The following is a 52,480-nucleotide window of genomic DNA, read 5'->3' as shown; positions in this document are numbered from 1 at the left end:
GCCCCGAACTCTCCCGCGGACTATTGCGCGATCTCGTGCAGGATGAGGTGCAAGGCGCCTACGACTTGCTGGATCTGCGGGTGAACTACCGGCCACGCGCCGCCAACTGGAGCGCGGGCGTCTTTGTCACCAATCTTCTGGATCGGCGTTATCTTCAGGAAGCCGGCTTCATCGGCGAAAGCTTCGGATTCACGGCGTCGGCGCGAGGGGCGTCGCGTCTCTGGGGGCTATCTTTGCGGATCGTTGGCGGAGCGAGGCAGGACCTGGCGAGATAGGCATCTCCCGTCGCGGCCCGGATATCGAGCTCCCCGCTGCTCTTGTCCGCACCCCCGCCCGCCTCCAAAGACGCCTGTCGATCTTGGCGTTGGCGAGGCGACGCCGCAGGCGTGCGGGTCCGCCAGACTCAAGGCTCCAAGCCGATAGCCGCCGCGTCGGGACGCCGCGTGTCGACGCCGCCATGGAGCAAGCCTTCCTCGATGAGGATCGACTGGGCGCTGCCCATGGTCAGCCCTTCAGTGACGCGATGACCCCGCGCTGCGAGCAGACGAGCGATGTCTCGCGGAAATCCCGGTTCGAGCTCCAAGGCGCCCCTATCGTCCTGAAACAGCCTGGGTCGCTCGGTCGCCTCGCCGATATTCAGGCGGTGGTCGATCACGTTGACCAGGACCTGGGCGACGGTGGGCATGATGCGCGTCCCGCCCGGACTCCCCGACAGGATCCAGGGTTTGTCGTCCTTGAAGGCGATGACCGGACTGATGGTGGAGATCACGCGCTTACCCGGCGCGGGAGCGTTCGCGGGTTCGGCCGCGGCCTGGGCCGCGTCCCAGGAGAAATTGGCGACGGCGTCATTGAGGAAAAAGCCCGTGCCCGGCGCCATCACGTGCGCGCCAAAATCCGAACCGAGCGTGAAGGTGTTGCTGACCGCGTTTCCGTAGCGATCGACAACTGAAAAGTGCGTGGTGTCTCGACTGGCGAACCCGACCGGGTCACCCGGCGTGAGGCTGACGGCGGGCAGGCTCGCTTCCATCCTGATCGCGGCGGCCCGATCCTTGGCGTAGGCCTTGGACAGCAGCCCCTTGCTGGGCACGACATAGTCGGGATAGCCGCCCATGTAGCGGCGGCGATCCGCGAACATCAGCTTGCTGGATTCGGCCAGGACATGGAGGCTGTCCGAGGAGTTCTGCCCCAGGTCCCTCATGGGGAATGTCTCGATCAGATTGAGCAGCTCGCCGAGCAGCACGCCCGCCGCCGGTGGCGGCATCAGGGCGATCTTCACCCCGCGATAGGTGGTCCAGAGCGGCTCTTGCGCCTTGATCCTGTAGTCGGCCAGATCCTGAGTAGTGAGGATCCCGCCATTGGCGGTCGAGGCCGCCACGATGCGCTTGCCGATCTCGCCGCGATAGAGCGCGTCCGCGCCGTGGTCGCGCAACTGCTCGAGCGACCAGGCCAGGTCCTTCTGCACCAGGCGCTCGCCACGTTGATAGGGTCGTCCCCGATGGTAGACCGTGCGCGCGGCGACCGGGTCGCGAACCAGTTCCGGAGCCTTGATCCGGAAGGCGTAGGCCATGTCGTCGGAAACGAACACGCCGCGTCGGGCCAGATCGATGGCCGGCTGAACGACCGCGCGCCAGGACAACTTGCCGTACTTGCGCTGGGCGAAATAGAAGCCCGCCGGCGTACCGGGAACCGCGACCCCGCGATAGGAGTAGCGCTTGTCCGGGTCGAGCTTGCCATCCGGCCCCGTCAACAAGGTCGGGGTGATCCCCCGGGGCGCGGCGCCATAATACTCGATCGCGAGCGTCTGACGGGTTTCCGCCAGATAGACGAGCATGAACCCGCCGCCGCCCAGATTACCCGCGCGCGGCAGAGTGACGGCCAGCGCCAGACCGGTGGCGACCGCCGCGTCAACGGCGTTGCCCCCCTTGGCCAGGACGGCGCGACCAACTTCGGAGGCGATGGCGTTCTGACTGACCACCATCCCCCGGGCGGCGATCGTCGGGTGATGGATCGCGTCGTACTCGATGATGTAGCTGGCCGCCCCGGGCGCGACCGCGGCGGCCGAACCCTGCGCCTGGGCCGTACCCGCCCCGATCGCGACCAAGCCCAGAAAGGCCAGCTTGGCCGCAAGCATCAGACGTTTGAACACAAGTGCCTCATGATCGAGTGGAAGGACGCGGGACCGGCCTGACAGGCGCGGGCAAGGTCAGAAGGACTTGGTCATTTCCAGGTACCAGAACCGCCCCCGGGCGCTGTAGAGGCTGGTGAAATAGCCGAACAGCTGGTTGGCCAGCGGCGGGTCCTTGTCGGCGATATTGTTGACGCCGACCCGGATCGAACCGCCCGCAAGCGGGCCCTTGTCGAAGCTCTTGCGCACGGCGGTGTTGAACGTCGTCCACGACGAGACCGGGAAGTTCAGCGCCGAGGTGTCGTAGATGCCATCGATATAGGTTCCGCTGCCGGTGACCTGCCAGCCGTCCTTGGCCCAGACCAGGCTCGCCGTGGCCCGCGAGCGCGGGTTGCCGTTGAGGCCGATCTGCGAGCCGCCCGACGTGGTCGAGAGGCCTGCGGCCAGCAGCGCCGCGGCGCTTTCCGACGGCGATTGGTAGAAGCGCCCGAAGATCGAAACGTCGGCGTTGAGGCGGAAGTCTCCGTAACGATCGGTGGGGATCCGATAGGCAAGACCGATGTCGGTCGCCTCGACCTCGCGCGCGTTGAGGTTCTCGAAGATGGCCCGAACGCCGGTCACCTTGCCCGAGGCGTCACGCGTGACGAGGGGATTGCCCGTCCCGCCCCCGAGCCGGCGGATGGCGTCGAGATAGATCTGGTCTTGCGTCGAGAACACGCCGACCAAGCCCGTCTGCTTGATCCGCCACCAATCGACCGTCAGGGTCAGGTTGCGAACGGGCGTCAGGACCACGCCCGCGCTGGCGGACTTGCTGTCCTCGGCCTTGAGACGGTCATTGCCAGAGCGGGTCTCGCTGACGTCATAGCGGTAGGCCGCGCAATTGCTGCGATTGATGGCGGCCACCGAGGTCGCGCCCTGGGCCAGGCCGCAGGCATAGAGGTCGAGTTGGTTCTGCTGGACGCGGTTGGCCGCCGCGGCGTTGATCTGCTCGAGGTTGGGCGCGCGGAACGCCTCCGAGTAGGACGCGCGGAACTTCAGCCAGTCGGTCACGCCCCAGCTCGCGGCGATCTTGGGCTTCAGCACCTCGTCCTTGGTGTCGGAATAGCGCTCGTAACGGGCGGCAAGCTGCACATCGAAGCTCTGAACCAACGGAACGCCGTCCTCAGGGCGGATAATCGCGCTCTGCAACTCGGCATAGGCCGAATAGACGTTGCGCTTGCCGTGGGTGTCGAGCGTCTGGCTGTTGCCCATGACATCGCTCGTCCTGGCGCCGGTCGACGTCACATAGCTGATCGTTCCGTTGATGCGGGGGTCACGATAGTCGTCGTAGGTCTCCCGACGCACTTCCACGCCCGAAGCCAGGCCGATGTCCCGACCGGCGATGCTCAGCACCGACGGGTTGGACAGGCCCGCGCTCCACATCGCCAGCGAAGTGCGGCTGTCGCGCGTGACGTCGATACGCAGGCGGTCAAGCACGGCGGCCGAGTTGAGCGTGGAATCGCCGACGCGCAGATTGGCCGGATCGCCGCCATTGAACGGGTTATAGGCCGTGGCCAGATCGTTGCTGCTCAGCGCCGCCTGCAGGGCGGTGTTGCTGACCCGGTTGTGCTCGGTGTCGACGGTCTTGGCGCGCGAATAGACCGCCGAGGTGTCCCAGCGCCAGTCGCCGATCCGGCCGCGCAGGCCGGCGACGGCGCGGATCTGCGTGTTGTCGACATCGAAGTTGCGCATCCCGACGTCGAGCACATCGTAGCCAACGATGGTCACGTCCTGGGCCGGACCGGTATAGCTGGCCAGCCGCCCCGGGCCGCTGCCGAAGGGATTGTAGGGATTGTTGCGCGACACGACCAAGGGCGCGTCGGTCAGGGTCGTGGACCCGCCGCGACCGGCCCAGGCGCTGGCCTTATAGTAGAGCAGATCGCCGAAGGCGGACACGCCGCCCGCGAAGTCATGGTCCACCGTCGCCATCACGCTGCCGCGCGTCGTGCGCGGAACCATGGTGCGCAGCGCGCCCTCGTCGGACCGAAGGCTGGACGGCAGGGTCGAGGACCCGCCGTTGACGCAGACGCCCGAGGTGGCGGTCTCCGCGCGCGACCCGGTGAACGAACAGGGCTGCATGAAGAAGGTGGTGAAGTTGGCGCCCAAGCCCGTCACAGGCGTGGTCACCCGGCCCGTCATCCAAGGCGATTGCGAAACCGTGCGATTGAACAGCGAGGCGTAGGTCGACGAGACCCGGCCGCTCAGATCATCGGTCGCGGCGTAGTCGCGATCCGAGCCAGGCATGTCGGTGTTGTGATAGACCTCGCCGAACAGCGCCACGTGCGTCGCGCCGCCATTGAAGGCCGCGCCCCACTTCATGTTGATGTCGTTCTCGCGCAGGCTGCCGCGCTCGACGCCGCCCAAGCGCGCGGACACCTCCGCGCCGGTGAAGCGTCGATCGATGACGAAGTTGAGAACGCCCGCTGTCGCGTCGGAACCATAGAGGGCGCTGGCTCCATCGCGCAGAACCTCGACGCGACGAAGCGCTGAGGTGGGAATGGCGTTCAGGTTGACGATCTGGACAGGAACCGTGCCGCCTTCCTGCTGAGAGGTCGGGTGCGGCGTCATCCGGCGTCCGTCGAGCAGCACCAGGGTGTTGCCCGAACCCAAACCGCGCAGGTTGGCCGAGGAGACATCGCCACGGGCGTTGTTTGGCCCCTGGACGCCGCTGTTGAAGGCTTGAGCGCCGCCCTGAGGCAGACTCGCGATCAACTCGCCAGCGCTAACGACTCCCTGCGCGCGCAACTGATCGGCGTCGAGAACCGAAACGGGCAAGTTGCCCGTGACCTTGGCGCCGGCGATGCGGCTGCCGATGACCACGACCTCGTTGACGATCGCCGGCTCCTCGGGCGGGGCCGCCGGCTCGGCGCGGGCAGCGACCGTAGTTTCCTGGACGGCGATCGGCTGGCGAAGCGCCACGGCCGTCGGAGGCGCGCCGGCCTTCTGGACGACGAAGGTCCTGGGACCGGTGCTCTGATAGGAAAGACCCGATCCGGCCAGTAGACGACGAAGCCCTTCGTCCGGCGACAAGGCGCCCTGAACGCCGCTCGTCCGGCGTCCCGTGACGAGGTCTGGGTTGAAGATCACTTCGCGGCCGCTCTGGATCGCGAACTGGCGGAGGGCCGCGTCCAGGCTGGCCGGCGCGATATTGAATTCAAGTCTCGCGGGAGCCTGGGCCACGGCCGGCCCCGCGCAGAGCGCCGCGGCGGCGCACCCAAACATAGCCCAGTTCTTCAGCGTCAAAGCGGTCATCAAAGCCCCCAACGGCCAACAAGAGGGCCCTCTCGCCCCACGCCGTAGACGCCCGTCCGTCCGAACACCTCACCGCGGTTGTCACATTTTCTTCGTCGGCGCGCCTTGGCCGGCGACGAGCACCTGATCACCCCGATCTCCCACGCGCACCTCGACCCCGTAGAGCGTGGTCAAGGCCTTGAGAAAACCGCTGGCGCCGTCGGTGAAGAAAACGCCGCTGACCTTCAAGCCGTCCAGGGATGGGTCGCCGACACGGATCGGACTGGCGCTGTAGCGGTTCATTTCCGCGACCGCCTCCCGCAGAGGCGCGCCGGCGAACTGCACTCTGCCATACCGCCAGTCGCCCAAGGCCGCGACGTCGAGACGACGCACCTGGACCTCGCCATCGGGCTGGGAGACCAGCAACTGGCCAGCGCCGATTTCCGTCGGCGTCTTCTTGCCGGCGGCGACCGCCACTCGGCCTTCGCTGACGGCGACATGAACGGCGCGATCAACCACCCGAACGTCGAACGAGGTCCCGATGTCGGTGATCGTCCGGCCGCCGGCCTCGACCTTGAACGGCCGCTTGTCGTCGGCGACATCGAACCAGGCTTCGCCCTTCAGGAGCCGGACGGTTCGGCGACGTCCGGTGATCCGCACGTCGATGGCGCTGTCCCCGTTGAGATCGACCCGCGAGCCGTCCGCCAGACGCAGGGTCGAGCGCGCGCCGTGCGCATTCTCATGCCGCTCCATGGCGCCAAAGCCCAAGCTCCAGAATGCCGTGGCCGTCATCAGGCCGAGAAACACCGCGCCGACCACGCCGGCGGCGATGGAATAGCGCGAAAATGAACGCTCCGGCGGCATCGACAGGGCGCGCTCGCGCACGGCCAGCAACTGCGGCTCGGCGGCCAGCAATGCGGCCGCGCCGAAAGCCTGCTGAGCGCGCTCGAACGCCGCAAGGTTGGCCGGGCTCCGCGCCAGCCACGCTTCAAGCGCGACCTGCCGCGCACGGGTCCACCGCGGCGAATGCTTCAGGCTTAGCCACCAGGCCGCCGCTTCGGCGGCATCCTCCGGCGGCGCCCATCGCTTGAACAGGGTCATCAGAACGCCCGCCTGGCCAAGTGCGCGATCGCTTTCATCATGTGCTTTTCGACGGCGCTGACGGAAATGCCCTGCCTGCGGGCGATCTCCGCATAGCTGAGTTCCTCATAGCGTTGCAGCGCGAAAATGGCCTGGGTGCGCAATGGCAATTCCTGGATGGCGACCAACACCCGGCGCAGGTCTTCCCGGGCAAGCGCCACAACCTCTGGCGACAGCGGATCGACCGGGTGGTGTTGGTCCGTCAAGGTGGCGTGCCCGCCTCGATGACGGGAAATGTCCCGCCGACCGGAATCCCGCCAGACATTCGAGGCGATCACGAAGAGATAGTTCTCCTCGGCCCGCACATCCTCGAGGCCGCCACGCGCGACAAGGCGCATGAAGACTTCCTGCACCAGGTCCTCGATATCGTCGGGACTCCGCGTACGGCTGCTGAAGAAGCGGGTCAACGGCATGCGGAAACGGCGGTTCAGCGCTTCAATCCGCGCCGAACGGGCCTGGGCGGCAGCCTCTTGCTGATCGGCGCGCTCGTCCTCCACGATCTGTCCCGCCTGCTCCAAACGCTCGACCCCGTTGCCGACGGCAAGCCCGTCGGGCCTCGCCGTAGGTCGTAGACGCACGTGAAGCCATCTACCTCACTGGATGAGCAACCATTCTTTCGATCGAATCCAGGCGGCTCGGCGCTATTTCGTCGCCGACCATCCACCCCAGCGTTTTCAGGGATCGGCAGGAAACTCCGCCTCACCGTCGAGCGGTTGGCCGTGTCACGCCAGGAGCCAACCTTGGATCGCCCCTGAAAGAACCGGGAATGGCCGACGCAAGGCGCCTCTGTCCCTAGGCCACGAGTTCGACGTCCCGGATCAAGGACTGGTGCGCGCCGACGCCGGCCATCACGCCGTCGGCCGAGGCCAGGGTGGCGTTGTGCATAGGCCGAGCCGCGTCTCCGGCCGCGTAGAGACCAGGAATGCTGGTCGCCTTCCAATCGTCTGTGCGGATCATGGGTCCCAACGGACCCTCGTTGAACACGCAGCCCAGTTGCTCCGCCAGGGGACTGGCCATGCGTGTGGATGGGGCGACGAACAGGGCGCTGATGGACACGACGCGACCGTCGGCCAGGCGCACGGCGTCCAGCGCCGGGGCGTCGCCCAGAAGCTCGACCACTGGCTGGCGCTCGATCGTCACGCCCCGCGCGCTCAGGTGGGCCAGCTGTTCGGCGTCAGGCTCGAAGCGGCCCTGGGTGAACAGGGTGGCGGGTCCCCAATCGGGAATCATGGCGGCTTGGTGGGCGGCCATCGGATGGTTCGCCAATACGCCCAGTGGACGGTCCCGCACCTCGTAGCCGTGACAATAGGGACAGTGCAAAACTGTGGCGCCCCAGCGCTCCTTCAGGCCGGGCACATCAGGCAGGCTGTCGGCCACGCCGGTGGCCAGCACGAGACGTCGGCCTCGCGCGGTGCGCCCGCCCGACATCTCGATAATGAAATCGCCGCCCACCTCGCGCCGAGCCTTCAGCACTTCGCCACGCACGATTTCCACTGTTGGGTAGGCCGAGACTTGGCAGGCCGCCTCACGCAAGATCTCGAAGGGCGCCTTGCCGTCTTGGCCTAGGAATCCATGCGAAGCCTCGGCGAAACGGTTGCGCGGCAGGCCGCTGTCGACCACCAGCACGCGCCGCCGGGCCCGGGCCAGCTGCATTGCGGCGGAAAGGCCGGCGAAGCTGCCGCCAACGACGATGACGTCATGCAACATGGTCTTGGTTTCCTTGATGGGATTGTCTCATTGGGCCGACGTTGGCGGCTAGGTCCGCCAGCGAGATCGTCGCGAGGCGCCGCATCAACGCCTGGCGCGCTTCGAGCATCGTCTGGTCGAGCAGGCGGTCGACGGCCTGCTCGACCAGACAGCCAGGACTTTCGGGAGCTGGCGGCATGGCCAGGACGGGCTCGTCCAGGGCGTCCTGGATCTGGCCCAGACTGATGTCGGTCAGAGTTCGCCCCAAGCGCCAACCGCCGTGATGGCCCTTGGTCGAGGTGACGATCCCGGCCTTTCGCAAGCCAGCGAAGGTGCGGCGGATGACGACGGGGTTCGTGCCGGCGCACATGGCCATCTCTTCCGACGTCATAGGCTGATCACCGCGCTCGGCCATGTGCAGCAGCACATGAAGGGCGACAGAAAGGCGGCTGTCTCTTTTCATGTAACCACATATGTTACGTGAAATCCCACAGTGCAAGCGCATGGTTCAGAGCGATATGGCGGTGCGAGCCATAAAGTGCGGCTCCCGCCCCTCTCCGCCACCCTAAAGTCTGGATTGCGCCGAATGAACGGACCGCGGGTCCGCGTGAAGGCGACGTCGGTTCGACCAGGTGTCCAGGACCTGGCTGACGCGCGCCGACGCAAGCCTTAGCCGTCCCCGGCGCATCGCTGGCCCTCGCAGCCAGGCTTTCAGGCGAGCGGGGCGCTACTCGACCCAAAGCGTCAATCGGCTACCCCAAGTTCGCGCGCCTTGTGAATCAACTGAACCACGCTGTTCACCTCAAGCTTTCGCATCAGGTTCTCGCGATGCTTGTCCACCGTCTTGACCGCCCAGACCACCGCGGCGGCGCGGCGCCAAGCCACCACGACCGCGCCCCTGCCGCTGGAACCGTGCATGCGCGCCGCCGCCGAGCGCGTCGTCACCGAGTCCTGGACACACCCGAAGGCTTGGAGCTGGCCGAAATGTTCCCGAAGATCGGTCGAAGCCACGTCCGTCGTCAGGTGCTCGATCTTGTTCGCGCCATGGCCGACGAAGAGTTTTGCCGCCGACGTTCTAGATGACGGAGCAAGGGCGGGCGGCCCCCCCGATAGGTCGCCGCCCGAGTTGCTTCACCGGTGGGGTGGTGAAGGGGACTCCTACCTAGCCGCTATCGCACCGCAGCAGCAATCCATTTAACCACAGCACGGCATGCCACGCGCTGACTGTCCAAATCGACTCGTGGCCACGAGGACTCGCCCCTGAGTGAAAGCCCGTTTCCCTCCACGTCGCCATAGCGCCAGGGGGCGCCCGGCGTCGTCACCCTTCAGCATGGTCGTCAGGAACGTGAACGCACCATAGAGCGCGGCGCGATCGTCGTCGGTCAGATCGACGAGACCCGCCCTCCGCACAGGCCGCCCAGTTCGATCAGGCGGTGGGGTCGCCCCCGGTGGATTGGAGGCTGGCCGCCGCGGCCCCCGCAACGCTGGCGGGCGATGCGCGCTACACGGGCCGACGATCGCGCCGCGGTGGATTGCCCCCCGCTTGCCGTCTGGCTGTGAGGCGATCACGCTGGACAGATCTGGACAGCCCGCGCCGATTTCGCGCTTTCAAGCCGGCCGGTTTCTACCCCTCGCCCGGCGTCAGCAAGGCGGCGGGCGTCACCTTCAGGGCCAGCGCCAAACGCTCGATATTGTCGAGCGAAAGGTTGCGCTCGGCCCGCTCGATCGCCCCGACATAGGTGCGATGCAACTGCGCCAGGGCCGCCAGATCTTCCTGACTCAAGGCCAAGTCGCGGCGAAGCCGGCGAACATTGTCAGCGACGATTCGGCGGAGGGCGGAGGGCGCAGCTTTCATCTCTCCATGTTGGAAAATGACGACTTTGCGTCGACAGACAATAAGTAGCGATTCCGCCCACCCGCAATGCGGCTGGCGCATAACGCTGCACTACCCACCGTCAGGCTGCGGGTTTCCAGGCCTCTAGCTCATGCGACCACAAACCGATCACATCGCCCTCCCCCGCCAGACTCATGTAGTTGCTCGGACCTGGTGTCTGCATGCGCAGCGCGAGAATGGCCGCGGGCGACGAAATAGGCAGAAAGGCGCGTTTAGGAAGCTGGAAGCGACCGACGGCGTTCTGCAAGAGATCCAAGAGGTCCGCCGCGTCCTTAGCGGAAAATCCGGGCGCGGCCACAGCGCCCGAAGCGACACCGGCGGCATAGTATTGGTCGAAGTAGAAGTACCGCACCTTCAGCTCGCCAGCCTTGGCCGCTTGCGCGCAGATCTCATGCAGCAGGACGCCGCCCGAGGCGCCGTCGTAGTTCCCGATCGGCAGTCCGCGATTAAATGGGGCCAAGTCGCGATCATGCCAACGCGGCTGGATGAGACTTGCATGAATATCCCATCGTCCGACCGTAGTATCGCTGACAGTGGCCTTGTTTTGCAGATGTAGCGGCTCATAGCCGATAACAACTGTGAAATCGTATCCACGATTATCAATTTCCGGCTCTGTCATCTGAACCTGCACACCGTGCCGGGCGCCATGCAACTTCATTTCGTAAGCCGCGCGGGTGTAGAGCAAGCGTTCGCGCGCGACGTGATGCTCGTCGGCCTTGATGAAATCGTAGAGGCTCATCGAACAGTCCATTTCTATAGGGCAGGAAAGGCGGGATTGAGGTCGCGCAACGCTCGGCGCTGGACGTTCACGGGTGCTTGAACACAATTTGGATCAGCGCAAAGCCCAGCAAGATGAACCCAACGCCCTGCGCCGAACGGGCGCCCAAGCGCGCAAGCCCCTCGAGGCCACGCGCGGCCACCGCCTCGCCATAGGATGCAAACTCCTCGATACCGGCAACGTTACGACGGTAGAATTGGCGACGATCCACCCAAACCTTGAGCGCAACGCCGCCTCCAAAAAGCGCCAAGCCCGTCAACGCCAGAACAATCATGTTCGACTCCAAGTTGCTGACGGCAAGGTTGAGCAAAACTATTTCGGAGCGGTTTAAGGTCAAGCTTAACCTTCAGTTGCCTCGCCGACGCCTCCGCGAGGAGCTCCACCGCATTCTGCCCTCGCCCCACGAGGATACCGAGCTCATGAAGACGATAAGTAGCATTGACATGGATGACTATACGTAGCACCTGAACGGGCGCCGGCGCCGGGCCGGACGATCAGGAGCTGCGAAGATGAGTGCGATGTCGCGATCGACAGGCATGCCCAAAGGCGTCGTTATCGGCCCGCCGCGTCGCGGCGGCGCCCTGCCCCAGGCCTATCTGCGCCGCGGCCGCCGCTACATCCCGCTGGGCGCGCCCGATGCCAGGGATTTCGCCACACGGCTCGACAACGCGTTGCTCGGTCCCGAGCCCGCCCAAGGCAGCCTCAACCATCTGATCTGGCGCTATCAACAGTCGCCCGAGTTCAAGCGACTGTGATCCGCATGAACGACCGCGGCCTGCCGGTGCTCGCCCATCAGCGGCAAGCGTTGGAGCAGGCACGCGAGGCGATGGGGAAGATCGGCCAGCACGCGACCAGGGATCTCGAGCGGGCCTATATGCGCGAACCGGGTCTGGCCGGTGAGGTTGCCTCCGGACGGACGCAACGGGCGATCAGGGTTCTTCAGCTTGAGGCGGAGGTTCGGACCGATCCGCGTCTACGGGCCGACCGCTTCGTCGAGCGCTGGCAGGGTCTGGAGCGTCAGCACTCAGCGCTGCACCGCGCGGGCGACATGACCGGCGCCCGCCAGGTCAAGGATCGCATGGGCGCCATGGCCAAGAGCCTGGAGCGCGACCCGCAGATGGAGTCGCTGCTGCGCGGGCGGCGGGCCGACCTTGGTCTGCCTTCCGACCTGGGGCGCAGCGTCGGGCAAGGGTTGTCGCAGTACCTCGGCATCGGCCGGGGGCGCGCGCTTGGGATCTAGGAGGAAAGACGATGGAGCAGGATGTTGGGGCCGGAGAGCCAGCCGATGCTGCGGCGGCGTTCGAAGCGCTGCGCCGAGAGGTGGCGCTCTTGAATGTCGCCGTCGCTGGGCTCGCGGCCGAACGGGCCTCGGCGCCGGATTACACTGAGACTTTGGGTGAGATCGCCAAGGGCGTTTCGGTCGCGATCAGCCGATTGGGAAAGGTGATGACCAGCCCGGGCCTGGCGACGGGTCCGGCGGAGATGGCGCGGCAGATCGCGGTGGCGGCCGAGGACGCGCGCCGTCAGGACAAAGCTCTGCTCCAGCAAGCGCGGGAGGCGCTGCAGCAGGCAACGCGAGACCTGCGGGGCTGGATCGAAGGCGCGCGCCTGGCGAACATCCAGAAGCGGCGCATGCTTCAGTTCACAGCTGCCGGTTTACTGTTCGGCACGCTCCTCGGGATCTGGGCGCCAAACGCGATTGCGCGCGCGGCTCCCGATCATTGGGCATGGCCGGAGAGACTCGCGGTCCGAGCCCTCGGTCGTGAACCCTGGGCCGCTGGTGAGAGACTGCTCGCTGTCGCCGATCCGCAGCGCTGGAAGTCTCTGCTTGAGCGGCTGGAAGCCGACCCTTCTGGCAGTACGGCCTGCGCGCGCGATGCGCCGCAGCGGCGGCGTCAAACTAAGGAAAGGCCTCCGACCAACCGGAAAGGTCTGCCTGTCGACCGTTGAGGTCGCCTTCGCCCATCTGGCGCTTAGGCAGCCTGGGGAACGCAAGGGTTGACAATGATGACGATACGTAGCATTATGATCGGGTTCTGGTGAGACCGCGCCACTTGAGAGGCCTTCTCGTCGAGCACAGCCGTCATCCAACCGGGCGACAGCGATAACGCAAATTCGAAGTTGCAGCCCCGCGGAGGCTCCTGTATCGAACGCCCTCCCCCGCCGACGTGATTTGCGTCGTCGACCCGGATGGCCCGGTGGCGGAGTGGTGACGCAGCGGAGACGGAGTCCGGGCACTTGCCGGATTTCCCGCAAACCTTTCAAATACTTACGATTTTCTCACGAAGACCAACCCCCGTTTTGACCTCCCTTCGCCGTGTGGAAGCGACGGGACAGCGCTGCACGGGGGTGGACGAATAGCGCAAAATTTGCGCAATTTTGCGCGATCACGTGATCGCGATTTTCAGCAAATTTACGGCGTGAGCAACGCCGCAGGCGTGACCTTCAAGGCCAGGGCCAGGCGCTCGATATTGTCGAGCGAGAGATTGCGTTCAGCCCGCTCGATCGCGCCGACATAGGTGCGGTGCAACTGAGCCTGCGCCGCCAACTCCTCCTGGCTCATCTCCAGACCACGGCGAAGACGCCGGACGTTATCGGCGACGATACGGCGAAGAGCGGAGGGCGTGGCTTTCATCGCCCAACCATCCGGAAATGATGACTCTGGATCGACAGACGATAAGTAGCATTGACGATGATGACGATACGTAGCATTCATGCGCCAACAGGATGATTTGGAGCTGTCGGATGAATGCGATCTCGCGATCGAGCGCCATGCCCAAGGGCGTGGTCGTCGCCCTCCCCCGCCAGAGCGGCGACCACGCCCAGGCCTATCTGCGGCGCGGTCGCCGCTACATTCCCCTCGGCGCGCCGGACGCCAAGGAGTTCGCCACCCGGCTCGATCAGGCCCTTCTCGGGACCGAGCCCAAGGCCGGCAGCCTTGCTCATCTGATCTGGCGCTATCAGCAGTCGCCAGAGTTCAAGCGCCTGGCGGCCCGCACCCAGGACGACTATCGCGAGCAGCTCGGGCGAATTCGCCTGGCCTTCGGCCGCGAGGCCTTGGCGGCGTTCGATGACAAGAGCGCCGCGCAACGGATCTTCGCCTGGCGCGACCGCCGCGCGGCCAGTCCGCGCCGGGCCGACTATGGCGTCCAAGTGCTCAAGGCCGTGCTCGGCTGGGCGGCGGGGCGCGGCCTCGTCGAGCGCAATCGCGCCGCTGGCATTCCGCCGCTCTACCGCAGTGATCGTCGCTACAAGGTCTGGAAGCCGGACGACGTCGAACGCTTTGTCGTCGTGGCGCCGCCAGGCCTTGGCCTAGCGATGATCATGGCCCTGGAGACAGGACAGCGGCAAAGCGATCTCCTGGCCCTGCGCTGGAGCGATATCGACGGCGATGTGATCAGCCTCCGTCAGGCCAAGACCCGTCAGGACGTCGCCGTACCGATCACGCCGAGACTGGCCAGCGCCCTGGCGATGGCGCCTCGCTCAAGCGCCTTCGTGCTCGTGCGCCAGGACGGGCAACCGTGGGCCTCAGACGGCGGCTTTCGCAACGCCTGGCGGTTCTATTGCCGCAAGGCCGGGATCACCGACCTCACCTTCCATGATCTGCGCGGCACCTTCGTCACCGAGCGGCTCGCGGCCGGCTGGACGCTGCAGGAGGTGGCCTTCTGCACAGGGCATAGCTTCCGCAACCTCGGTTGCCTGGAGCGTTATGCCAATCGCGGCGCGATCGCCCGGGCGCTGGCGCGTCGGCGGATCGCGCCCGCGCCTCTATCCCTTCCACCTTCGGCCGGCGTCGCCATGCTGCCGGACGGGCCTTGATGACTATGCGTGAAGATGGCGCCGCGGCCGCACCAGATGGACTTCACCGGCCAGGGATATACAATTGGTATATCCGGAGTCCAGCCATGACCAAGACCACGCTGTTTCAATCCAACCGCACCCAAGCCGTTCGGTTGCCAAAGGACGTAGCTTTCCCTGAGGGTGTCCGCTCGGTAACAGTGCTCCGCGAGGGCAATCGTCGCGTCATCGTTCCGTCGGACGCGCTGTGGGACGATTTCTTTAGCGCGCCTGGCGTCGATCTTGGTCAACGCGACCAACCTCAAGCCCCGGAGCGCGAGGCCTTCTAATGCTTCGCTATCTGTTGGACACCAACCTGTGCATCCGCGTCTTAAGAGATCGTCCGCCGAGCTTGCGAGAACGCTTCAACCTCCACGCCGACGCCCTGTGCATTTCCACAGTCGTCCTGACCGAGTTGTTACACGGCGCGGCCAAGTCCGCGCGCCCCGAGCACAACCGGCATGAAGTCGAGCGCTTCGCCGCGAAGTTGGAGGTGTTGCCGTTCGACGCTGTGGCCGCGGACCACGCCGCCGAGGTCCGCGCGGCGTTGGAACGTATGGGCCAGCCGATCGGCGGCTACGATGTGCTGATCGCTGGCCACGCACGATCGCGCGGCCTTATCGTCGTCACTGGCAATCTGTCGGAGTTTCAGCGCGTGGAAGGCCTTCGCTGCGAGGACTGGCTGGTGCCTGACGCACACTAGCGCGTCGCCCGGCGAAGGAGACTGAGCGGTTCCGATCCGAGCGGCGCGGCCTTCGGTGTCATCGATCTGGGCGCCAGCGCCAAGGTCGCTCTCGACGAGACCCTTCTGCGCGATCGAGCCGACGGCCGGGGCGGTGACTTCCTGTTGGACCTGGCTGACCTCAGGGACGCGCTGCTCTAGGCGCGCCAGACGCTGGCCTTCGGCATACAGACAACGTATATACGTTTTCATTACCCGCCGTGGAGAGCACCTAATGGGCAAAGACGCCGTCTTCACCCTGAAGCTCGAACCGCAGTTGCGCGACGCCTTTATCGCCGAAGCCCAGGCTGCCCATAGGCCGGCCTCGCAAATCGTGCGTGATCTGATGCGCGACTACGTCCAGCGTCAGCGCGACCAACGCGATCATGATGCTTTTGTCCGCGCCAAGATCGAGGCCGGTCGTCGCGATCGCGCGGCAGGCCAGGATTGGTCAAATGCTGAGGTCGAAACAGAGTTCGCCGCGCGCCGCCTTGCGCTCGAGAGCAAGGCGGATGAGGCGCAAAGGTGAATGTCCGCTGGACAGCTTCAGCCCGGTTAGATCGTCTCGACATCATGGACTATATCGCCGCTCAGAACCCGCGAGCGGCCCTGCGCATGGACCAGCTTTTTTCTGATGCGGCGTCTTCCCTCGCCGAATTTGCAATGAGGGGCCGGCCGGGCCTGGTCGCGGGGACAAGAGAACTGTTCCCCCATGAATCCTATCGCCTAGTCTACGAAGTGGACGGTGACACAGTGTGGATCTTGGCGCTCCTCCACGCGTCGCGGCACTGGCCCCCGCTGCGCGAATAGACCTTCGCTCTCAACGTTCGTATCTGAACGACCAGTTGCCGATGCCCGACGAGCCCCCTTCTCTCCCGCCGAGCCAAAGGTCTGTGTCGCTCACCAGCGATCGCGCCCCAGGGTCTATCCCTGCCTTGCCACACCGCCCTGCCCCAATTTTGATCCCAAGAAGTAGGCTCAACGCTCCGTGCGACCGTCGAGCTCATCGAGGTAGCGCTCGAGTTCGGAACGTCGCACCAGAGTTCTTGCGCCTTCCTTGAGCGTTCGGATCCGTCCTTCGGCGACGAGTTCATAGAAGCGGCTCCGACTGATGGCCAGAACCTCGGCGGCCTCCCCCACCCGATAAGCCATGCGTTCAGGACGCGGACGTTCAGCGCTGATCATGACGAAGCCTCGGGCCGAAAGCCAACGGGATCGGCGATCCAACGATTGATCGCCGACTCCTGCCAGCCCGCGCCGTGGACGCTGATACGCACCTGCTGAGGGAAAGTCCCCTCGCGGATCTTCCGATAGAGGGTCGAGCGGCTAAGGCCCGTGCGCACCAGCACGGTCTTGAGGCGGACGATGCGGTCCAGGTCGGTCATCGCTGCAAGCTCCACAGACTGGGATCTCAAGGCATTCGATGAGCCAGAATTGGATTGCTTGCTGCTAGCGACAAGGCCTCGCGGGGCCAGATCGTACTCTGGGAAACAAAGACAGGCTCTGGGCGCCAAAAGCGTAGGTCGGCGCGCCCGGCGGCGGCGGTAGCGTGGCCCAATGACCTTGGCAGCGGTCCGCTGCGGCGCTCGCGGGCTACTTCTTCAGGCGCACGCCTGGCCCGCCGATCTCGTCGGCCGACAGAAACATCACGCCGGCATTCTCTAACGACTGTCGAACCGCATCAACATTTGAGGCAGAGCTTCGGCCAGGTCCGACCGAACTTTCCATACGCACGATGGTCGGCAACGAGACGCCTGAGGCTGCAACCAGTTGCGGCTGGCTCCAGCCCAAAAGAGCGCGAGCGGCCTTGATTTGCTCAGCCGTAATCATCAGGCGATAATTTTATTATCGTATATGATCATTTTATGATTGACCCCTCGCCGGTGACGGATGATAATAAAATCGTCACTTATGATTATAGAGCAGAGGCCATGGAGTCACGTCGAAAGGCGGGGCGCGCGCCTGCGCGCCTGGATGAACCTTCCAGGCGCGCAATGATGGTTGGCAGCGCCGTCACCTGTGGGGTTGCGGCTATGCCCGCGCCCCAGGTCGTAGCGGACCCGTCTGTCGCCGTCTGCGTCCGCTGGCTGACCATCGACGCCGAACAACGGCACCTCCAGCTCGAATGGGGCACGCTCGAAGGCTGGCTGATAACTAAGCGCAGCTGGTATCGCCTTTCACCGGACCAGCAGGCCGCGATCCCTGAAGGCGCCAGGCTTGCCGAGATCGACGCTCGGCTCGACGTGCTGGAGGTCGAGGGGCATGCCCTTCTGAAGACCATGCGGCCGAAGCCCGCGAAGAGCATTGAGGCGGTCGCCGCCAACCTGGCGGTGGCGGCGCGCCTGATCTTCGTGGAAGACCATCCCGAAGCCCACGGCCTGATCACCCGCGCAGCCCGCGACCTCGCGGCCTTCTCCTCCGGTGGCAAGTGAAACGCCGGGTCGCCCGGCGGCGCGACGGCGCCGACCGCCCGCTGGCGGCGACGTTCCGCCGTAACGCGGCCGGCTTCCACGAAGCGGCCGAGGCGGCACTGCGGCGACATCCCGAGGCCACCCGCTACTTCCTGGCCATCGCGATCGAACTGGCGCTGAAGGCTCAACTGCTGCACCGCGGGATCAGCGACGACTGGAACCGCGTCTATCTCCGACACGACCTGAGCAAGGCGTTGCGGTTCGCGCGGCGCGCGGGGTTCAACGGCGCCCCGGCGGCCCTTCCCGAACTGGCCGCGCTTCTCGGCCCCTACTATCAAGTCCACGCCATCTCGTGGATGCCGCCGGAGGCCATCGCGTCGGTCTGCTGGTCGCGGGCTTGTACGACGGTTCGCGATCTGATCGACGCCGTTGTCAAGGCCGCCGGGTGCGATGCTTCCGATCATGACGGCGCCGCGTGATGGCGCGCCTCAGCAGGTCTTGGCCGCTTGTGGTCAGCCAGTGGTGGCGGTGGCGGCATCCTGATCTCTGGCGCGGCCGTGTCTTCGATCCGCACAACGCTCAGCAGGTTCTATCCTACGCGGTCTTGCGCCTTCGCCGAGAAACGCGGGACGTCTTCCTGCTCAATCAGATTGAGGCGCTCGACTACGCGCTGATCGCTCGCCACCTGGGGCTTTCCGTCGCCGACGTTCAGGCGCGCTTAGCCGACGCGCTCTGCGAGATTTCCCGCACGGTCGATCTGATCGAGCGCGTCCGCCCAAAGCCCATCAACCTTTCCAACGCGGAGCATCCCGATGTCTGACGACAAGGAACCCTTCGCCGTTTCCCGGCGCGTCGTCATCGGCGCCGCCAGCGCCGCGCCCGTCGTCGCTGGCGCGGGTGGCGCAGCAGTCCCGGATCAGGCCATCACCCGCTGCGCTGAGTGGTTGGCGCTCGACGCGGAGATCGACCGTCTGGGTCTGCGCTGGTCGGATCTGGAGACCATCCTTGTGCGTCAGAAGCGATGGGAGCGCATGACGCCAGAGGAGCGCGGGGAATTGTTGCCCTCCGAAGAGATGGACGCCATCGACGCGCAGTTGAAGCCGCTGTTCGACCAACGCGAGGCATGGCTCGAAGCCCTACCCAAGGTTCGCGCACGCGACCTGTACGGTGTCGTCGCCAAGTTGGAAGTGGCGCTCCAGGTCATGGTCCATCAGCAGGGCGACGGGTACGACCTCTTCAAGGCGACAATGGAGGAGCTGCGCACCGCACGCTGTCCGAACTGCGGGGCGCCCGTTTGCAAGCGCTAGCTGCGCCACCTACGGCAACCGCCTTGCCCACTCCAACTTGCGGGAGCCAGGACCGGAACGGTCGGTGCTCGCCCTGGAGCGCTTGGAGAGCCTCTGCCGGGCGGGATGGTGCGGGTCAAGGGCGGCTTCGCCGTCGCTCCGCGAGACGCCCGAAGGGCGTCCCCTTGACGCGCGCCAGCCCGTCCGGCCCTTGTTCCACCAAGCGATCCAGGGCGTCCTGTCTCCGAGCGAAGGTCGGCGGCGGCTTTAAGTTCGGTGGTCGGTCGGACAGGCCTGGCCCAGTAGCCGCCTCAGCGGGTCCGCTTGAAGCGAACGCAGTCCTTACCGGTCAGCAGAAAGGCGTCATAGCCGGCGTCACGCCAGGCCTTGCGCTGCACGTGGGTTGTCTTTGGGTCGGTGACGTTCGACCACCACTGAGGCAGGGCTGCGCTCTTGGGGAGCATGGCGCCAAGGACGCGCTCGATCTCCGCGAAGGTCAGTTCGAGTTCGTCTTGACGCTGGCGACGCAGATGACCCGACAGGGGATCGTACTTGGGCATCCCTCAGCATGGCTGATTGATCCGAATGCGTCGAATCCAGGGGTGCTAGCGTAACTGGAGAACGACCTTGAAATGCCGCCGCGCTTGGCCTCCTTGCGCCGCCAAGCACCTTTCCGGTTGGCGGCGCGCCGACCAACCGATGCGATGGAGACTTTCGTGACCGATACACCCGAAGCCCGCACGCCCAATGTCGTTGATCTCCACGTCGGCGGTCGCGTGCGCATGCGCCGCAAGATGCTGGGCATCAGCCAGGAGCATTTGGCCGACGCGCTGGGGCTGACGTTCCAACAGGTGCAAAAGTACGAGCGCGGCGCCAATCGGGTCAGCGCATCGAAGCTGTATGAGATCGCCAAGACGCTTCAGGTCCCGGTGTCATACTTCTTCGATGGACTCGCCGACCCGATGACCAACGATGTCGATGAGGTCGGCGCTGCCGCCGAGCGCGTCGTCACCGAGTTCCTGAACACGCCCGAAGGCCTGGAACTGGCCGAGATGTTCCCGAAGATCGGCCGGGGTCGCGTCCGTCGCCAGGTTCTCGATCTTGTGCGCGCCATGGCCGAAGACGAAACCCGCGAAAAGGGCTGAGGCAAGGCTCAGCGGTCCTCTGAGGCTGTGCGGGCCTCAGCGTCGAACGCGCGCTTTCCGCCCCGCCGCCAGAGGGCCAAGGTGTGTTCGCGATCTCCGCCCTGGAGGATCATCGCCAGAGTCAGGAACGCGCCGTAAAGCGCGGCGCGATCGTCGCCGGTCAGTTCGACCAACCCGGCTTTCCGCACCAGGCCGCCCAGTTCGATCAGATGATGGGTCCGCTCCCGCCGCTGCATCACCCAGGCTCGCGTGTCGGCCCTGGCCCGCCGCGCCTCAAACCGGTGTCGCGCCGCCGTAGTTCGCCGGATCGCGTTATTGGTCGCCGCCAAGAGCGCGCGGAGGTTCACCCTTCCCGCTATGAAAGAACCCCGCACCCTGTTTGCGCCACTCCGCCTTTCGGGCCGCGTCCTTCGTCGCGACTAGGCCAAGCAGTCCGCCCGCCAGGGTCTCGGCATCCAGCGCGTCAGCCCCAGTGGCGATCACCAGTTCGCCGAGCTGTTTGATCTTCCGTTCCTTGAGCGTCCTGGCCTTGCCCTCCAGCGTCTTCAGTTCGGCGTCAAAGTCCCGAGGTTTGCGCATCGTAGTCTCCATGATGGCGGGATGCGCTCAGGATAAAACAGTGGGCCTCGGAATGCTCTAAGGTCGCCGGAACAGACTGGGACGGCCCGGTCCCTCCTAAGATTCTAATCTTGGAGGGCGCGCTTATACGTCGTGCCGACGTGCGCTCAGGATGTTAAGTGGTCTGTCGCCATGGCGATCTTCCACTTCTCCGTCAAAGTCATCAGCCGCGCCACCGGGGCCAGCGCCGTGGCTTCGGCCGCCTATCGCTCCGCCTCCCGGCTGCACGACGAGCGGCTGGATCGCGACCACGACTTCACCAACAAGAGCGGCGTCGTCCATTCCGAGGTCATGCTGCCGGACGGCGCGCCCGAGCACCTCTCCGACCGCGCGGCGCTGTGGAACGCGGTCGAGGCCGGCGAGAAGCGCAAGGACGCTCAGCTCTCCCGCGAGGTCGAGTTCGCCATTCCGCGCGAGATGGACCAGGCCCAAGGGATCGAACTGGCCCGCGACTTCGTGCAGCGCGAGATGGTCGATCGCGGCATGGTCGCCGACCTTAATGTGCATTGGGACATTGGAGCTGACGGCCTGGCCAAGCCCCACGCCCACGTCATGTTGTCGATGCGGGAAGTGGGCGAAGACGGCTTCGGCGCAAAGGTCCGCGACTGGAACCGCACCGAACTGGTCGAGCACTGGCGCGAGGCCTGGGCCGATCACGTCAATGAGCGGTTGGCGCAACTCGACATCGACGCGCGGATCGATCATCGCAGCCTGGACGACCAGGGCATCGACCTTGAGCCGCAGCACAAGATCGGGCCGGCCGCTGGACGTCGGGCGGATGAAGGCCTGGAGGCGGATCGTCTCGACGAACACCACGAGATCGCGCGGTCCAATGGCGAGCGGATCATCGCCGATCCGCGCATTGCTCTGGACGCCATTACCAAGCAGCAGGCCACCTTCACGCGCCGCGATCTGGCGATGTTCATCCACCGCCATTCGGACGGCAAGGAACAGTTCGACCGCGCCATGAGCGCGGTGCAGGCCTCGCCTGAGATCGTGGCGCTGGGACAGGACGGGCATGGCCAGGATCGGTTCACCAGCCGCGAGATGATCGCGGTCGAGGACCGCCTGCATCGCGCCTCGGCGTTGATGGCCGAGCGTCGGGCGCACCGCGTCAGTGAGCTGGAACAGCGCCGCGCCGTGGCGCGCGCCGAGCAGCGCGGCCTTGTTCTCACCGGGGAGCAGAGAGCCGCATTTGAGCACGTCACCGAGAGTCGGGATCTTGGCGTCGTCGTCGGCTATGCCGGGACCGGCAAGTCGGCGCTCCTGGGCGTGGCGCGGGAGGCTTGGGAGGACGCCGGCTATCGCGTCCAGGGTCTGGCCTTGTCCGGCATCGCCGCCGAGAACCTGGAGGGCGGATCGGGCATCGCGTCCCGCACCATCGCCAGCCTGGAGCATCAGTGGAGCCAAGGGCGCGAGCTGCTGGACGCCCGCACTGTGCTGGTCGTCGATGAGGCCGGCATGATCGGCTCGCGGCAGACGGAGCGGCTTCTGTCGGCCGCCGAGAAGGCCGGGGCCAAGGTGGTGCTGGTCGGCGATCCGGAGCAGCTCCAGGCCATCGAGGCGGGCGCGGCGTTCCGGTCGATCGCCGAGCGCCATTCGCACGTCGAGATCACCCAGGTTCGCCGGCAGCACGAGGACTGGCAGCGCGACGCCACCCGCCAGTTGGCCACGGGGCGGACGGGCGAGGCGCTGGCGGCTTACGACGCGCGCGGCATGGTCCACGCCGCCGAGACCCGCGACCAGGCGCGCGAGGATCTGGTCGAGCGCTGGGATCGCGAGCGCGTGGCCGAGCCGGACAAGAGCCGGATCATCCTCACCCACACCAATGACGAAGTGCGCGAGCTGAACCTGACGGCTCGCGACCGGCTGCGCCAGGCCGGCGCCTTGGGCGAGGACGTGACGGTGAAGGCCGAGCGCGGCGAGCGTTCGTTCGCGACCGGCGATCGGCTGATGTTCCTGAAGAACGATCGTGGGCTGGGCGTGAAGAACGGCATGCTCGGCGAGATCGAGCAGGTCTCGCCCAGCCAAATAACGGTGCGTCTCGACGCCGGGCGCCTCGACGCGGGCCGCTCGGTCGTCTTCGACCTGAAGGACTACGCTCAGGTCGATCACGGCTACGCGGCCACCATCCACAAGAGCCAGGGCGTCACCGTCGACCGCGCCCATGTACTGGCCACGCCCGGTATGGACCGTCACGGCGCCTACGTCGCCCTCTCCCGGCATCGCGATAGCGTGCAGATCCACTACGGCCAGGACGAGTTCCAAGATCTCGGCAAGCTGACCCGCGTGCTCTCGCGCGAGCGGGCCAAGGACATGGCCAGCGACTTCGCGGAGCGCCGCGACATCTACGTGCCGGCGTCGATGCAGACGAAGCCGCCGCAGCAGCGCCAGCGCGGGATGTTCGATGGCTTTAAGCCCGGGAGCCCGACGCGTCAGCCGGCTGCGCCGGCGCGGGAGGTCGGCCAGCTTGATCAGCACCGTGCGATCGAGCGTCACGCCCGCGCCGCGGTCGATGTGATGCGGATGAACGACCGCGGCTTGCCGGTGCTGGCTCACCAGCGGCGGGCGTTGGAGGAGACGCGCGAGGCCATGGGGAAGATCGGTCCGCACGCCGCAAAGGATCTGGAGCGGTCCTATCTCCGTGAGCCCGGCCTGGTTGGTGAGGTTGCGTCGGGGCGGACGCAGCGCGCGATCCGAGTCCTCCAGTTGGAAGCGGAGGTGCGGGCCGATCCGCGCCTGAGGGCCGATCGTTTCGTGGAGCGCTGGCGGGGCCTAGAGCGCCAGCGAACAGCCTTACACCGCGACGGCGACATGACCGGCGCCCGCCAGGTCAAGGACCGCATGGGGGCCATGGCCAAGAGCCTGGAGCGGGACCCGCAGGTGGAGTCGCTGCTGCGCGGTCGGCGGGCCGAGCTTGGTCTGCCTTCCGATGTGGCACGCAGCGTCGGACGGGGGCTCATCGAATACCTCGGCATTGGCCGCAGGCGCGGGCTTGGCATCTAGGAGACAAGGCGATGGAGCAGACTGCTGGAGTGGAAGAGTCGGCCGATGCGGCGACGGCGTTCGAAGCGCTCCGCCGCGAGGTGGCGCTCCTGACTGTCGCGGTCGCGGGGCTCGCGGCGGAACGGACTCCGGCGCCGGACTACAGTGAAACTTTGGGCCAGATCGCCAAGGGCGTGTCGGTCGCGATCAGCCGATTGGGAAAGGTGATGACAAGCCCGGCCCTGGCGACGGATCCGACGCAGATGGCGCGCCAGATCGCGGTGGCGGCCGAGGACGCGCGGCGTCAAGACCAGGCTTTGCTGCAGCAAACCCAAGCGATGCTGCAGCAGGTGATGCGAGATCTCCAAGGCCGGATCGAGAGCGCGCGCCTGGCTGGCGCCCAGAACCGGCGCTTGCTTCAGCTAGGAGCGGCCGGTCTCGTGGTCGGCGCACTCCTCGGGATCTCGGCGCCGAACACCATTGCCCGCGCGGCGCCGGATCATTGGGCATGGCCGGAGAGACTGGCGGCCCGAACCCTCGGGCGTGAGCCCTGGGCCGCTGGAGAGAGACTGCTTGCCGTCGCCGATCCGCAGCGTTGGCAGTCTTTCCGTGATCGGCTGGAAACAGGCCCTTCTGTCGCCAGGGCCTGCGCGAACGATGCGCCTCAGCGGCGGCGTCAAAGTAACGGTAGACCTCTGCCTCACCGCAAGGGTCTGCTGGGTGACCGCTGAGGTGGCCCTCCCCTGTCTGACGTTCGGGTGGCCTTGGGAACACGCGAGTTGACAATGATGACGATACGTAGCATTGTGCTGGCATGCTTGTGAGACTGGGTCATCTAAGAGGCCTTCTCGTCGAGCGCAGCCGTCAACCAACCGGGTGATGGTGAGAACGCAAATTCGAAGTTGCAGCCCTGCTGAGGCTCCTGTATCGAACGCCCTCCCCCGCCGACGTGATTTGCGTCGACACCCGGATGGCCCGGTGGCGGAGTGGTGACGCAGCGGACTGCAAATCCGTGCACCCCGGTTCGATTCCGGGACATGTCGCCCTTCAGCACGTTGAGGAGCTGGGGAAGCTCGTCGATGCTAGTTTTACGGATAATGCGGCCGATTGTGGTGATGCGGTCGTCGTCACGCTTGGCCTGGACGACCTTCGTCCCGTTCTCTTGGCACCGCATCGAGCGGAACTTGAAGATGGTGAAGGCTTGGCCGTTCAACCCGCCGCGGGACTGTCGGAACATCACCGGACCCGGCGATTCCAGCTTGATCAGGACGGCGACGAGCGCGAGCAGCGGTGCGAAGAACAGCAATGCGCCGCCCGCCACCAGAATATCCATCGCTCGCTTGAGCGGATCTTTAGCAACCAGCGACGCTTTCACGGCGCAAGTTCGCTGATCCGCTGACGGATTAGATACGATCAGCACGTGGTCCCCACCAGTGTATGTGTCCGGGTCTTTGCCCGATGATTTAGGAAGCCTTTACTAAATCAGCGTTCCGCAAACAACCGCTCGTCGTAGCTGTTAACCAACCTTTTTCGCAATGCAGCGATTCTTGCGCGTTCAAGGCACATCGCGCGCCCTATTGGCAGGCGCCGCCCTGGACCTAGACGGCCATTTCTACACTAGTTCGACGATCTTTGTCGTTCGGACTGTAATTAAATGCACGTCCGCACCTTACGCCCGGCGCGTCCGAGCCTCTCGCTTGTCGCGAGAAATTGCGACAACTCTGTGGGTGCGGCGCTTCAAATACTTCAACGCCCTCTCTGAGGCCGTCGCGACGCTCTGTCATTGACCGCGTGTCCAGAGATCCTTGCCGCTGGGTCCACTCGCCCCGAATACCGGAGGCCGGGAAAGGATAAAGGGCAGCGAAGCGGAGTGAAATTCACTCTGCAAGGCCTCTTCCGTGCTCAAACCAATCTCCTTGTGGCCAGCGCCCGATGGCGACTGGCAGCTCCCGATCGCCTTGATCGACCAGATCCATGCTGAGGCTACCGCGCCTCTCCCGCGCGCGACGTCCAAGCTGCAGCGACACAACCTCATCCAGGCGCGTATGCTCGATCTTGGCGGCCGCCTTGGATTTGACGCGCAGGTGGAAGTCGCCACAGGCCACCGCAAGATGTCTCAGACGGGTCGGTTCGATGTCGTCTGGACGCCCATTGATGTCGGCGCAAAGCGTATCGTGTTCGAGATCGACAGCTGTTGGCGGCATGAGTCTCTACTCAAACTCGGCCGCCTCTCCGACAACGATCTCCGCCTCTGGATTTACTATGGCCGACGTCCCTTCCCGCTCGAACCCGTCGAACTAGGCTTCAGGAAGCTGAACATCCTGCGGATAGAGCCGGAAGATCTTGGCGTGCGGTTCAGAAGTCGCCGTAGCGTCCAGCTGACGCCTGGCGACTGGCCGGCCATGCTCTACCCAGGAAAGGTGGACCGCCGTCGCTGAGCCATACGCCCACTTAACTCGCCATCACCGGCGCCAGACTGACCTCGAGATCGCGCAGAAGCCCTCCCAATTCCGAGGCGATGATCTTTGCCGCGAAAGCGGTCCTGGCGTGGAGAACGCGTGCGATGGCGTCATAGCGGCACGGCGCTAGCCAACTGGCGGTCCAACCCGCGCCCTTGCGCAAAGCTGCGGCCTCTCTAAGCGCTGCGGGGACCGATGATGACGCTGCCGGCGACGCGGCTTTCGCTGCTACCGGCATCCAGGCTTCGAACTTCTCGTCGGCAAGCCAGTTGGCGAGCCCTTGCGGCATACCGTAGCGCCTCACGTCAGGATCCTCGCGGAGGTAGCGCAAAGCGGCTGCCAGGAGCCGCGCCGGGGAAAGGCGGCGGGCGAAGCGGCGCCAGAGCGGCCAGGCGCGTGGACGGGACAGGCGCGCCGGGCTCATGGTTCTCCAGGCTTCGAAAGCTTGGTCGAAGGACGACTTGGTGTCCGGGTCAGCCACGTCCGCGCTTTCTTCTTCGTCAGAAGAGGAAGGTTCAGGTGTGGTTCCTAGCGCGGACCTGAGCGTCCGCCTCCCCCGGACCGGCTGATCCTTCCGGGGCAGACCTGATGGATGCTCCGCTTGATCTGCTGGCTGGGAATCCGAAGCCGGCCGCTCGATGGCCAGGCGATAGATGTTGCTGGTCTGGCCGCCGTCCTTGCGGAAGCGGTCCTCGCGCATGACCAGCCCCCGGCCTTCCAGCACGCCGATCTGACGGCGCACATGGCGCTCGGTCATGCTGGTGATCTCGGCCAGGGTCTTTAGCTTCGGCCAGGCCTTGCCCTCGACGTCGGCATGATCCGCCAGGGCCATCAGGACCGCCTTGGCGGCGATCGAGAGGCCGCCGATGCGGCGGGCCCAGTTGCGGGCTTCGAGGCTCATTTCGCGCCTCCCAGGAGGCCCGATTTTGGTTTGCAGCCGTCGGCTAAGCCTTTGATTTTGCTAGGGGCCGAAAACGGCCTCTTTGCAGCCAAGCCGTTGAATTTACTATGTTCGCACGGGCCTGCAAATCCTCTGCGCTAGGTACGTACCTGCAAAGCACACGCCTCGGCCCACCGATTCATCAACGTCCGCCGCTTCTCAAAGAGGTCCCCGCGGCGATAGGCTGCCTCGACCTTGTTGCTGATGGCGTGAGCAAGCGCCATCTCCACCACCTCGCTCGCGAACTCAGTTTCTTCAGCCGCCCAGTCGCGGAACGTGCTGCGGAAGCCATGGCTGGTGAGGTCATCGTGGCCCGTACGACGCAACACGGCGAGCAGGGCCATATTGCTCAACCCTTTGCCAGCCACCTGCCCCCAGAACACGTGCCCAGTCGGCCCGGTCTCACCCTCCTTCAGTGTCTTGCGATGTCGCCGCCCCTCGATCTCGAACCATACAGCACGCTGGCGCTCCAGGATCTCGATCGCCGGCGCGCTAAGCGGCACACGGTGCTCACGACCGGCCTTCATCCGCGAGGCCGGCACCGTCCAGACCTTGTTCTTGAAATCGATCTCGCTCCAGTCGGCGCCAATCACCTCGCCAGTGCGCGCAGCTGTCAGGACGACGAAGCGCAAAGCCAGCACTCCAACCCCGCCCTGAGAGCGCATCTTGGCCATGAAAGCTGGCATGTCCCTATAATCGAGCGCGGCGTGGTGCTTGACCTTCGCCACCTTGGACTTGGCCGGCAGGATCATCTCGATGTGACCCTTCCAACGGGCCGGGTTCTCGCCCTGGCGATAACCTTGCACCGCGCCCCAACTGAGCACGGCTTCAATCCTTCCTCGCAGTCGACTGGCGGTCTCTGACTTGGTCAACCAAATCGGCTCAAGCGCCTTAAGGACGTCGGCGGTATCGATTTCGGCCAGCGACTTCGATCCGAAATGCGGAACGGCATAGGTGTTGAGCGTGCTCGACCATTGCTGGATGTGCTTCTCGTTACGCCACGCGGCTTTGTGGCCATCGATGTAGGCGACCATCGCTTCCGTGAAGGTTACACCCTTCGGGCCAGCAGTGACGGCCTTGGGTCGCCGAGCGATATGGCCGCCAAGCGGATCTTCGCCGTTGTACCTCTGCAGCCGTGCCACACGCGCTTTCTCGCGCGCTTCCGCCAGGGACACGAACTCCAACGGCCCAAGCCCCATCTGCCGCTCCTTGCCCATGGCTTGGTAGCGGAAGATCCACGACTTCCCGCCGCTCGGCGTGATCTGAAGATAGAGGCCGCCCCCGTCTGGGTAGCGGCCTGCGTTCTGCAAGCTCCGAACTTTGAGAACGGTGAGTCGATCCAGAAGACGCGCCATACGCCACCTCGCTCAAGCCACGAGGGCACTCACCCCCGATTTCCCCCCCGACCATGATCGTCATAGGGTCGGATCCGAGCGGACGCGTCGAGACACAGAAACGCGAGTTTTCCGTGATAAATCAACGGCCTCATGACGTCCGTGGACGCAATTGGATTGTGGTGGAAATGGGGATGGCGGAGACGGAGGGATTCGAACCCTCGATACCCTTTTGAGGTATGCCGCTTTAGCAAAGCGGTGCCTTCAGCCTCTCGGCCACGTCTCCTCCTGAGAGGGAGCGGTTCGATAGCCTGTTCGCTTCAGGATGACAACGGCGCTTATGCGGAAAATTCGCCTGTTAACGCGGCGCTCAGACGGCCCCGCTAGGGTGAACATAGTTTTTCCAGCGACGAGCGTCATGCGTCCGATCCCCTCCCCTGCCTCGAACGTCGAATCCGCTGTCGCCTTCGTGGGCGGGGCGGAGATCGGGCCGCGTGTTTCGAGCGGCGCAGGCGGCGATCCAGGGCGGGGGCGGCGGGGGCCGTTCCGGCCTGGTCAGCTGATCCCCTCGAGGGCGCGGCTGGAGGCGCGGCCGCTGGCGCGCGCCTTCCGCGTCATCGACGTTCTGGTCGCCGCCTGTGTCGCGCTGGGGGTGACCGTCGAGGGTCATCCGCTGGCCGCCGGCCTGTGGGCCGTGACCGGGCTGGTCGCGCTGCGAATGCTCGGGGCCTACGCCTTCCCGCGCAAGCAGGATCTGGGGCGGCACATGGTCCAAGTCGGCCTGGCGCTGGGCGCGGGCCTGCTGGCCGCCGCCGTGGCGCTGCTGCCGACGGGCCGCGCCGAAGCGCCGGCCGTCTGGACGCTGCTGGCCGCCACCGCCGGCGTCGCCGCCCTGCATGTCGTCTGGTGGACAATCATCGCCCGCGGTCGCCAGCTGGGCCGCCTGACGCCCAACATCATCGTGGTCGGCGCCACGGCCAACGCCCAGCGCCTGATCGAGGCGGCCCTGCGCACGGGGGAGGCCAACGTCCTGGGCGTGTTCGACGACCGCCTGGACCGCGCGCCCGAGAACATCATGGGCGTACCGGTCCTCGGCGACACGAGCGCCCTGCTCGACCACCGCATCATGCCCTATGTCGACCGCGTGGTGATCGCCGTGCAGTCGACGGCCCAGGGCCGCGTGCGCCAGCTGGTCGAGAAGCTGGGCGTGCTGCCCAATCCGGTGAACCTCTTCTTCGACGTCGGCGGTCCCGCCGAGGATGACGCCGCCCTGGCCCGCATCGTCGCGGGCGGCGAGAACGAACTGTCGGGCGCCGCGCCCGGCGCACGCCGGGCGTGGGTCAAGCGAGCCCAGGACCTGGTCGTGGCGAGCGTGGGCCTGCTGGTCGCCGGTCCGGTCATGCTGATCGTCGCCCTGGCCGTGAAGCTGGACAGCCCCGGCCCGATCTTCTTCCGCCAGCGCCGCCACGGCTTCAACAACGAGGCGATCCTGGTCTGGAAGTTCCGCTCGATGCGCCACGAGATGGCCGACGCCCAGGCCGCGCGGCAGATCAGCGCCAATGACGACCGCGTCACCAGGGTCGGCAAGTTCATCCGCAAGACCAGCCTCGACGAGTTGCCGCAGCTGTTCAACGTACTGACCGGCGAGATGTCGATCGTCGGCCCCCGCCCCCACGCCATCGGCATGAAGACCGGCGGCGTCGAGTCGGCCAAGCTGGTCGCCGAATACGCCCACCGCCACCGCATGAAACCCGGCCTGACCGGCTGGGCGGCGATCAAGGGGTCGCGCGGCCCGGTCGACACGCCCGAGAGCGTCCGCCTCCGGGTGGCCCTGGACGTCGAATATATCGAGCGCCAGTCGTTGTGGCTGGACCTCTACGTCATCGTCATGACCATCCCCTGCCTGCTGGGGGACCGGTCGGCGGTGCGCTAGGCGGCCGGCGATGTTCTGGCGCGGGGTCCTCGGCTACCTGCCGGTCAATGTGGTGCAGGGCGTGGTGGGGCTGCTCACCATCGTCCTGTTCACGCGCGTCCTGGATCCGTCCCAGTACGGCGTCTACGCCCTGGCCTTCTCGGTCGGCAGCCTGACCCAGACCATCCTGCTGACCTGGACCGAGGCCGCCATGGCCCGCTTCCTGGCGGCGCGCGGCGAGGACGGGCGAACGGCCGACCACTTCGCCACCCTCTATCGCCTGTGGATCGGCGCGGCGGTCGTCGTGCCGCTGACCTGCGCGGGGGTGGCGGTGTCGCCGCTCGATGGACCGCTGAAGGTCGCGGTGATCGCCGCCCTCGCCAGCACCCTGGTCAACAGCCTGACGAAGCTGGCCCTGGAGCGCCGCCGCGCGGCCGGCGAGGTCTCGGGCGCGGCTCTCCTGACCATCATCCAGACCGCGGGCGGTTTCGTCCTTGGCCTCGCCCTGGCCTTCGCTGGCCTGGGCGGCGCGGCGCCGATCCTGGGCGTCGGCATGATCTCGGCCCTGTGTGTGGTCCTGGTGCTGCCGGGGGAACTGAAGCGTCTGTCCGGCGGCAAGTTCGATCGCGCCCTGGCCAAGGCTTACGCCGCCTATGGCCTGCCGGTCTCGTTGTCGCTGATCCTGGCCCTGGTGCTGGCCAGCACCGACCGCCTGCTGCTGGGCGCGTTTCTCGACGAGGCCACGGTCGGCGTCTATCACGCCGGCTATTCCCTGGGCAGCCGCACCCTGGACGTGGTCTTCATCTGGCTGGGCATGGCTGGCGCCCCCGCCCTGATCTCGGCGCTCGAACGCGGCGGCCAGGCGGCCCTGACCGAGGCCGCCCACGAGCAGGCCAGCTTCATGACCCTCCTGACCCTGCCCGCCGCCGCCGGCCTGGCTCTGGTCGCCCGCCCCCTGGCCGAGCTGATGATCGGCGAGGATCTGCGGGCCGGCGCCGGCCACGTGACGCCCTGGATCGCCGCCAGCGGCTGGCTGTCGGGCGTGACGACCTACTATCTGCTGCAGGCCTTCACCCTGGCCCGGCGCACGCCGCTGCTGATCGTCAGCATGAGCGCGCCGGCCATCATCAACGTCATTCTCAACCTCGTCCTGATCCCGCGCCTGGGCCTGGACGGCGCGCTATGGGCCACGACGCTCAGCTACGGCGTCGGCGCCGTCGCCGCCTGGGCCCTGGGTCGCCGCGCGTGCCCATTGCCGATCCCGTGGGAGGTCCTGGCCAAGGCCGCGGCCGCGTGCGTCGCCATGGCCCTGGTCGTGCGCCTGCTGCCCTCGCCGGGCGGCTTGCTGGAGCTGGCCCTGAAGGCCGGCGTCGGCGCGGCCGTCTATGGCGTGATCGTGCTGAGCCTCGATGTCGGCGGCCTGCGCGGCAAGCTTTCTGGTCTTCTCCGTCGGAGGGCCCCCGCCCTATGACCGCCCCCATCACCGAAATCCGCATCGAGAACGCCGCCTGGCCTAGCGCCCAGCCGCGCCTGTCGGTGCTGATCCCGACCTTTCGCGACGACCCGTCCGCCCTGCTCAAGGCCCTGGACGATCCCAGCGCCCAGGCCGAGATCGTGGTGCTGGACGACGGCGGGGGCGACGATGTGCTCGCCGAACGCATCGCCCGCCGGATCGAGAGGCTGCGCGTCCCGGCCCGCTTCGTGCGCCTGTCCAGCAACGAGGGCCGCGCCAAGGGCCGCAACCGGCTGGCCAGCCATGCCCGCGGCGGCCACTTCCTGTTCCTGGACAGCGACATGCTGCCCGACACCCCGGACTTCCTCAGCCGCTGGGCGGCCGTGGCCGAGACCAACGCCCCCGTGGCGTTCGGCGGCTTCACCCTGGACCAGACGCCGCCGCGTCCCGAGACCGCCCTGCACCGGGCCATGGCGCTGAAGAGCGACTGCACGCCCGCCCCCGAGCGCGCCAAGGAACCCGAGAAGCACGTCTTCACCTCCAACCTGCTGGTCCGCCGCGACGTGTTCGAGACCATCGGCTTCGACGAGGGCTTCGCCGGCTGGGGCTGGGAGGATGTCGAGTGGGCGATGCGGGTGGTGCGCCAGCATCCGATCCTGCACATCGACAACAGCGCCACGCACCTGGGCCTGGACGCCGCGCCGACCATGGCCGCCAAGTACGAGCAGTCGGCGGCCAACTTCGCCCGCGTGGTCGCCAGCCACCGCGACATCGTCAGCGCCTATCCCAGCTACAAGGTCGCCAGGGCGCTGAAACCCTTCCCGCAGCGCGGCGTCTGGCGGCCGATGCTGAAGCGCATCGCCCTGGCCGAGGCCGTCCCCATTTCCCTTCGCGCGTTCGCCATGCGGCTCTATCGCGCGTCCCTCTATATCGAGGCCGTCTGATGCGGGTCGAATTCGAGAAGGTCGACGCCTACGAGCCCGACCGGACGCTGAAGGGCAAGCTGCGTCGCCGGCTGATCCGCCTGGCCTACCGTCGGCCGGCCAAGGTGACGCTGGAGCGGCCGATGGTGTCGTTCAGCTTCGACGACGCGCCCGCCACGGCCTGCGAGGCCGGGGCCAAGGCGCTGGAGACGCGGAGCCTGCGCGGCACCTATTATTTCGCCGCCGGCCTGGCCGGGCGCGATGGCCCGATGGGTCGCTTCGCCACCGGGGCCGACGCGCGGCGTCTGCACGACGCTGGCCACGAGATCGCCTGCCACACCTTCTCGCACCTGGACTGCGGCCAGTCATCGAAGGCCGTCACGATCGCCGATGTCGACCAGAACGCCCGGAGCCTGGCGGCCTGGGGCGCGGGCGATCCGGTCAGCTTCGCCTACCCCTACGGCGATGTCGGCGCGCCGGCAAAGACCGCCCTGGCGGGACGCTTCAAGACCCTGCGCGCCCTGCACCACGGCCTGATCGCCGACGGCGCGGACCTCAACCAGGCCCCGGCCGTCGGTATCGAGGGCGAGGATGGCGAGAGCATCGCCAACGCCTGGCTGGACAAGGCCAAGGCTCGCAAGGCCTGGCTGATCCTCTACACGCACGACGTGGCCGCCGAACCCTCGCAATGGGGCTGTACGATCGACGCGCTGGAGCGGCTGATTGATCGGGCGGTGGCGGACGGCTTCGACGTGGTGACCGTGGCCGAGGGCGCCAAGCGGATCGGGCTCTAGACGTCGTCCTGCGCCTTGTCGGAGAAGGCCAGCTTGGCGGCCAGGGCCACGAACACCGCCCAGCGGAAGTCGTTGTAAACGACCGCGATGCTCTCGGTCAGGCTGACCAGGGTGAAGACGATCAGGAACGGGAAGGCCAGTATCGCCCCGCGATTGCGGAACACGGCGATGATCGCCAGCGTCATGGTCTGCAGATAGAAGAAACCCCAGGCGCCGAGACCGACCACGCCCATGCCGATCAGCTGCTCGATCCACGAATTGTGAGCGTGCTGGGGCGTGAACTTGGCGTCGTGGACGATCCAGGCCAGCGGCCCCCAGCCGGATTTGTCGCTCCAGACGGCCGCGTAGCCGTAGCCCAGCCACGGCCTCTGCTCGATCTGGCGAAAGGCGGCGGTCCAGATCTGGGTCCGGCCGGTCAGGGTGGCGTCCTTGCCCAGAATGCCGAAGAACACGTCCGAGGCGAAAACGATGAACGCCGCCAGCAGCAGGAAACCCGTCACCCCGGCCCAGGTCGCGGCCGCGGCGAAGGCCGGACCGCGCTGGCAGATCCAAACGAAGGCCAGCGCCATCAGGCCCAGCATCAGCGAGACCAGCGAGGTCTTGGACTGCGACATGATCACCAGCCCCACCGACAGGGCCGCGAAGGTCAGCCAGACGCCCTTGCGCTGGGGGTCCAGCAGGGCCGCGCCGCAGAGGATGCAGCAGCCCAGGGCCATCATGCCGCCCAGCGAGTTCTTCTCCAGCCACAGGCCGCGCCAGGCGCCGGGGAAGAGCTCGGTCATGATCCCGATCGACGGGAAGGCGATACAGGCGATGTAGGAGGCGACGATCAGCACGCAGAAGGTGGTGGCGAACACCCTGGCCAGCTCGGCCCACCGGAAGCGGGCGGCCAGGGCCAGGCCCGAGATCGTCGTGCAGCCCACGGCGAAGCCGCGGCGGATCGAGACATCGGGCTGGATCGACCAGAAGATCGAGGCCGCCACCACGCCCATCAGGATGATCAGGAATGGCTGGCGGATCGTGACCCGCACCATGTTCCAGGGCCGGGCCAGGACCAGCAGGAACGCCAGGCCGTAGGCGGGCAGGAAGGCCACGCGCAGCAGGCCCGAGCTAGATTCGTCGGTCTTCTCGCCGAACAGCGGCAACTGCCAGCCGCCGGTGTAGATCAGCAGCATGACCACGGCGACGGCGATGGTCAGCAGCGACGGCGCCAGCGCCCGGGTGTCCGGCCGGCCCCACGCCGCGTCCGGAGCAAGGCTGGTCACGGCAGGATCGCCTTCAGGAAGGCGGGCGGTTCGACCGAGACCTTGTTGAAGAACATGCCCGCGCATCGGCCGCCAGCGGCGGTCAGGGCGTCGCGCAGCATGGCCGGCTGGCGCACGTCCGGCTGGTCGGCCGAGACCACCATCACCGTCTGGTCCATGTGCTGGGCGATGGTCGGCCCGGACTGCGAGCGGTCCAGGGACGGGCTGTCGACGACGATGATCTCGGCGTGCTTGCGCAGCGCCCGCCAGTAATCCGCCGACGGAATGACGTGGGCCTGCTGGCGGCCGCGCAGGGCCTCGCGGTTGAAACGGGTGATCCACAGGCGCGGACCGCCGACGCTGTGGCCGGTCAGGAACTTGGAGTCCGGCCAGACCCCGCCCTCGGCGCGGGGCGCCGGCGGCTGGACGGTGAAGAAGGTCGAGCCGTCGGGCGAGGCCGCCACAGGCGGGCCCAGCGGGCCGAAGCGGTTCGGGTCGGCGGCGATCTCGCGGAACTGGCTGGGGCTGTTGAGGTCGAGGTCGATCAGCCAGGTCTTGCGGCCGGCGCGACGCGACGCGAAACGGGCGAATTCACGGGCGACCGTCGAGGTCCCCTCTCCCCGCCGCGCGGCGATGAACTGGATGACGTACGGACGGCCGACAGGCGGCGCGCCAAGCGCCCCCCAAAGCTCCGTCATCTCGACGTTCAAATCCACCATCTGCCGAATCGCCGCGCACTCAGAAGATCGCAAGGTGCGACATTAACCCTGTCGGCGAAAGGCGACGAAAGCGCTCACCGCTTGACCCCGGCGGTGGCCAGGACCGGCATGCCAAGGGTGCGCGAGGCCGAGGCCGGCGTCTGCAGCCCGGGGCGCAGGAACATGCGGACCAGGCCCACGCACAGGGCCGTGAAGCCCGCGAACAGGATGGCCAGCACCAGAACCGGCTTCTTCAGGCTCTTGCCGGTCGACGGGGCGACGGCGCGCTGGACGATGCGGATGTTGTCGCTGCTCTCGGACGACATCTGCCGCTGGGCCTCGTCCTGTTGTTCCTTGACCGTGAAGTCGCGGACGTTCGAGGACAGGACGTCGCGATCGCGCGACAGCTCGTTGAACTGCGGTTCCAGTTGAGCCAGACGCAGCAGGCGTGAGTTCACATCGGTCACCTGCTGGGCGTAGGCGGCCTGCGACTGCTGCAGGGCCGCGACTTCGGCCCGCAGATCGTTGCGGGTGGTGGTCAGGGTCTGCCAGATCGGGTTGGGACCGCTACGCCGCGCGCCCTCGCCATTGGTGCGGCCGGCGGCGAGACCGGCCTCCAGCTGGGCGATCTGGGCGTTGATGTCCTGCACGGGTTGAGCGCCGGCCGTGTAGCGGGCCAGCAGGCCCTCGCGGTCCAGCTTCAGCTGGGCCAGCTTGATCGCGGCCGACATGTCGGTGTCGCGATACAGCACCGTCTCGGGTGAGGTGCGCGCCAGTTCGGCCTCGACGGCGGCCAGGCGACCGGTGCGATCCTGCAGTTGGGCGTCGACCGAATACTTCTGCTGCTCGACCTGGGCCTGCAGCTGGGTCAGCGTGGTCTTCTGGGCGGTGAAGTCGCCGATGTCGTTGGTGGTCAGGAACGACTGATAGGCCGTGTCGGCGTCAGACAGCTTCCGCGCGAAGATGTCGCGCTGGCGCTGCAGCACATTGTTGTCGCCGCCGATCAGCAGGCTGCGGCGATAGATCAGATATTCCTCGAGCAAGGTGTTCAGCACCTTCTCGGCCATTTCCGGATCGTTGTTCTGATAGGCAAGACGGATGATCGAATTGTCCGGCGCGGTCTCGATCTTCAGGCTCTTGCCGATCGAGTCGCGTCCTTCGGCGATCAGCTTGCGCTTACCCTCGGGCGTCGCGGCCGCGTACTTGGCCGCGTGCTTCGGAAAGATCCGGGTGAAGCCGATCTTGCGGATCACTCGCTCGCGCAGCTCACCGCTGCCCAGGATCTCGGCTTCGGACTGGATGACCTCGTCGGTGTTGGGCACCGCGCCGCGGCCGGCGTCGCCGGCGCGGGGTTCGTAGACATATTCCTGGCCCAGGCGCACGAACAGGCTGGATTGGGCCGTGTAGCTCTTCTTCAGCGTGAGGGCGAAGCCAAAGCCCAGCGCCGCGATCACCACGAAGACCACCAGCATCAGGAAGCGCTCGCGCCACAGCAGGGTGACGAAGTCGGCCGGGGCGTACTTGGGGCGCGCGCCGGCAGCCCCCGCCGCCATGCGGGGCGGCTGGTCGTGCGGTACGCTGATCCAAGGGCTCGTCGACATCCGAATCCGGGCGGTTCAATCTGTCTCGCACCCTGGGACGGCCAGCCTTAAGGGTTCGTTACCCATTCCTGTTAAGACTTGTCGCATGCAGAGCCGCACGCATCTCAAGACGGTCCCACTGAAGGCGATCTGGGCCGTGGTCCTGATGGCCGGCGGGATTTCCGCCTGCGGGCACATCGACGCCGAGCCGATCACGCCGGGCCCCAGACCTAGCGCCAACTTCTCTAATATCGGTTACGCCGATTGGAGCGAGAGCGAGCCGTCGTACCGGTTCTATCCGGGCGACGAGGTCGAGGTGGCCGTGCCGTCGGCCCCCGAACTCAACAAGTCGGTGATCGTTCAGCCGGACGGCCGCATCACCTTGCCGCTGGTCGCGCCAGTGATGGCCGCCGACCGCACGATCGACGAGCTGGAGGGCTCGATCAGCCAGGCCTATGCCAGCACGCTGTTGCGGCCGCGGGTCCAGGTTTCGGTGAAGACGGCGACGCCGCTCAAGGTGTTCGTCGGCGGCGAGGTCAAGAACGCCGGCGTGTTCGACATGGCGGGCGACAGCGACGCCCTGCGGGCCATCATCCAGGCCGGCGGCTTCACCAATGGCGCCAAGCGCAATCAGGTGGTGATCATCCGTCGCGGCCCCGACGGGCGGGCGATGATGCGGACAGCGGACCTGCTGGCTGGCCTGACGCGCGGGAGCGGCGCGGATCTTGTGCCCCTGCGGCGTTTCGACGTCGTCTACGTGCCGCGCAGCGGCGTGTCGGAAGCGGGTCTGTTCATGCAGCAGTACTTCCGAGACCTGCTGCCCATCAGCTTCAGTTACGCGATCAACGGCAACGTCAACGGCAACTGAGCCGGTCCCCCATAGGACCGGCGGGCAGCCAGTCAGGACGGAAGAACCCGGATGACCGGGTTCAGCCGAGGGCGAGCCATTCGCGGGCCTGACGCTGGGCTTCGGCGACTTCGTCGCTGGCCATCTCTTGCGACAGTTCCTTGCGGTAGACCTTGGCTTCGACCGAGCCGCGCATGGCGGCCAGGTTGAACAGCATGTGCGCCGACACGTAGTCCAGCGGCGCGCCGCCCTGACCGGTCGAGTACAGCAGGCCCATGCGGAACAGTTCGTCGCCGGTGGATTCGGCGGTCGGCAGCGGCAGCATGGCCACGGCGGCTGGCGGTTCTTGCATCATCATCATGGCTGGTCTCCTCTCTCAAGCTCGCCCCGCCGTTCTGACGGATCAGAGCCTGAGAGAAGAAAAGTCCAGCGCCACTGAACATATAGTTAAGCGCGCGGACATCATGAATGATGCGCCAAGTATACTAGTTATTTAAAGTGATTACTGACCGTAAACACGAGTCTACAGAGCGTTAACGCGCGCGCTGACCGAAAAGCACTTTTCGGGCCTCTTCCGCCGCTTTTCCGGACGCCTGCAGGCCTCCGGACCGCAATTCCGCGCCCAGCTTGAACCCCTTCTGGACCGCTTCGCGCGCGCCGACGCGCTCGAACCAGCTCCTCAAATTGGGGAACTCGTCCAGAATGATGCCCTGATTTTTCCACGGAACAACCCACGGCCAGCTCATGAAGTCGGCGATGGACAATTGGCCGCAGATGAAATCGCGTCCTTCCAGCCGCTTGTCGAGCACGCCGTACAGCCGGTGAGTCTCGTTGGTGTAGCGGACGACGCCGTAGGCGATCTGGCGCTGGTCGGCGATGATCGCCGGCGCGTACTGGCGGAAATGGTGGGTCTGGCCGGCCATGGGACCGAGGCCCCCCATCTGCCACATCACCCACTGGTCGATGTCGACGCGGTCGCGTTCGGTCTCGCCGTAGAACCGGCCGGTCTTGCGGGCCAGGTACTGCAGGATGGCGCCGGACTCGAAGATCGAGATCGGCTGGCCGTCGGGACCGTCGGGATCGACGATGGCCGGCATACGGTTGTTGGGGCTGATGGCCAGGAAGTCCGGCTTGAACTGCTCGCCGGTCCCGATGTTCACCGGGATCATCTCGTAGGGCAGACCCATCTCCTCCAGGGCGATGGAGACCTTCCAGCCGTTGGGCGTGGGCCAGTAGTGCAGTTCGATCGGACGACTCATTGGCCTTCCCTCCCGTATTCGTTGCCGCCACCGAAGATGGTCGCCTAAGCCCTTCCCGCCAAGACTTACCCGTCGAAAAGCCTGACCTCGCCGTTCAGGCTGGGTTCAGCCGAACGGCGTCATTCTGCGTTTCAAGGTCGAGGGAAGTTTCTAGGCGACGTCTCGGAGACGCCGCCCGACCACCAGGAGAAGACGAGATGAAACGTCTGCTGCTCACCATCGCCGCCGTGGCCTCCGTGGCGGGCCCGCTGGCCCTGAGCGCCACCGACGCCGCCGCTCAGGATCGCGGACGCTGGGAACACAACGACCGCGGTCGGGACTGGGATCGCGGCCGGGACCATGACCGTCGCGACTATGGACGCGACTATGGCCGAGGCGACTACGGCCGTGGCGACTACGGGCGCCATGACCGCTGGGATCGCGGCCGCCACAACGGCTACTACTACAACAACCGCTGGTCTTACGGCCCGCCCCCGCCCGCCTACTACGGTCGTCCGGGCTTCCGCCCCGGCTATACGTCCTGGCGTCGCGGCGCCTACCTCCCGAGCTACTATCGTGGCCGCGGGTATGTCGTGAACGATTACTATCGCTATAGCCTGCGCCCGCCGCCCCGGGGCTACTATTGGTATCGCACGGGCAATGACTACGTGCTGGCCGCCATCGCGACCGGCCTGATCTTCGACGTCATCGCCAACCACTAGACCTGAACTGCATCCGAAGTGTCGAAGCGGCGTCCTGGGCTTTGCCTGGGGCGCCGTTTTGCGGTCACACGCGCCTCAACCCCGCCGCGCATGCGGCCCAACCGCCCGATTGCGAAGTCATTTCGACCACATTGCCCCGCCAGCGTAGGCTTCGCGTCACACAACGACGCTGCAGCAACACGGTCCCACCCCATGAAGACCCTGCGCATCACCACCGCCGCCCTCACCCTGGCGGCCGCCGCCTATGCCGGCTCGGCCCTGGCCCAATCGACCCTGCCCCAGACCTCGCCGGCCAATCCGCAGCCCAGCATCACCACCCCGGCGCCGACCAACGACCCGTTGACGGCCGCCCCCGCGCCCGAGCAATCGGCGCCCCCGGCCTCCGAGACCGCCATCCCGGCCGACTCCGCCGGCGCGCCGACCTCGGCCACCGCGCCGGCCATGACCGACGAAAAGACCGCGCCGGCCGCCGACGAGAAGGCCGCCAAGAAGGCCAAGAAGCACAAGAAGACGGCCGAAGAGCCGACGGCGACCCAGCCGCGATAATTTAAAGTTCGCATCAACGAAGAAGGGCCCGCGGTTTTCACCACGGGCCCTCGTCGTATCCGGACGGTGGAAACGCCTATTCGGCGACGCCGAGCTTCTTGCGAAGCAGTTCGTTGACCGTGCCCGGATTGGCCTTGCCGCCCGTGGCCTTCATGACCTGGCCGACGAACCAGCCCAGGGCCTGCGGCTTGTCCTTCACGGCCTCGGCCTTGTCCGGATTGCTGGCGATCAGGTCGTCGATGGCCTTTTCGATGGCGCCGGTGTCGTTGATCTGCACCAGACCGCGCTTCTCCACGATCTCGGCGGGACGGCCTTCGCCGGCCCACATGTGCTCGAAGACCTCCTTGGCGATCTTCGAAGAGATCGTGCCGTTCTCGATCAGCTCGACCAGTTGGGCGATATCGGACGACGGCAAGGGTGAGTTGGCGATCTCGTGGCCGCCGGCCGACAGCTTGGCCAGCAGCTCGTTGGTCACCCAGTTCGAGACCAGCTTGGCGTCGCGGCCTTTCGCGGCGGCCTCGAAATAGTCGGCGCGGTCGCTCTCGATGATCAGCACGCCGGCGTCATAGGCCGACAGGCCGTACTGGCTCTGCAGGCGCGCCTTCTTGGCGTCCGGCAGTTCCGGCAGGGTCTCCTCGATCTGCTTCACCCAGGCCGCGTCCAGAACCAGCGGCAGCAGGTCCGGATCCGGGAAGTAGCGATAGTCGTGCGCTTCTTCCTTCGACCGCATCGAGCGGGTCTCGAGCTTGGTCGGATCGAACAGGCGGGTCTCCTGGTCGATCTTGCCGCCATCCTCCAGGATCTCGATCTGGCGACGGGCCTCGTACTCGATGGCCTGCTGGATGTAGCGATACGAGTTGACGTTCTTGATCTCGCAGCGCGTGCCCAGGTGGCTGAAGCTGCCGGTCTCGCGGAACTTCTCGTAGTCGCCGGGGCGGCAGACCGAGACGTTGACGTCGGCGCGCAGGTTACCCTTCTCCATGTCGCCGTCGCAGGTGCCCAGATAGACCAGGATCGTCCGCAGCTTCTTGACGTAGGCGGCGGCCTCTTCCGAGGTGCGCATGTCGGGCTTGGAGACGATCTCCATCAGCGCCGTGCCCGCGCGGTTCAGGTCGACATAGGTCGCGTTCGGATCCTGGTCATGCAGCGACTTACCCGCGTCCTGTTCCAGGTGCAGGCGCTCGATGCGGACGTCGAAGGTCGTGCCGTCGTCGCGCTCGACCGTCACCACGCCCTCGCCGACGATCGGCTGGTCGAACTGGCTGATCTGATAGCCCTGCGGCAGATCCGGATAGAAGTAGTTCTTCCGGTCGAAGCGGCTCTTCAGGTTGATCTGGGCCTTCAGGCCCAGGCCCGTCTTCACGGCCTGCTCGACGCAGAACTTGTTCAGGACCGGCAGCATGCCCGGCATGGCCGCGTCCACCAGGCTGACCTGCTCGTTGGGCCCCGCCCCGAAGCCGACGGCGGCGCCGGAGAACAGCTTCGACTTGCTGGCCACCTGGGCGTGGACCTCGAGGCCGAGGACGATTTCCCAGGGGCCGGTGCGGCCTTGGATCGTTTTGGAATCTTGCGTCATGGCCGTTTCTCTACATCAAGCGAGCCGGGCCGGAAAAGCTTTCGGACGCATGTCGCCGGCATCTTATGCGATCCAGGACCCGCACGGCCTTGAAGTTGTTTCAATGAAGCGGAACCATTCATTTTCGACATCACTGAATAAGGCCGGATTGAGTCAAATCCGGCGCCATTGCGGGGCAAGGGAACCGTCGAGTTATCGCGCCGTTCACTTATCGAACAGCTCATTCACGGAGGTAGAAATGCCCACCGCTTTCACTACCCGCCCCACTCTCAACTTCGATGCGCCGGAGCCGGTCATCGCGGCCGATCCCAATGCTTCGGCGTTGTTTCCGAGCCAACCGGTCTATGCTCGCACGCCGAAGAAGAAGGCGTCCGGCAATCTGCCGCTTCTGATCGGCGTTCCCGTGCTGGCCGTCGCCGCCGGCGCCCTGATCTGGGGCATGAGCGCCAATCGCGGCGAAGCGCCGACCGATCCGCAGTCGCTGAAGACCGCCGCCGCCGAAAACCCCGCCCCGGTCAGCACGACGCCGGTTCCCGCCAGCGCCTCGGCCACGCCCTCGCCGATCCCGCAGCCGACCGAATTGGCCGCCAATGAGCCGGCGCCCCCGGCTCCGGTGGCCCGCTCGACGCCGGCGCCGCGCGCCGCCGCTCCGGCCCGTACGGTCGCCCGCCGCGCCGCGCCGGTAGAAAGCAGCGCGCCGGACGCCTCGACGGCCGCGGCGAACGTCAGCGCCACGGTCCCGGCCGCGCCGCCGACCGTCAGCGCCCCGATCGCCGAGCCGGCTCCTCTGGTGATCCCGGCACCGGCGGTTCCGGCTCCAACGCCGCAGCCCCAGACGACCATCCCGCAGTAGCCGGGTCACCACACCCCTGAACGAAGAAGGGCGGCTCCACAGGAGCCGCCCTTTTCCTTAGATCACCACCACTTCTCGGCTTTCGCCGAGAACCCGGCGGCTTTTTCAACCGCCCCGGCGACCGAGAACACCGTGGCCTCGTCCAGAGGCTTGCCGATGATCTGCAGGCCCAGCGGCAGGCCGTTGGCGTCGAGGCCGGCTGGCAGGGACAGACCCGGCAGGCCGGCCAGGTTGGTCGTCACTGTGAAGACGTCGTTCAGGTACATGGCGATCGGGTCGTTGCTGTTCTCGCCCAGGCCGAACGCCGCCGAGGGCGCGGTCGGGGTGAGGATCGCGTCGCACTTTTCCCACGCCTTGTCGAAGTCCTCGGCGATGCGGCGACGCACCTTCAGGGCCTTCAGGTAGTAGGCGTCGTAATAACCGTGCGAAAGCACATAGGTGCCGATCAGGATGCGGCGCTTGACCTCGTCGCCAAAGCCCGAGGCCCGGGTGTTCTCGTAGATCTCGGTCAGGGTCGCGCCGTCCTCGCGCAGGCCGTAGCGCATGCCGTCGTAGCGGGCGAGGTTCGAGGACGCCTCGGCCGGGGCCACGATGTAGTAGGCCGGCAGGGCGTACTTGGTGTGCGGCAGGCTGATGTCGACGATCTCGCAGCCGGCGTCCTTAAGCCAGGCGACGCCGTCGGCCCACAGCTTCTCGATCTCAGCCGGCATGTTGTCGACGCGGTATTCCTTGGGAATGCCGATCCGCAGGCCCTTCACCGACTTGCCGACGAACTGGGTGAAGTCCGGAACCGGCACGTCGAGGCTGGTCGAGTCCTTGGGATCATGGCCGGCCATCGAGGTCAGCAGAAGGGCCGCGTCCTCGACGGTCTTGGCGATCGGGCCGGCTTGGTCCAGCGAGCTGGCGAAGGCCACGACGCCCCAGCGCGAGCAGCGGCCATAGGTCGGCTTGATGCCGACGGTGCCGGTGAAGGCGGCCGGCTGGCGGATCGAGCCGCCAGTGTCGGTCGCCGTGGCGCCCAGGCACAGGTCGGCGGCGACGGCCGCGGCCGAACCGCCCGACGAACCGCCCGGCGTCAGAGCCTTGTTCGAACCCTGGGCGCGCCAGGGATTGGTCACCGGGCCGAAGTAGCTGGTCTCGTTCGACGAGCCCATGGCGAACTGGTCAAGGTTCAGCTTGCCCAGCATCACCGCGCCGTCGCGCCATAGCTGGCTGGTCACGGTCGACTCGTAGGTCGGGATGAAGTTCTCGAGGATCTTCGAGCAGGCCGTGGTCCGCACGCCTTCGGTGCAGAACAGGTCCTTGACCCCCAGCGGCGCGCCTTCCAGCGGACCGGCCTCGCCCAGCGCGCGGCGCGCGTCGGACTTGGCGGCCATGTCCAGCGCCTTTTCCGGAGTCTCCAGGATATAGGCGTTCAGGCCGCGCGCGGCCTCGACGGCCTCGATGTGGGCCTTGGTCAGTTCGACCGAGGTGAACTCGCGCTTGGCCAGACCGTCGAGGGCGCTGGCCAGGGTCAGCTTGGTGAGGGCGCTCATTATTCGACCACCTTCGGCACGACGAAGAAGTTGTTCACGGACTTGGGCGCGTTGCTGGTCACGCGGGCTGGGTCGCCGCCCATGGTGACGACGTCCTCGCGCATCGGCAGGCCGGCGGCCACGACGCTGGTCAGCGGCTCGCAGCCGTCGGTGTCGACCTCGGCCAGCTGCTCGATCCAGGCCATGATGCCGTTGAGCTCCTGGGCCAGGGCCTCGATGCGCTCTTCGGGTTCGGCGATGCGGGCGAGCCGGGCGACCTTCCGCACGGTGGCGGCGTCAATGGCCATGGGGATCTCCTGAAATTCGAACGCGTGGGTTAGCGGTCCCCGCCCCAGGTTTCAAGACGAGGTTTCAAGCACGCCGGCGCCTGTTATGAAGCGCCATGCCCGTTCTCGACATCGAAGACTTCGCCGCCGCCCTGCCCCAGTACGCCGCCATCGTCGGCCTGGACCCCGGCGAGAAGACCATCGGCGTGGCCGTCTCGGACGTCACCCGCACGGTCGCCAGCCCCATGGCGCTGATCGAGAAGACCAAATTCAGCAAGGACGCCGAGCACCTGTTCAAGCTGATGGACAGCCGCGGCGCGGTCGGCGTCGTCATCGGCCTGCCGATGAACATGGACGGCACGGAAGGCGTACGCTGCCAGTCCAACCGCGCTCTGGGCCGCAACCTGCTGCGCTTGAAGCCCGACCTGCCGATCACCTTCTGGGACGAGCGCCTGTCGACGGCGGCCGTGACCCGAGTGCTGATCGACGAACACGACGTCTCGCGCAAGCGCCGCGACGAGGTTGTCGACAAGATGGCCGCCGGCTGGATCCTGCAGGGCGCGCTGGAACGCCTGCGCGGCCTCTAGCGCCGCCCTTTTCGCCTGACGCCAGAAAATCCGGGCTTTTTGGACTCCGGCCCGTATGGATAAGCTTGGTTGGTTCGCGGGCGGGAACGGGCATGAGAGCCAAAGGCTTCGGACGATTGAGACAAGCCGCCACGGCGGGCGCTGTCCTGCTCGTCACCCTGACCGCCGGCGGGAGCCTCGCGGGCGCGGGCGACGACTGCCCGCCCAATCCCGAACCCGGCAAGTGCTACGAGAAGATCTACCGGCCCGCTCAATACGAGAGCTATGTCGACCAGGAGGCGGACCAGCAACGCCCGGTCCAGCAGGCCTATCGCGTCGTCACCAAGCAGCGGAAGATTCGCGAGGCCAGCTTCGTCTGGCAGGTAATCCCATGCGACGGCCGCCTTCCCGCCAGACGCGACCACTAAACGCATTCAGCCATGACTTGCGCTGGCGAGGTCCAGCACGTCCCTGGACGCGAATTTCACTCATTTCGGGGAGCGGGAAACTCCCTTCCTTGGGGAAAAACCGCGACAACATTGTTCTGCTTTTGAATATGGTTAAGGTCGCGCCCCGGATCGAACCCCAGGTTCGCTCCGGGGCGACTTATACCTGGGTTGAGGGCAACGAGGGGCTCGGATGACTAAAAAGGTCTTGATGGGGCTGATGGCGTTCGCCGTCGCCGGTTTGGCGGTCAGCTCGGCGATGGCCGACGGACGCAACTATGCGCCGCGGCCGGTTCCGCGCTATGCGCCCGCTCCGCCGCCGCAGGGCTATCCGCCCCCGCCGCCCCCGCCGTCGGGACCGACCGGCATCGACTGCCTGTGCACCCGCGCCGTGGTCTTCTACGGTCCGACCTCGGGCTATGGCGACATCACCGTCGCCGCGCCGGGCGTCCGCGTCATCGGCGAGCCGGTCGTCGTGCCGTCGGGCCGCATCGATATCCAGGGTCCGCCGGTCTATGTCGACGCGCCGCCGGTTCGCGTGGCCGCGCCGCAGATCTACCTGCACCGTCCGGAAGTCTTCGTCCGCCCGTCGGCCGTGACGGTCGAGGCGCCCGAGATCCACTTCACGGGCTGCGCCGACGGCGTGCGCTGCGAGCCGGCTCCGCCGCGCCACTAAGGTTCGGGACCAGCCGAAAGAATTCGAGGCGGGAGGCCACAAGCTTCCCGCCTCTTTTCGTTTGGATTGATCTTAGTGTTGCGGGACCGCGCAGAACTCGCGGGCTTCACGCGCCAGGGCCAGGTCGCCGCCTTCCAGCGCGGTCCTCACCGCGTCGTCGCAACGCTTCTCGCTGAGCAGGGTCGTGACATGGCTCCGCAGCGTCGCGGCGTTGAGCGCGGCTTCACGCAGGATCTGGGCTTCCTTGCGCTCGCCGGGCAGGCACGGCGAGTACCATTTCGCGTCGGCGCAGCGAGCGATCAGGCGCGTCTGCCGCGCGGCCTCGGCCCGGTTGTCGATCGGCGCGACGACGGGCGCTTGCGGCGGCTGCTGAGGCGATTGCGGCGCGGGATCGTTCGGCATAACCAGCGGCGGCGCGACCATGACCCCCGGCGGCGCGGGATCCAGCGGGCGCACGATGGTGGCCTGCGGGATCTGATAGTGGCAGACCCAGCCCTTTTCGGTCGTCTCGCACGACTGCAGGGTCGCCTTCGTCTCCTGAGGCGATGGCTCGGCGGTCTGCAGCAAGGCGATCAAGAGCAACAGCATGGCCACCCCCGCGGAGCCTGTGCGAAACGCATGAAGCTAGAGTACCCACCTTCGCCCCCCGGCAACAAGCGCGAGCGACCCCGGAAGCACGGTCGACATGCCAAACTTCGTGAATATTCCTGAGGACAGTCTCCGGCGCGCCGCCCCCCCACGCTTCCCTTCCCCTCCAAAGCCGCCTATGAGGCGAGCTCATGACGGCACCAGCCCATGACCCCGCCCGCGCGGCCATCGATGCGATCCGCGCCCGCGTCTTCGCGTTTCCCAAACGCCATTTCCTCTCCGCCGGGGACCTGAACGCCCCCCAGGCCACGGACCTGCTGGACCTGGCCGACGCCTTCGTCGCCTTCAACCGCCAGACGTCCAAGAGCCTGGATCTGCTGCGCGGCCGGACGTTGATGAACCTGTTCTTCGAGAACAGCACCCGCACCCAGAGCTCGTTCGAGCTGGCCGGCAAGCGGCTGGGGGCCGACGTCGTCAACATGAACCCCAAGACCTCGTCGGTGGCCAAGGGCGAAACCCTGATCGACACGGCGGTCACCCTGAACGCCATGCGGCCCGACCTGCTGGTCGTACGCCACGCCTCGTCGGGGGCGGCGTCCCTGCTCAGCCAGAAGGTCAGCGGCCACGTGGTCAACGCCGGCGACGGCCAGCACGAGCACCCGACCCAGGCCCTGCTGGACGCCCTGTCGATCCGCCGCGCCTTCGGCCGCGTCTCGGGCCTGACCGTGGCGATCTGCGGCGACGTGCTGCACAGCCGCGTGGCGCGCTCGAACGTCTCCCTGTTGCACACCCTGGGCGCCAGCGTGCGCCTGGTCGGTCCGCCCACCCTGATGCCGGCCCAGGCCGAGCGCTGGGGCGTCACCGTCCACCACGACATGAAGTCCGGCCTGGCCGGCGCCGACGTGGTCATGATGCTGCGCCTGCAGCTGGAGCGGATGCAGGGCGCCTTCGTGCCCTCGACCCGTGAATACTTCCGCTTCTACGGCCTTGATCGCGAAAAGCTGGCCCGCGCCGCGCCTGGCGCCAAGGTCATGCATCCGGGCCCGATGAACCGGGGCGTCGAGATCGACTCGGACGTCGCAGACGATCCCGCCGTCAGCCTGATCCAGGACCAGGTCGAGATGGGCGTCGCCGCCCGGATGGCGGTGTTGACCAGCCTCGCGGCTCGTATCGAGGCAGCCCAATGACGTCCGCCCAGCCCATCGCCCTCGTCAACGCCCGCCTGGTCGACCCCGAGAGCGGCTACGACGGTCCCGGCGGCGTCATCGTCTCCGAAGGCGTCATCGCCGACGTCGCCAAGGGCCGCGAGTTCGGCAAGCTGTCAAAGGCCGTGCGGGTCATCGATTGCGGCGGGGCGCTGCTGGCGCCCGGCCTGATCGACCTGCGCGTCCGCACCGGCGAGCCCGGGGCCGAGACCAAGGAAACCCTGGCCAGCGCCGCCAAGGCCGCGGCGGCCGGCGGCGTCACCTCGATGGTCGTCCAGCCCGACACGGCCCCGGCCATCGACGACCCCAGCGTCGTCGACTTCATCCTGCGCCGGGCCCGCGACATCGACAGCGCCCGCATCCTGGTGGCCGGCGCGGCGACCAAGGGCCTGCACGGCGAGCAGATGGCCGAGATCGGCCTGATGCGCGAGGCCGGCTGCGTCTACATCACCGATGCGGGCAAGCCGATCGTCGACAGCAAGGTCATGCAGCGCGTCCTGACCTACGCCAAGGGCTTCGACACCCTGCTGGCCCACCGTCCGATGGACCCCTGGCTGGCCAAGGGCGGCGCGGCGATCGGCGGCGAGTTCGCCGGCCGCATGGGCCTGCCCTCGATCTCGCCGATGGCCGAGCGGATCATGCTGGAGCGCGATGTCGCCCTGCTGGAAGCCACTGGCGGCAGGCTGCTGGTCGACCAGATCACCTCGGCCCAGGCGTTGGAGACGCTTCAGCGCGCCAAGAAAAAGGGCCTGCGGATCAGCGCCTCGGTGTCGATCAACCACCTGTCGTTCAACGAGCTGGACATCGGCGACTACCGCACCTTCGCCAAGCTGAACCCGCCCCTGCGCGGCGAGGACGATCGCCAGGCGCTGATCGAGGCCCTGGCCAGCGGCCTGATCGACATCGTCGTCTCGTCGCACAGCCCGGCCCCGGCCGAGGACAAGCGCCTGCCCTACGACGAGGCCGTCCCCGGCGCCGTCGGCCTTGAGACCCTGCTGCCGGCCCTGCTGTCGCTGTATCACGACGAGCGCATCGTCCTGGTCGACCTGATCCGCGCCGTCACCCTGGCCCCGGCCGAGCTGTTGGGCCTGCGCGGCGGCCGCATCGCTCCGGGCGCGCCCGCCGACCTGGTGCTGTGCGACATCGACGCTCCGATCATCGTCGACGCCGCACGCCTGCTGTCGAAGTCCAAGAACTCGCCGTTCGACGGACGCAGGCTGCAGGGCCAGGTGCTGATGACGGTCGTCGACGGCCGCGTGGTGCACCGGGCGGAGGGGTGACGCCTTCGGCGGCGGTCCCGGAGGCGATTTCAAATATCGCCGGTCTCCCATTGTAAAAAGACCGGGTCTCCAGCACTCTCCCCGCACGCGTATCCGGGGGAAAGCCAGATGACCGCGATGGAGATGGGCCGTCGGCCGGTGGCCAGCGTCGGCCGCCGGTTCTACCTGATCATGTCGCTGCTGATGGCTGCCGTCTTCGTGGGCGGCTTTTCCACGACGGTGCCGGGGGATTTCGCTCCGCCGGGCCTGCCGCTGCTACTCCATATCCACGGCGCGATCTCGACCTGCTGGGTCCTGCTATTCGTGGCCCAACCCGCCTTCATCGCGCGCGGATCGCTGAAACTGCACCGTCAGGTGGGCATGGCGGGAGCCGGGCTGGCGGGACTGATGGCGATCATGGCCTTGGTCGCGACGGTTGTCGCGATCCGCTACGGCAGGGTTCCGCCGTTCTTCCCACCCGCCATCTTCCTGGTCCTGAACCTGCTGGGCGTCCTGGCCTTCGCCGGGCTGATCGCGGGCGGCGTCGCCCTGCGGCGCAAGGCCGAATGGCACAAGCGCCTGATGCTGTGCGCGACCATCACCATACTCGGCCCTGGCCTGGGCCGTTTGCTGCCGATGCCGTCATTCGGCGAGGCCGCGCCATTGGTGATGTTTGGCGTCATCCTGCTGTTCGGCCTGGCCGGCCCTGTCGCCGACCTCGTGACCCGCAAGCGTGTTCACCCCGCCTACGCCTGGGGCCTGGCCGCGATCGTCCTCAGCAACGTGTTGGTCGCGCCGCTGGCTTTCTCGCCGCTTGGCCAAACGCTGCTGGCTCTGGTGCAAGGCGGCTGACCGCCGGTTTTGCCCCGGCTCCGAGTCTGCACTACACCTAGACCTCACAACTCTCGCTTGCGCAGCGGTTGAATTCGCGCGCAACTCGCCTTAGGGTCGAACCGTGCAAGATCTCGCCGCCGCCACCTATCTAACGCTCGCCATCACCCTTGTCGGCGGCTACCTGCTCGGATCCATTCCGTTCGGGCTGATCGCCACGCGCCTGGGCGGGGCCGGCGACATCCGCCAGATCGGCTCGGGCAATATCGGCGCGACCAACGTGCTGCGCTCGGGCCGCAAGGACCTGGCGGCCATCACCCTGCTGGGCGACGCCGGCAAGGGCGTGGTGGCGGTGCTGCTGGCCCGCTACCTGACCCACGGCAATGCGGCGGTGATCGCCCTGGCCGGCGGCGCGGCGTTCCTGGGCCACCTGTTCCCGGTCTGGCTGAAATTCAAGGGCGGCAAGGGCGTGGCCACGTTCTACGGCGTGCTGCTGTCGGCCGCCTGGCCGGTGGGGATCGCCGCCGGCGCGACCTGGCTGGCCGTGGCCTTCCTGCTGCGCATCAGCTCGCTGGCCGCCCTGGTGGCCGCGGTCCTGGCCGCGCCCTTCGCCCTGGCCTTCGACCAGCCTTATCCGATCATGGTCCTGTGCCTGTTCATGGCCGTGCTGATCTTCATCCGCCACCGCGAGAACATCGCCCGCCTGCTCAAGGGCCAGGAGCCCAAGATCGGCAAGAAGAAGGACGAGGCCCCGCCGCCCGTCATCGACGCGCCGTGATTCCAGGCCGGCTCTCGGATATCCAGCGCTTCGCCTGGCTGCGCCTGGCGCGCACCGAGACCGTCGGCCCCGTCGCCTTCGAACACCTGATCGCCCGCTACGGCACGCCCGAGCGGGCGCTGTCCGCCCTGCCCGACCTGTCCCGACGCGGCGGGCGCGCCGTGCCCTTGTCCCTGCCGCCACGCGAGGCGATCGAGCAGGAACTCGCCGCGGGCGAGACGCTGGGCGCGCGGCTGATCTGCGGCTGCGAGCCCGACTTCCCCCCGCGCCTGGCGGCGCTTGATCCGCCGCCGCCCGTGATCTGGACCTTGGGCCGCGCCGAACTCCTCTCCGAGCCCTGCCTGGCCATCGTCGGAGCCCGCATCGCCTCGGCCGCCGGCCAGCGCTTCGCCCGCCAGCTGGCCACGGACCTGGGGACCGCCGGCTATGTCGTCGTCTCGGGCATGGCGCGCGGCATCGACGGCGCGGCGCACGAGGGCTCGCTGGCCACCGGCGCCGTGGCCGTGCTGGGCGGCGGGGTCGGCGACGTCTATCCGCCCGAGCACGACAAGCTGCACGCGCGCCTCGCCGCCGAAGGCTGCGTCGTCTCCGAGAGCGCCCCCGACCGCCGCGCCCAGGCCAAGGACTTCCCGCGCCGCAACCGCATCATCTCGGGCCTGTCCCTGGGGGTGGTCGTGGTCGAGGCCGAGCTGAAGTCCGGCTCGCTGATCACCGCCCGCCTGGCCGCCGAGCAGGGCCGCGACGTCTTCGCCGTGCCCGGCTCGCCGCTGGATCCGCGCTCGAAGGGAACCAATGACCTGATCCGCCAGGGCGCGATCCTCTGCGAGGGGGCCGAGGACGTGCTGCGCTCGCTGTCGGGCCAGATCCACCTGCGGGAACGCGAACGCGGCTACGAGGCCCAACCGGACCTGGACATCGACCACGACGCCCTGCGCGAGCGCGTCGCCGCCCTGCTCTCGCCTACGCCGGTCTCGCGCGACGACCTGGTCCGCGCCGCCGCCGCGCCCGCCTCGGCGGTGATGGCGGCGCTGGTGGAATTGAGTCTGGCCGGCCGCGCGGAGCTGCTGGACGGCGGGCTGGTCGCTGGAGTCTAACTCCGGATAGTCGAGTCTCCCGCGAGTCGCCGACTGAAGGGAGCGATGATGGACACCCAGGCCATAGAAGACATGCTCGCCGTCGCCGTGGCGGCCGGCGCCGAAGGCCGGCTGGACCAGGCCGAGGCGGCGTTCCGCGCCGTGCTGGTCATGAAGCCCGACCACGACGAAGCCTTGTTCGGTCTGGGTCTGAACCTGCTGATCGCGCGGCGTTTCCAGGA

Annotated in this window: 62 protein-coding genes, 2 tRNA genes and 3 pseudogenes (2 of these 67 running past the window's edge); 36 read left to right on the top strand and 31 right to left on the bottom strand. The window is 66.9% G+C overall.

All coding sequences use genetic code 11. The annotated features are described in order from the left end of the window. Positions 1–275, top strand: the 3' end of a protein-coding gene (locus AC1RNC_RS24345; protein ID WP_492888597.1) for a TonB-dependent receptor. The gene continues 2,509 nt to the left of window position 1, outside the view; 275 of the gene's 2,784 nt are visible here — the last part of the coding sequence; its start codon lies beyond the left edge, outside the window; the stop codon is at positions 273–275. Between the two features lie 128 nt (positions 276–403). On the opposite strand, the gene ggt is transcribed toward AC1RNC_RS24345, so the two are convergent. The 7 genes from ggt to AC1RNC_RS24310 all read right to left on the bottom strand — a co-directional run bounded on the left by ggt (position 404) and on the right by AC1RNC_RS24310 (position 9,139). Beyond that, on the bottom strand, positions 404–2,146 hold the full coding sequence (ggt, locus tag AC1RNC_RS24340) for a gamma-glutamyltransferase (RefSeq protein ID WP_492888596.1): 1,743 nt from the start codon (positions 2,144–2,146) through the stop codon (positions 404–406). 57 nt (positions 2,147–2,203) lie between these two features. Further along, entirely contained in the window at positions 2,204–5,416 is a 3,213-nt protein-coding gene (locus AC1RNC_RS24335) for a TonB-dependent receptor (RefSeq protein ID WP_492888595.1), read from the bottom strand. Between the two features lie 81 nt (positions 5,417–5,497). Further along, positions 5,498–6,496 (bottom strand): FecR family protein, encoded by a 999-nt coding sequence (locus AC1RNC_RS24330; RefSeq protein WP_492888594.1) that lies wholly within the window; start codon positions 6,494–6,496, stop codon positions 5,498–5,500. Then, on the bottom strand, positions 6,496–7,113 hold the full coding sequence (locus AC1RNC_RS24325; protein WP_492888593.1) for an RNA polymerase sigma factor: 618 nt from the start codon (positions 7,111–7,113) through the stop codon (positions 6,496–6,498). Before AC1RNC_RS24325 ends, AC1RNC_RS24330 begins: the two co-directional genes overlap by 1 nt. A 214-nt stretch (positions 7,114–7,327) precedes the next feature. Continuing rightward, complete coding sequence (locus AC1RNC_RS24320) at positions 7,328–8,242, bottom strand: NAD(P)/FAD-dependent oxidoreductase (RefSeq protein WP_492888592.1); 915 nt, start codon at positions 8,240–8,242, stop codon at positions 7,328–7,330. Beyond that, positions 8,232–8,684: an RrF2 family transcriptional regulator gene (locus tag AC1RNC_RS24315; protein WP_492888591.1), complete on the bottom strand. Its 453-nt coding sequence runs from the start codon at positions 8,682–8,684 to the stop codon at positions 8,232–8,234. Before AC1RNC_RS24315 ends, AC1RNC_RS24320 begins: the two co-directional genes overlap by 11 nt. Positions 8,685–8,965: 281 nt before the next feature. Then, a complete protein-coding gene (locus AC1RNC_RS24310) occupies positions 8,966–9,139 on the bottom strand; it encodes a LuxR C-terminal-related transcriptional regulator (protein ID WP_492888590.1) in 174 nt (57 codons plus the stop codon). 33 nt (positions 9,140–9,172) lie between these two features. On the opposite strand from AC1RNC_RS24310, the pseudogene AC1RNC_RS24305 reads away from it, so the two are divergent. Further along, positions 9,173–9,304 (top strand): annotated as a pseudogene (locus AC1RNC_RS24305) (hypothetical protein); the annotation flags it as partial. Positions 9,305–9,415: 111 nt separating this feature from the next. On the opposite strand, the gene traD reads toward AC1RNC_RS24305, so the two are convergent. From traD to AC1RNC_RS24285, 4 genes are all read right to left on the bottom strand, one after another. Next, entirely contained in the window at positions 9,416–9,631 is a 216-nt protein-coding gene (traD, locus tag AC1RNC_RS24300; protein ID WP_492888589.1) for a conjugal transfer protein TraD, read from the bottom strand. 214 nt (positions 9,632–9,845) lie between these two features. Further along, complete coding sequence (locus tag AC1RNC_RS24295) at positions 9,846–10,076, bottom strand: helix-turn-helix domain-containing protein (RefSeq protein ID WP_492888588.1); 231 nt, start codon at positions 10,074–10,076, stop codon at positions 9,846–9,848. Positions 10,077–10,176: 100 nt separating this feature from the next. After that, a complete protein-coding gene (locus AC1RNC_RS24290; protein WP_492841359.1) occupies positions 10,177–10,854 on the bottom strand; it encodes a hypothetical protein in 678 nt (225 codons plus the stop codon). Between the two features lie 67 nt (positions 10,855–10,921). Continuing rightward, complete coding sequence (locus AC1RNC_RS24285; RefSeq protein WP_492888587.1) at positions 10,922–11,167, bottom strand: hypothetical protein; 246 nt, start codon at positions 11,165–11,167, stop codon at positions 10,922–10,924. 244 nt (positions 11,168–11,411) lie between these two features. Here AC1RNC_RS24285 and AC1RNC_RS24280 point away from each other — a divergent pair, with 244 nt between their 5' ends. From AC1RNC_RS24280 to AC1RNC_RS24270, 3 genes are read left to right on the top strand one after another with little or no spacing between them, the layout of a single operon-like run. Then, positions 11,412–11,648, top strand: a complete 237-nt coding sequence (locus AC1RNC_RS24280) for a hypothetical protein (protein WP_492888586.1) — start codon at positions 11,412–11,414, stop codon at positions 11,646–11,648. A 5-nt stretch (positions 11,649–11,653) separates the two neighbouring features. Then, positions 11,654–12,133, top strand: a complete 480-nt coding sequence (locus AC1RNC_RS24275) for a hypothetical protein (protein WP_492888585.1) — start codon at positions 11,654–11,656, stop codon at positions 12,131–12,133. Between the two features lie 11 nt (positions 12,134–12,144). Next, positions 12,145–12,843 (top strand): DUF6118 family protein, encoded by a 699-nt coding sequence (locus AC1RNC_RS24270; protein WP_492888584.1) that lies wholly within the window; start codon positions 12,145–12,147, stop codon positions 12,841–12,843. A gap of 463 nt (positions 12,844–13,306) precedes the next feature. Here AC1RNC_RS24270 and AC1RNC_RS24265 read toward each other — a convergent pair whose 3' ends face one another. After that, positions 13,307–13,528: a helix-turn-helix domain-containing protein gene (locus AC1RNC_RS24265; RefSeq protein ID WP_492888583.1), complete on the bottom strand. Its 222-nt coding sequence runs from the start codon at positions 13,526–13,528 to the stop codon at positions 13,307–13,309. Between the two features lie 110 nt (positions 13,529–13,638). On the opposite strand from AC1RNC_RS24265, the gene AC1RNC_RS24260 reads away from it, so the two are divergent. The 5 genes from AC1RNC_RS24260 (at position 13,639) to AC1RNC_RS24240 (ending at position 16,261) form a co-directional block, all read left to right on the top strand. Then, positions 13,639–14,712 carry a tyrosine-type recombinase/integrase gene (locus tag AC1RNC_RS24260; RefSeq protein ID WP_492888582.1) on the top strand — a complete coding sequence of 358 codons (1,074 nt, stop codon included), beginning with the start codon at positions 13,639–13,641 and terminating at the stop codon, positions 14,710–14,712. An 86-nt stretch (positions 14,713–14,798) separates the two neighbouring features. Then, positions 14,799–15,020 (top strand): type II toxin-antitoxin system VapB family antitoxin, encoded by a 222-nt coding sequence (gene vapB / locus AC1RNC_RS24255; protein WP_492082362.1) that lies wholly within the window; start codon positions 14,799–14,801, stop codon positions 15,018–15,020. After that, positions 15,020–15,433 carry a type II toxin-antitoxin system tRNA(fMet)-specific endonuclease VapC gene (gene vapC, locus AC1RNC_RS24250; RefSeq protein WP_492888581.1) on the top strand — a complete coding sequence of 138 codons (414 nt, stop codon included), beginning with the start codon at positions 15,020–15,022 and terminating at the stop codon, positions 15,431–15,433. The genes vapB and vapC overlap by 1 nt, the downstream gene beginning before the upstream one ends. A gap of 253 nt (positions 15,434–15,686) precedes the next feature. Further along, a complete protein-coding gene (locus AC1RNC_RS24245; protein WP_492888580.1) occupies positions 15,687–15,980 on the top strand; it encodes an antitoxin of toxin-antitoxin stability system in 294 nt (97 codons plus the stop codon). Continuing rightward, on the top strand, positions 15,977–16,261 hold the full coding sequence (locus AC1RNC_RS24240; protein ID WP_492888579.1) for a type II toxin-antitoxin system RelE/ParE family toxin: 285 nt from the start codon (positions 15,977–15,979) through the stop codon (positions 16,259–16,261). The genes AC1RNC_RS24245 and AC1RNC_RS24240 overlap by 4 nt, the downstream gene beginning before the upstream one ends. 168 nt (positions 16,262–16,429) lie before the next feature. Here the strand turns inward: AC1RNC_RS24240 and AC1RNC_RS24235 are convergent, their stop codons facing one another. The 3 genes from AC1RNC_RS24235 to AC1RNC_RS24225 all read right to left on the bottom strand — a co-directional run bounded on the left by AC1RNC_RS24235 (position 16,430) and on the right by AC1RNC_RS24225 (position 17,281). Continuing rightward, the gene (locus tag AC1RNC_RS24235) at positions 16,430–16,636 is read right to left on the bottom strand and encodes a helix-turn-helix domain-containing protein (protein WP_492888578.1); all 207 of its coding nucleotides are present in this window, start codon (positions 16,634–16,636) and stop codon (positions 16,430–16,432) included. Continuing rightward, positions 16,633–16,836: a helix-turn-helix transcriptional regulator gene (locus AC1RNC_RS24230; RefSeq protein ID WP_492888577.1), complete on the bottom strand. Its 204-nt coding sequence runs from the start codon at positions 16,834–16,836 to the stop codon at positions 16,633–16,635. Before AC1RNC_RS24230 ends, AC1RNC_RS24235 begins: the two co-directional genes overlap by 4 nt. 208 nt (positions 16,837–17,044) lie before the next feature. Further along, positions 17,045–17,281: a helix-turn-helix domain-containing protein gene (locus tag AC1RNC_RS24225; RefSeq protein WP_145731222.1), complete on the bottom strand. Its 237-nt coding sequence runs from the start codon at positions 17,279–17,281 to the stop codon at positions 17,045–17,047. Between the two features lie 203 nt (positions 17,282–17,484). On the opposite strand from AC1RNC_RS24225, the gene AC1RNC_RS24220 reads away from it, so the two are divergent. From AC1RNC_RS24220 to AC1RNC_RS24205, 4 genes are read left to right on the top strand one after another with little or no spacing between them, the layout of a single operon-like run. After that, positions 17,485–17,883: a hypothetical protein gene (locus AC1RNC_RS24220; protein ID WP_492888576.1), complete on the top strand. Its 399-nt coding sequence runs from the start codon at positions 17,485–17,487 to the stop codon at positions 17,881–17,883. Further along, entirely contained in the window at positions 17,880–18,341 is a 462-nt protein-coding gene (locus tag AC1RNC_RS24215; protein ID WP_492888575.1) for a hypothetical protein, read from the top strand. The genes AC1RNC_RS24220 and AC1RNC_RS24215 overlap by 4 nt, the downstream gene beginning before the upstream one ends. Beyond that, entirely contained in the window at positions 18,341–18,682 is a 342-nt protein-coding gene (locus AC1RNC_RS24210; protein ID WP_492888574.1) for a sigma factor-like helix-turn-helix DNA-binding protein, read from the top strand. The genes AC1RNC_RS24215 and AC1RNC_RS24210 overlap by 1 nt, the downstream gene beginning before the upstream one ends. Then, entirely contained in the window at positions 18,675–19,169 is a 495-nt protein-coding gene (locus tag AC1RNC_RS24205; RefSeq protein WP_492888573.1) for a hypothetical protein, read from the top strand. The genes AC1RNC_RS24210 and AC1RNC_RS24205 overlap by 8 nt, the downstream gene beginning before the upstream one ends. A gap of 290 nt (positions 19,170–19,459) precedes the next feature. Here the strand turns inward: AC1RNC_RS24205 and AC1RNC_RS24200 are convergent, their stop codons facing one another. Further along, on the bottom strand, positions 19,460–19,708 hold the full coding sequence (locus tag AC1RNC_RS24200) for a DUF7662 domain-containing protein (protein ID WP_492888572.1): 249 nt from the start codon (positions 19,706–19,708) through the stop codon (positions 19,460–19,462). A 144-nt stretch (positions 19,709–19,852) separates the two neighbouring features. Here AC1RNC_RS24200 and AC1RNC_RS24195 point away from each other — a divergent pair, with 144 nt between their 5' ends. Next, positions 19,853–20,293 carry a helix-turn-helix domain-containing protein gene (locus AC1RNC_RS24195; RefSeq protein ID WP_492888614.1) on the top strand — a complete coding sequence of 147 codons (441 nt, stop codon included), beginning with the start codon at positions 19,853–19,855 and terminating at the stop codon, positions 20,291–20,293. An 8-nt stretch (positions 20,294–20,301) separates the two neighbouring features. On the opposite strand, the gene AC1RNC_RS24190 is transcribed toward AC1RNC_RS24195, so the two are convergent. Beyond that, a complete protein-coding gene (locus AC1RNC_RS24190) occupies positions 20,302–20,622 on the bottom strand; it encodes a conjugal transfer protein TraD (RefSeq protein WP_492888571.1) in 321 nt (106 codons plus the stop codon). Next, positions 20,606–20,872: a conjugal transfer protein TraD gene (locus tag AC1RNC_RS24185; protein ID WP_492888570.1), complete on the bottom strand. Its 267-nt coding sequence runs from the start codon at positions 20,870–20,872 to the stop codon at positions 20,606–20,608. Before AC1RNC_RS24185 ends, AC1RNC_RS24190 begins: the two co-directional genes overlap by 17 nt. Positions 20,873–21,043: 171 nt before the next feature. Between AC1RNC_RS24185 and traA the strand changes: the two genes are divergently transcribed. The 3 genes from traA (at position 21,044) to AC1RNC_RS24170 (ending at position 24,932) form a co-directional block, all read left to right on the top strand. Continuing rightward, the gene (traA, locus tag AC1RNC_RS24180) at positions 21,044–23,917 is read left to right on the top strand and encodes a Ti-type conjugative transfer relaxase TraA (RefSeq protein WP_492888569.1); all 2,874 of its coding nucleotides are present in this window, start codon (positions 21,044–21,046) and stop codon (positions 23,915–23,917) included. Positions 23,918–23,928: 11 nt separating this feature from the next. Further along, positions 23,929–24,627 (top strand): DUF6118 family protein, encoded by a 699-nt coding sequence (locus AC1RNC_RS24175; RefSeq protein ID WP_492888568.1) that lies wholly within the window; start codon positions 23,929–23,931, stop codon positions 24,625–24,627. A gap of 249 nt (positions 24,628–24,876) precedes the next feature. Beyond that, positions 24,877–24,932 (top strand) — tRNA-Cys (locus AC1RNC_RS24170). On the opposite strand, the pseudogene AC1RNC_RS24165 reads toward AC1RNC_RS24170, so the two are convergent. Beyond that, positions 24,930–25,316, bottom strand: a pseudogene (locus AC1RNC_RS24165) (sugar transferase); the annotation flags it as partial. The gene AC1RNC_RS24170 and the pseudogene AC1RNC_RS24165 overlap by 3 nt on opposite strands. 478 nt (positions 25,317–25,794) lie before the next feature. Between AC1RNC_RS24165 and AC1RNC_RS24160 the strand changes: the two are divergent. Then, positions 25,795–26,334, top strand: coding sequence for a hypothetical protein (locus AC1RNC_RS24160; protein WP_492888567.1), 540 nt, complete (start codon positions 25,795–25,797; stop codon positions 26,332–26,334). Between the two features lie 13 nt (positions 26,335–26,347). On the opposite strand, the gene AC1RNC_RS24155 is transcribed toward AC1RNC_RS24160, so the two are convergent. From AC1RNC_RS24155 to AC1RNC_RS24145, 3 genes are all read right to left on the bottom strand, one after another. After that, entirely contained in the window at positions 26,348–27,256 is a 909-nt protein-coding gene (locus AC1RNC_RS24155) for a helix-turn-helix domain-containing protein (RefSeq protein ID WP_492888566.1), read from the bottom strand. A gap of 137 nt (positions 27,257–27,393) precedes the next feature. Further along, complete coding sequence (locus AC1RNC_RS24150; RefSeq protein WP_492888565.1) at positions 27,394–28,650, bottom strand: tyrosine-type recombinase/integrase; 1,257 nt, start codon at positions 28,648–28,650, stop codon at positions 27,394–27,396. 174 nt (positions 28,651–28,824) lie between these two features. Beyond that, positions 28,825–28,915, bottom strand: a tRNA-Ser gene (locus AC1RNC_RS24145). A 132-nt stretch (positions 28,916–29,047) separates the two neighbouring features. Between AC1RNC_RS24145 and hfsE the strand changes: the two genes are divergently transcribed. The 4 genes from hfsE to hfsH are packed head-to-tail and all read left to right on the top strand — an operon-like array spanning position 29,048 to position 33,711. Further along, entirely contained in the window at positions 29,048–30,562 is a 1,515-nt protein-coding gene (hfsE, locus tag AC1RNC_RS24140; protein WP_492888564.1) for a polysaccharide biosynthesis protein HfsE, read from the top strand. A gap of 10 nt (positions 30,563–30,572) precedes the next feature. Next, positions 30,573–32,012 carry a polysaccharide biosynthesis protein HfsF gene (gene hfsF / locus AC1RNC_RS24135; RefSeq protein WP_492888563.1) on the top strand — a complete coding sequence of 480 codons (1,440 nt, stop codon included), beginning with the start codon at positions 30,573–30,575 and terminating at the stop codon, positions 32,010–32,012. Further along, positions 32,009–32,938 carry a polysaccharide biosynthesis protein HfsG gene (gene hfsG / locus AC1RNC_RS24130; protein ID WP_492888562.1) on the top strand — a complete coding sequence of 310 codons (930 nt, stop codon included), beginning with the start codon at positions 32,009–32,011 and terminating at the stop codon, positions 32,936–32,938. The genes hfsF and hfsG overlap by 4 nt, the downstream gene beginning before the upstream one ends. After that, the gene (gene hfsH / locus AC1RNC_RS24125; protein ID WP_492888561.1) at positions 32,938–33,711 is read left to right on the top strand and encodes an oligosaccharide deacetylase HfsH; all 774 of its coding nucleotides are present in this window, start codon (positions 32,938–32,940) and stop codon (positions 33,709–33,711) included. Before hfsG ends, hfsH begins: the two co-directional genes overlap by 1 nt. Here hfsH and AC1RNC_RS24120 read toward each other — a convergent pair. The 3 genes and pseudogenes from AC1RNC_RS24120 to AC1RNC_RS24110 all read right to left on the bottom strand — a co-directional run bounded on the left by AC1RNC_RS24120 (position 33,708) and on the right by AC1RNC_RS24110 (position 37,254). Then, complete coding sequence (locus AC1RNC_RS24120; protein WP_492888613.1) at positions 33,708–34,886, bottom strand: O-antigen ligase family protein; 1,179 nt, start codon at positions 34,884–34,886, stop codon at positions 33,708–33,710. The two genes, hfsH and AC1RNC_RS24120, sit on opposite strands and share 4 nt — an antisense overlap. An 86-nt stretch (positions 34,887–34,972) precedes the next feature. Beyond that, on the bottom strand, positions 34,973–35,674 hold the full coding sequence (locus AC1RNC_RS24115) for a P-loop NTPase family protein (protein ID WP_492888560.1): 702 nt from the start codon (positions 35,672–35,674) through the stop codon (positions 34,973–34,975). A gap of 42 nt (positions 35,675–35,716) precedes the next feature. Then, a pseudogene (locus AC1RNC_RS24110) lies at positions 35,717–37,254 on the bottom strand (Wzz/FepE/Etk N-terminal domain-containing protein). Positions 37,255–37,339: 85 nt separating this feature from the next. On the opposite strand from AC1RNC_RS24110, the gene AC1RNC_RS24105 reads away from it, so the two are divergent. Further along, a complete protein-coding gene (locus tag AC1RNC_RS24105; protein WP_492888559.1) occupies positions 37,340–38,101 on the top strand; it encodes a polysaccharide biosynthesis/export family protein in 762 nt (253 codons plus the stop codon). A gap of 61 nt (positions 38,102–38,162) precedes the next feature. On the opposite strand, the gene AC1RNC_RS24100 is transcribed toward AC1RNC_RS24105, so the two are convergent. Continuing rightward, complete coding sequence (locus AC1RNC_RS24100) at positions 38,163–38,441, bottom strand: sel1 repeat family protein (RefSeq protein WP_492888558.1); 279 nt, start codon at positions 38,439–38,441, stop codon at positions 38,163–38,165. Positions 38,442–38,613: 172 nt separating this feature from the next. After that, positions 38,614–39,339: a glutathione S-transferase N-terminal domain-containing protein gene (locus AC1RNC_RS24095; RefSeq protein ID WP_492888557.1), complete on the bottom strand. Its 726-nt coding sequence runs from the start codon at positions 39,337–39,339 to the stop codon at positions 38,614–38,616. A gap of 197 nt (positions 39,340–39,536) precedes the next feature. Between AC1RNC_RS24095 and AC1RNC_RS24090 the strand changes: the two genes are divergently transcribed. Then, a complete protein-coding gene (locus AC1RNC_RS24090; protein ID WP_492888556.1) occupies positions 39,537–40,040 on the top strand; it encodes an RcnB family protein in 504 nt (167 codons plus the stop codon). A gap of 192 nt (positions 40,041–40,232) precedes the next feature. Further along, entirely contained in the window at positions 40,233–40,586 is a 354-nt protein-coding gene (locus tag AC1RNC_RS24085; protein WP_492888555.1) for a proteophosphoglycan 5, read from the top strand. 76 nt (positions 40,587–40,662) lie between these two features. Here the strand turns inward: AC1RNC_RS24085 and gatB are convergent, their stop codons facing one another. After that, positions 40,663–42,162, bottom strand: a complete 1,500-nt coding sequence (gatB, locus tag AC1RNC_RS24080; protein ID WP_492888554.1) for an Asp-tRNA(Asn)/Glu-tRNA(Gln) amidotransferase subunit GatB — start codon at positions 42,160–42,162, stop codon at positions 40,663–40,665. Positions 42,163–42,400: 238 nt separating this feature from the next. Here gatB and AC1RNC_RS24075 point away from each other — a divergent pair, with 238 nt between their 5' ends. Beyond that, positions 42,401–43,015, top strand: a complete 615-nt coding sequence (locus tag AC1RNC_RS24075) for a hypothetical protein (RefSeq protein WP_492888553.1) — start codon at positions 42,401–42,403, stop codon at positions 43,013–43,015. 62 nt (positions 43,016–43,077) lie between these two features. On the opposite strand, the gene gatA is transcribed toward AC1RNC_RS24075, so the two are convergent. Beyond that, positions 43,078–44,550, bottom strand: coding sequence for an Asp-tRNA(Asn)/Glu-tRNA(Gln) amidotransferase subunit GatA (gene gatA / locus AC1RNC_RS24070; protein WP_492888552.1), 1,473 nt, complete (start codon positions 44,548–44,550; stop codon positions 43,078–43,080). Then, positions 44,550–44,837, bottom strand: coding sequence for an Asp-tRNA(Asn)/Glu-tRNA(Gln) amidotransferase subunit GatC (gene gatC / locus AC1RNC_RS24065; protein WP_492888551.1), 288 nt, complete (start codon positions 44,835–44,837; stop codon positions 44,550–44,552). Before gatC ends, gatA begins: the two co-directional genes overlap by 1 nt. 95 nt (positions 44,838–44,932) lie before the next feature. Between gatC and ruvX the strand changes: the two genes are divergently transcribed. From ruvX to AC1RNC_RS24050, 3 genes are all read left to right on the top strand, one after another. Continuing rightward, complete coding sequence (ruvX, locus tag AC1RNC_RS24060) at positions 44,933–45,403, top strand: Holliday junction resolvase RuvX (RefSeq protein ID WP_492888550.1); 471 nt, start codon at positions 44,933–44,935, stop codon at positions 45,401–45,403. A gap of 92 nt (positions 45,404–45,495) precedes the next feature. Next, a complete protein-coding gene (locus AC1RNC_RS24055) occupies positions 45,496–45,810 on the top strand; it encodes a hypothetical protein (RefSeq protein WP_492888549.1) in 315 nt (104 codons plus the stop codon). Positions 45,811–46,021: 211 nt separating this feature from the next. After that, a complete protein-coding gene (locus AC1RNC_RS24050) occupies positions 46,022–46,504 on the top strand; it encodes a hypothetical protein (RefSeq protein ID WP_492888548.1) in 483 nt (160 codons plus the stop codon). Between the two features lie 72 nt (positions 46,505–46,576). Here the strand turns inward: AC1RNC_RS24050 and AC1RNC_RS24045 are convergent, their stop codons facing one another. Further along, positions 46,577–47,092, bottom strand: a complete 516-nt coding sequence (locus AC1RNC_RS24045) for a hypothetical protein (protein ID WP_492888547.1) — start codon at positions 47,090–47,092, stop codon at positions 46,577–46,579. A 191-nt stretch (positions 47,093–47,283) separates the two neighbouring features. Here AC1RNC_RS24045 and AC1RNC_RS24040 point away from each other — a divergent pair, with 191 nt between their 5' ends. The 6 genes from AC1RNC_RS24040 to AC1RNC_RS24015 all read left to right on the top strand — a co-directional run. After that, on the top strand, positions 47,284–48,279 hold the full coding sequence (locus tag AC1RNC_RS24040) for an aspartate carbamoyltransferase catalytic subunit (protein ID WP_492888546.1): 996 nt from the start codon (positions 47,284–47,286) through the stop codon (positions 48,277–48,279). After that, on the top strand, positions 48,276–49,577 hold the full coding sequence (gene pyrC / locus AC1RNC_RS24035; RefSeq protein ID WP_492888545.1) for a dihydroorotase: 1,302 nt from the start codon (positions 48,276–48,278) through the stop codon (positions 49,575–49,577). The genes AC1RNC_RS24040 and pyrC overlap by 4 nt, the downstream gene beginning before the upstream one ends. Positions 49,578–49,685: 108 nt before the next feature. Continuing rightward, the gene (locus tag AC1RNC_RS24030) at positions 49,686–50,408 is read left to right on the top strand and encodes a hypothetical protein (RefSeq protein WP_492888544.1); all 723 of its coding nucleotides are present in this window, start codon (positions 49,686–49,688) and stop codon (positions 50,406–50,408) included. A gap of 103 nt (positions 50,409–50,511) precedes the next feature. Continuing rightward, entirely contained in the window at positions 50,512–51,165 is a 654-nt protein-coding gene (plsY, locus tag AC1RNC_RS24025) for a glycerol-3-phosphate 1-O-acyltransferase PlsY (protein ID WP_492888543.1), read from the top strand. Beyond that, on the top strand, positions 51,162–52,259 hold the full coding sequence (gene dprA, locus AC1RNC_RS24020) for a DNA-processing protein DprA (protein WP_492888542.1): 1,098 nt from the start codon (positions 51,162–51,164) through the stop codon (positions 52,257–52,259). The genes plsY and dprA overlap by 4 nt, the downstream gene beginning before the upstream one ends. A gap of 45 nt (positions 52,260–52,304) precedes the next feature. Continuing rightward, positions 52,305–52,480, top strand: the beginning of a protein-coding gene (locus AC1RNC_RS24015) for a methyltransferase domain-containing protein (RefSeq protein ID WP_492888541.1). Its footprint extends 1,021 nt past the window's final position; the window shows 176 of its 1,197 coding nt (coding positions 1–176); its start codon is at positions 52,305–52,307; its stop codon lies off the right edge, out of view.

Source organism: Caulobacter sp. GW822-FHT01G02 (assembly GCF_058802865.1).
Note: the sequence above shows the minus strand (reverse complement) of the source record. Positions and strands in the feature narration are given on the sequence as shown.

Bases quoted from the DNA above. Each gene is read 5' to 3' on its own strand.
- AC1RNC_RS24055 (WP_492888549.1), top strand. From the start codon at position 45,496: ATGAGAGCCAAAGGCTTCGGACGATTGAGACAAGCCGCCACGGCGGGC.
- AC1RNC_RS24115 (WP_492888560.1), bottom strand. From the start codon at position 35,674: ATGGTGGATTTGAACGTCGAGATGACGGAGCTTTGGGGGGCGCTTGGC.
- gatA (WP_492888552.1), bottom strand. From the start codon at position 44,550: ATGAGCGCCCTCACCAAGCTGACCCTGGCCAGCGCCCTCGACGGTCTG.
- AC1RNC_RS24175 (WP_492888568.1), top strand. From the start codon at position 23,929: ATGGAGCAGACTGCTGGAGTGGAAGAGTCGGCCGATGCGGCGACGGCG.
- AC1RNC_RS24090 (WP_492888556.1), top strand. From the start codon at position 39,537: ATGAAACGTCTGCTGCTCACCATCGCCGCCGTGGCCTCCGTGGCGGGC.
- gatB (WP_492888554.1), bottom strand. From the start codon at position 42,162: ATGACGCAAGATTCCAAAACGATCCAAGGCCGCACCGGCCCCTGGGAA.
- AC1RNC_RS24335 (WP_492888595.1), bottom strand. From the start codon at position 5,416: ATGACCGCTTTGACGCTGAAGAACTGGGCTATGTTTGGGTGCGCCGCC.
- ruvX (WP_492888550.1), top strand. From the start codon at position 44,933: ATGCCCGTTCTCGACATCGAAGACTTCGCCGCCGCCCTGCCCCAGTAC.
- AC1RNC_RS24205 (WP_492888573.1), top strand. From the start codon at position 18,675: ATGTCTGACGACAAGGAACCCTTCGCCGTTTCCCGGCGCGTCGTCATC.
- AC1RNC_RS24245 (WP_492888580.1), top strand. From the start codon at position 15,687: ATGGGCAAAGACGCCGTCTTCACCCTGAAGCTCGAACCGCAGTTGCGC.
- AC1RNC_RS24270 (WP_492888584.1), top strand. From the start codon at position 12,145: ATGGAGCAGGATGTTGGGGCCGGAGAGCCAGCCGATGCTGCGGCGGCG.
- hfsH (WP_492888561.1), top strand. From the start codon at position 32,938: ATGCGGGTCGAATTCGAGAAGGTCGACGCCTACGAGCCCGACCGGACG.
- AC1RNC_RS24320 (WP_492888592.1), bottom strand. From the start codon at position 8,242: ATGTTGCATGACGTCATCGTCGTTGGCGGCAGCTTCGCCGGCCTTTCC.
- AC1RNC_RS24235 (WP_492888578.1), bottom strand. From the start codon at position 16,636: ATGATCAGCGCTGAACGTCCGCGTCCTGAACGCATGGCTTATCGGGTG.
- AC1RNC_RS24225 (WP_145731222.1), bottom strand. From the start codon at position 17,281: ATGATTACGGCTGAGCAAATCAAGGCCGCTCGCGCTCTTTTGGGCTGG.
- AC1RNC_RS24230 (WP_492888577.1), bottom strand. From the start codon at position 16,836: ATGACCGACCTGGACCGCATCGTCCGCCTCAAGACCGTGCTGGTGCGC.
- AC1RNC_RS24280 (WP_492888586.1), top strand. From the start codon at position 11,412: ATGTCGCGATCGACAGGCATGCCCAAAGGCGTCGTTATCGGCCCGCCG.
- AC1RNC_RS24105 (WP_492888559.1), top strand. From the start codon at position 37,340: ATGCAGAGCCGCACGCATCTCAAGACGGTCCCACTGAAGGCGATCTGG.
- AC1RNC_RS24075 (WP_492888553.1), top strand. From the start codon at position 42,401: ATGCCCACCGCTTTCACTACCCGCCCCACTCTCAACTTCGATGCGCCG.
- traA (WP_492888569.1), top strand. From the start codon at position 21,044: ATGGCGATCTTCCACTTCTCCGTCAAAGTCATCAGCCGCGCCACCGGG.
- AC1RNC_RS24100 (WP_492888558.1), bottom strand. From the start codon at position 38,441: ATGATGATGATGCAAGAACCGCCAGCCGCCGTGGCCATGCTGCCGCTG.
- AC1RNC_RS24155 (WP_492888566.1), bottom strand. From the start codon at position 27,256: ATGAGCCTCGAAGCCCGCAACTGGGCCCGCCGCATCGGCGGCCTCTCG.
- AC1RNC_RS24290 (WP_492841359.1), bottom strand. From the start codon at position 10,854: ATGAGCCTCTACGATTTCATCAAGGCCGACGAGCATCACGTCGCGCGC.
- AC1RNC_RS24275 (WP_492888585.1), top strand. From the start codon at position 11,654: ATGAACGACCGCGGCCTGCCGGTGCTCGCCCATCAGCGGCAAGCGTTG.
- AC1RNC_RS24050 (WP_492888548.1), top strand. From the start codon at position 46,022: ATGACTAAAAAGGTCTTGATGGGGCTGATGGCGTTCGCCGTCGCCGGT.
- AC1RNC_RS24195 (WP_492888614.1), top strand. From the start codon at position 19,853: ATGGAGACTTTCGTGACCGATACACCCGAAGCCCGCACGCCCAATGTC.
- AC1RNC_RS24210 (WP_492888574.1), top strand. From the start codon at position 18,341: ATGGCGCGCCTCAGCAGGTCTTGGCCGCTTGTGGTCAGCCAGTGGTGG.
- AC1RNC_RS24315 (WP_492888591.1), bottom strand. From the start codon at position 8,684: ATGAAAAGAGACAGCCGCCTTTCTGTCGCCCTTCATGTGCTGCTGCAC.
- AC1RNC_RS24265 (WP_492888583.1), bottom strand. From the start codon at position 13,528: ATGAAAGCCACGCCCTCCGCTCTTCGCCGTATCGTCGCCGATAACGTC.
- AC1RNC_RS24200 (WP_492888572.1), bottom strand. From the start codon at position 19,708: ATGCCCAAGTACGATCCCCTGTCGGGTCATCTGCGTCGCCAGCGTCAA.
- AC1RNC_RS24040 (WP_492888546.1), top strand. From the start codon at position 47,284: ATGACGGCACCAGCCCATGACCCCGCCCGCGCGGCCATCGATGCGATC.
- AC1RNC_RS24045 (WP_492888547.1), bottom strand. From the start codon at position 47,092: ATGCTGTTGCTCTTGATCGCCTTGCTGCAGACCGCCGAGCCATCGCCT.
- AC1RNC_RS24285 (WP_492888587.1), bottom strand. From the start codon at position 11,167: ATGATTGTTCTGGCGTTGACGGGCTTGGCGCTTTTTGGAGGCGGCGTT.
- AC1RNC_RS24260 (WP_492888582.1), top strand. From the start codon at position 13,639: ATGAATGCGATCTCGCGATCGAGCGCCATGCCCAAGGGCGTGGTCGTC.
- AC1RNC_RS24150 (WP_492888565.1), bottom strand. From the start codon at position 28,650: ATGGCGCGTCTTCTGGATCGACTCACCGTTCTCAAAGTTCGGAGCTTG.
- AC1RNC_RS24295 (WP_492888588.1), bottom strand. From the start codon at position 10,076: ATGAAAGCTGCGCCCTCCGCCCTCCGCCGAATCGTCGCTGACAATGTT.
- AC1RNC_RS24030 (WP_492888544.1), top strand. From the start codon at position 49,686: ATGACCGCGATGGAGATGGGCCGTCGGCCGGTGGCCAGCGTCGGCCGC.
- gatC (WP_492888551.1), bottom strand. From the start codon at position 44,837: ATGGCCATTGACGCCGCCACCGTGCGGAAGGTCGCCCGGCTCGCCCGC.
- vapB (WP_492082362.1), top strand. From the start codon at position 14,799: ATGACCAAGACCACGCTGTTTCAATCCAACCGCACCCAAGCCGTTCGG.
- hfsF (WP_492888563.1), top strand. From the start codon at position 30,573: ATGTTCTGGCGCGGGGTCCTCGGCTACCTGCCGGTCAATGTGGTGCAG.
- pyrC (WP_492888545.1), top strand. From the start codon at position 48,276: ATGACGTCCGCCCAGCCCATCGCCCTCGTCAACGCCCGCCTGGTCGAC.
- AC1RNC_RS24185 (WP_492888570.1), bottom strand. From the start codon at position 20,872: ATGCGCAAACCTCGGGACTTTGACGCCGAACTGAAGACGCTGGAGGGC.
- AC1RNC_RS24220 (WP_492888576.1), top strand. From the start codon at position 17,485: ATGCCCGCGCCCCAGGTCGTAGCGGACCCGTCTGTCGCCGTCTGCGTC.
- hfsE (WP_492888564.1), top strand. From the start codon at position 29,048: ATGCGTCCGATCCCCTCCCCTGCCTCGAACGTCGAATCCGCTGTCGCC.
- AC1RNC_RS24310 (WP_492888590.1), bottom strand. From the start codon at position 9,139: ATGCACGGTTCCAGCGGCAGGGGCGCGGTCGTGGTGGCTTGGCGCCGC.
- AC1RNC_RS24085 (WP_492888555.1), top strand. From the start codon at position 40,233: ATGAAGACCCTGCGCATCACCACCGCCGCCCTCACCCTGGCGGCCGCC.
- AC1RNC_RS24095 (WP_492888557.1), bottom strand. From the start codon at position 39,339: ATGAGTCGTCCGATCGAACTGCACTACTGGCCCACGCCCAACGGCTGG.
- vapC (WP_492888581.1), top strand. From the start codon at position 15,020: ATGCTTCGCTATCTGTTGGACACCAACCTGTGCATCCGCGTCTTAAGA.
- hfsG (WP_492888562.1), top strand. From the start codon at position 32,009: ATGACCGCCCCCATCACCGAAATCCGCATCGAGAACGCCGCCTGGCCT.
- AC1RNC_RS24330 (WP_492888594.1), bottom strand. From the start codon at position 6,496: ATGACCCTGTTCAAGCGATGGGCGCCGCCGGAGGATGCCGCCGAAGCG.
- AC1RNC_RS24120 (WP_492888613.1), bottom strand. From the start codon at position 34,886: ATGCTGCTGATCTACACCGGCGGCTGGCAGTTGCCGCTGTTCGGCGAG.